The organism is Amycolatopsis sp. cmx-8-4 (assembly GCF_046548675.1).
In the GTDB taxonomy this organism is placed as follows: domain Bacteria; phylum Actinomycetota; class Actinomycetes; order Mycobacteriales; family Pseudonocardiaceae; genus Amycolatopsis.
Genome location: NZ_JAEBDZ010000001.1, coordinates 667,793 through 723,991, shown reverse-complemented (window position 1 = coordinate 723,991; position 56,199 = coordinate 667,793). Strand labels below are relative to the sequence as shown.

Here is a 56,199-nt window from a genome sequence, read left to right as displayed (position 1 = left end):
CCTCGTACGTCGGCGCCCTCGCCCGCCAACGAGCCCGCCGACGTCGCATCGACGCACTGACGGAATCGGTCGCGCAGTACGACGCCACCGTGACCTCGCTGGACGAGGAGCTGGCTGCCTTGCTGAAGCGCCGGGAGGTGGTCGCGCACGAACGTGCGGCACGTCCCGGCCACGCCGCGGTGACCGCCGCCGCCGAGACCGTGGTGCGGCGGGAGTCGGAACGCGCCGCGGCCGAACGGATCGTCCGGGACCGGGTCGACGCCGTCACCTCGCGCGATCGAGAGGTGGCCCGGGCGCTCCACGAACTGACCGGCGTCGCCGCCGAACACGGTTTGCCGACCGACCGCGCGGCCCTCGGCACCCTGGCGACCGCCATTACGTCCTTCCAGGACCAAGCTGAAGGCTGGCTGGAAGCCCACACCAAGCTGACCGGTTTCCGGCAGGTCGCCACCTCCGCGGCCGAACAGGCCCGGCGCTCGGCGGAGGCCTCCTCCGAACGAGCGGAGGAGGCCGCGAATGCCGCCGGCGAACACGAACGGCTCGCCGCCACCCTCGAAGCCGTCGACAGCACGTTCGGGGTCGACTACCGGGAGGTACTGGCCGAAATCGAAAGCTTGCGCACCAAGCTTCGAGAACTGGGTGGAGAGCAACGAAGGACCGCGAGCTCGGTCACCGAGCTCGCCACCAAGCTCGGAGAGGTGAAGGCCCGGCGGGAAGCCGACGACAAAGCCCACCAGCTCGCCGGGACCCACCGGGATCGCGCGGCGGACCGGTTCCGGCAATTGGCGACCGGTGTGTTCCCCGCCGACGGCGGAATCGACGACCTGGCCACCTTCGAAGCAGCTCTCGCCGCGTCGGACGGCGTCCGCGCCGCCTTGGAGGCGGCCCGGCTGGTGGCCGGCGCTTGGCCGACCATTCCCCACTCGCCCGCCAACATCGGCGACGCGCTGCACCGGCTCTCCGAATCCGTGCACTCCTGCCGGGAAACCCTGAAGGCGCGAGCGGACCTCGACCTCGAGACCGACGAGGACGTGCAGGTCTTCACCGCGGTGGTCGACGGCATCCGGGTCGGCGCCGCGGAGCTGTTGCACATCCTCCGGACGGAGGCCGAGCAGAGCCGCGACGAAATCACCGAACGCGAGCGGCGGCTCTTCGACCAGACCTTGACCGGCGACACCCGGCGGCACCTGGCCGCGCGAATCCGGCAGGCGAACGAGCTCGTCGACGGGATGAACGCCCGCCTGGAGCGGGTGCGGACGGCGTCGAAGGTGGCGGTGCACCTGGTCTGGCAGGTGGCACCGGATCTGCCGGCCGGCACCAAAGCCGCCCGTGACCTCCTGCTCAAGGATCCGGCGGGGCTGAACGACGCGGAACGGGAATCACTGCACCGGTTCTTCCGGGACCGGATCGAGCAGGCCAAGGCGGACGACACGGCGACGAGCTGGGAGCAGCAGCTCGCCCAGGTCTTCGACTACACGGCGTGGCACCAGTTCGTGGTCAAGGTCGACCGGGCCAACGGCGAAGGGTGGAAGCTGCTGACCCGCAAGCTGCACGGGGCGCTGTCGGGCGGGGAAAAGGCGATCGCGCTCCACCTGCCGCTGTTCGCCGCCGTCGCGGCGCACTACCAGGCCGCGCCGGAAGCGCCCCGCGTCATCCTGCTCGACGAGGTGTTCGTCGGGGTCGACGCCACGAACCGAGGGCAGGTGTTCGGATTGCTGTCGGCGCTCGACCTCGACCTCATGCTGACGTCGGACCACGAGTGGTGCGTCTACTCGGAGCTGAGCGGCATCGGCATCCACCAGCTGATCACGGGCGCCGACGGCGACGACGCCGTGACCACGGCGAGGTTCACCTGGGATGGCCACGAGCTGCTCACACCTGATCCGTCGGTCATCGGTTGAGCACAGCCAGACCGTCCGCCACCACCCTGCCGTTGTGGAAGACCGTGCGGTCCTTGCCTCGGTCCATCACCGCGCTTGTCGGAGTTTCGCCGTCCACCAGGACCAGGTCTGCTCGGTCGCCCACCGCCAGGCCTGGACGGTCGTCGATGCCCGACAGGCGGGGGACGTCGTGGCTCATGATCGACGCTCCGCCCATTGTCGCGACCGCCAAAGCCAGCTCCACATGTGAGTCGCGGCGGAAGCCTCGGGTGAAGGCCAGTTGCCACGTGCGGTCCAGGAGGTCGCAGTTGCCGTATGGGCTCCAGTAATCCCGTTGGCCGTCCTCGCCCAGGCCGATGCGGACGCCTGACGAGACCAGGTCCAGCAGGGACAGCTGTCCGGCGGTGGAAGGGGCGACTGTCGTCATTGCGATGTCCAGCTCGGCGAAGTCGTCGATCACCCTGCGGCTTACCGACTCCGAGATGGAGCCCAGGTCGTATGCGTGGGACATCGTCACCTTGCCGCGCATGTCCAGCGCCCGGACTCGCTCGATCACCAAGTCCGTCGAGAACAGGCCCAGGTGGCCCGGCTCGTGCAGGTGGATGTCGATCTCGGCCTGGTGCTTCTCGGCCAGGGCGAATACCGCGTCCAGGTGTCCTTTCGGGTCGCGGTCCAAGGTGCACGGGTCGATGCCGCCGATGACCGTTGCGCCGGAGCGCATTGCCGCGTCCAGGAGGTCCAAGGTGCCCGGCTCGCGGAGGATGCCCGCCTGGGCGAACGCCATCACCTGGACCTCGGCCTGATCTGCGTACTTCTCGCGAGCGGCCAGGACCGCGTCCAGCTTCTCCAGGCGGCAGTCGACGTCCACCTGGGCGTAGCTGCGGACTCGCGTCGTGCCGTGGGCGATCATCCGCTCCAGGGTCCCGGTCACTCGCTCCGGGAGCGGGACCTCCGCCGAGCGCCAGTTGTCGCGGTCGTTCGTCATCATCGCGACCACTCCCGGGCCGCCCGTGTGGGGGCGGAACGAGAGGCCGATGCGCGTCGAATCCAGGTGGACGTGGACGTCGCTGAACGACGGGAACAGCAAGCGGCCGCGGCCCTCGACCGAAGGAGACGCGGAAGGAGCGTGCGGGCGGATCGCCGCGATCCGGTCACCACGACGCTCCACGTCGCTGCGCTCGCCGCCCCAGGGGCGGACGTCACTGATCAACATCGGAGACACGTTACTTGCCCAGCGCGTCCACGCCGGCCTGGGCGAACGTCTCGTCCTGGGCGCCCGACGGCGCTCCCGCGACGCCGACCGCGGCGATCGGGGTGGCACCCGCGGTCACCGGGACCGCGCCGGCCAGGAACAGGGTGCCTTCGATGTCCTTCAACGTCGGGGTCTGCTGCAGGCGACCCACCAGCTCGGACGTCTTCGCGTTCCACGAGACCGCCGTGAACGCCTTCTGCTGCGCCGAGCTGTAGGACTGCGGGCCCGCGCCGTCGCCGCGCAGGGTCAGGACCGTGTTGCCGTCGCGGTCCATCACCGCCACCGACACGTGCTGGCCGGCCTTGGTCGCGGCGTTCAGTGCGGCCTGGGCCGCCTTCTGCGCGGAGGCGATCGTCAGGCGTGACGTCTGGACGACGCCGGTAGCCGGAGCCGCGGTGGCCGACACCGCGCCGACCGTGGTGACGGCGAGCGCGGCGACAGCGGCGGCGATGCGGGTGCGGGTCGAGATCATGGTGCGCTCCTCGGGATCGTGGGGTTCGATGACTCCAGCTTCAGCCCGCCACGGGTCGACGCGGTCGGTGCGTCGGCGACGTTTCCCGCGTCGACCGGCCGACATCCGGGTCAGCCGATCGGCTGATGCGCGGGCACCGCGCCCGGTCGACGCTGAGAGCGGAGGGGAGCGAACATGACGACGGCCGACTCCGACGCGCGGTGGCTCGCCGCGGTCATGCACTCGGCGTTCTTGCTGCTGGTGCTCGCCTCCGCGGTCCGGTTCCTGACCCGCCACGACGGCAGCCCGCTGGCTCCCTGGGTGATCGCGCTGACCGCGGCCCTCGTCGTCACGTACGGCGTGGGGCTGGTGAAGCCAGGCCTGGTCTGGCTGGTCGTCGTCCTGGTGTTCTGGGTGGTGCTGGTGGTGCTCGCGCCCAGCTTCGCGTGGTCGGCGATCCCGCTGTTCGTCACGGGCCTGCGCACGCTGCCGACCGGCCCGGCCGTCGCCCTGGTCGCCGTGGTCACCGCGCTCGTGGTCGTCTCGCAGAACCGGCTGGCCGACGGCTTCGACCCGAACCTCACCGTCGTGCCGATCGCCATCGCCCTGGTCACGACCGCGGTGATCACCTTCATGCGGCGGCAAACCGAGCGGCTGCGCGAGTCCGAACGGAACGCCGGGGTGCTGGCCGAGCGGCACCGGGTGTCCCGCGAAATCCACGACGCCCTCGCGCAGGGCCTGTCCAGCCAGGCGATGCTGCTGCAGGCCGCCGACCAGGCATGGGCGCGGCCCGAGCTGGCGCGCGAGCACCTGCGTTCCGCGCTGCGCGTCGGCGCCGGCAACCTGTCGGAAGCGCGCCGGCTCGTGCAGGACCTCGCGCCCGCCGATCTCGCCGACGCCACGCTCGAAGCCGCGCTCCACGCCGTGGCCGACCGGCAGACGCGGGCCGGGCTACCGGCCGAGGTCCGCGTCGACGGCGCCGAGCGGCCGTTGCCCGAGCGCGTTCAGTCCGCTTTGGTCCGCATCGCCCAGGGCGCGCTGGCCAACGCGCTCGAGCACGCGGGAGCCGGCCGTGCCGTGGTCACCCTCACCTACCTCGACGACCAGATCGTGCTCGACGTCGCCGACGACGGACGGGGTTTCCTTGTGATAAAAGCAGAACCCGGCGAACGCGGCCACGGCCTGCCGGCCATGCGGGCCCGCGCGCAGCAGCTCGGTGGCCGCCTGACCGTCGAATCCGCCCCCGGCCAGGGCACCGTGATCTCGGCCGCGATCCCGTTGGAGACTTCCCCATGAGCTGTGACAACCAGGGCTCCGCCCTGGGCCGGGGGCTCCGCCACCCGGAACCCCCGAAAAACCGCATTCGCGTGCTGGTGTGCGACGACCACGCCGTCGTGCGGGCCGGGCTGCGCGCCCTGCTGGCGGGCGCGGACGGCATCGAGGTCGTCGCGGAGACGGCGAGCGGGGAGGAAGCCGTCGCGACCGCGGCCACCGTGCGCCCGGACGTCGTCCTGATGGATCTGCAGCTGGGCGCCGGCATCGACGGGATCGAGGCGACGCGGCGGATCCTCGCCGATCCCGGCGCGCCCCGGATCCTGGTCCTGACGACGTACGACACCGACGCGGACATCACCCGCGCCATCGCCGCGGGCGCCACCGGCTACCTGCTGAAGGCCGGGTCCGCCAACGAGCTGTACGCGGCGATCGAGGCGGCCGCGGCCGGCCGCACCGCGGTGTCCCCGCCGGTCGCCGACCGGATGATGGCGCAGCTGCGCACCCCGCGGCCGTCGCTCACCGATCGCGAGCGGGACATCCTCCGCCAGCTCGCGCAGGGGCTGGGCAACCGCGAGATCGCCCGCGCGCTGTTCATCAGCGAGGCCACGGTCAAGACCCACCTGAGCCGGATCTACGGCAAGCTCGACGTCGACACCCGGGCCGGCGCCGTAGCGGTGGCGAAGGAACAACGACTGCTGGACTGACCACTCACGGCTCGTCGTCCCACCTCGCGCCGTACGCAAGCCCTGGAGTCAGCCCACGGAACCGCAGGTGGACCTCCCCCGCCGAATCGACTGGGTGGCGGCGGCCGCTGTACGCCGGGTCCGAGACGTCTCGCTGGAACGCGCCCTCCAGGGTGCGGACCTCGCGCGGGTGCTCCAGTCCGAAGCGGACGCGCAGGTCGAACGAGTCGCACAGGTGCCGGGGTACGCACACCATGTACGGCCGCAGCGCCGCCGCGGACGGCAGGCGGAACAGGGCCGCGACTTCCCAGGACTCGCCCCGGGCCAGCGGGCGGGGCAGCTCCAGGCCGTAGCCCCAGCGGTCGCTCGCCTCCATCCCGCGGTCCACCAGCGTGCCGCCGTACAACACCGTCACCGACAGGTCCTGACGACCGGCGGGCAACGACACCGCCAGGTCCAGCGAACGCAAGCCGTCCTGGTCGGCGACGATCCGGCGTTGCTCCAGGATCTCCGGCTGCGGCTGGTCGAGGACCATCGCCACCGTCAGCGACGTCGAGTGCCAGCGGTCGGCCGGGGACGCGGCCAGCGCGGCCGAAGCTCCGGTGGCCAGCTCGGCCAGCAGCTCGATGGCCTCGTCCACGCGACGGCGGACCGTCCGCGGGTCGCGGTCGACGCGCATCGCCGCCCACTTCACCCGGTCCTGGTACAGCGGCTGGCGGGCCTCCGCGCAGATCGCGAAGGCCGCCAACGCCGCCAGCCGCAGGTCCTCCGGCAGGTGCTCGGCCAGCTCGGACAGGCGGCCGGCCACCTTCTGGCGGACCGTCGCCAGGCCGTCCTCTTCGGTCACTTCGCAGGCCAACCGCAGCACCGGGCCCACCCGCTCCTCCAGCCTGCCCAGCAAGCCGCGCCCCTTGCGCAGGGTTTTCAGCTCCTGGACCAGTTCTGCGCGCCCTCTCACCGCCGGTCTCCTTCAGTGCGTTTCCATGACGTCTCCTTTCTGGACAGGATGCGATCGGCCGGTGGACGGGAAGTGGACAGAACGTGCATCACCGAGGCGATCAACGCCGTGCCCACGCGGACGCCGTCGCGGCCGAAGTACGTGCGGAACGTGCCGATCCGGCCGAGCGCGTCCTCGTCCGCGTCGCCGACGCCGAACGCCACCACCCGGGGACGGCGCGCCCACGCCGGGTCGGTCAGCGAAGCGAACGCCGCCGGCCAGGTCACCGGGTCCGTCGGCTGGCCGTCGGACAGGAAGAACACCACCGGGCGGTGCACCTGCAGCCGGTGCTTTTCCAGCCCGCCGACGTCCCCGTCGATGACCTCGCGCAGGAACGTGAACGCCGGCCCGAAGTTGGTGCCGGCGCCCGCCCGCGGCGCGGGCAGCTCGGCGAGGTCGTCCATCGGGAGCAGCGGCTGCACCACGTGCGGGGTCTCCCCGAACCCGATCACGCTGCAGAGGATCCGGCCGGTGACCGACGCGTCGGCGTGCACGGCGCCGCGGAACTCCCGCAGCCCGGTGTTCAGCTCGTCGAGGTGATCGGCCATCGAGAGCGACACATCGCAAGCGACGTAGCACGGCAACACGTCGGACCCCATACCGGTTTCTCCCTCACGCCCCTGGTTCACCGGCGCAGCCTGGCAAGGGCGTGTGTATCGAACGTGCAGGAAATGCGGATTTTCGAAACCCTTTCGGCCGATTGCGCGATGTCATTTGCGGACAGCAAGCTGGCGCCGGGGAGGCCGCGTGGAGTTTCGGATGCTCGGCCCGCTCGAGGCGTGGCACGACGGCGCCCCGGTGCAGCTGGGTGACCAGCAGCAACGGTTCGTCCTCGTCGTGCTGCTCTTGAACGCGAACAAGCCGGTGACGCCCGCGCGCCTCGCGGAGATCGTCTGGGCCGGGCGGGAAGCCAAGCCCACCATGGTGCGCGGCTACATCAAGCGGCTGCGTGACGTCGTGCAGGACACCGACGTGACCATCGAGACGACCCCGACCGGCTACCTGCTGCGGATCGGTGACGCGCAGCTCGACACCGTCCGGTTCGACCGGCTGCGGACCGAAGCCGCCGAGGTCCGGACGCGTGATCCGCGCCGGGCCGTCGAGCTGCTGCGCGAGGCCGCCGGCCTCTGGCGCGGGGCGTTCCTCGAGGACATCGACATCGACCGCGTCGGCGGCCCGGAGGTGGTCTTCCCGGAGGAAAGCCTGCCCGACACCGTCGGCGACCTGGCCGAGCTGGAGCTGGAAACCGGGGACCACCGCTCGGCGCGCGACCGGCTGCGGCCGCTCGTCCGCTCCGACCCGGCCGGCCAGATGCACGCCGAGCTCCTCATGCGCGCCTTGATCGCCGGCGGCGACCGGGTGGGCGCGCTGCGCGTCTTCAACGGCACTCGCGACGCCCTCGCCGAGCTGCGCATGGAACCGGGTCCCGTGCTGCGCAACCTCGCCGCGCGGGCGGAGCACGGCGAACCGCCGAGCTCGCTGCCGTCGCGGCCCGGCGGGTTCACCGGCCGCGCCGCGGAACTCGCCACGATCGAGACGGCGGCCACGACCGGGCGGCGCGCGGTCTGGGTGAGCGGCGCGCCCGGCGTCGGCAAGACCGGGCTGGCCGTCGAGGCGGCCCACCGGCTCCGCGACCGGTTCCCCGACGGGCAGCTCCTCGCGCGCCTGAACGGGTTCACCCCCGGCGTCGACCCGGCGAGCGTCGGCGACGCGCTCACCGAACTGCTCGTCGAGCTGGGTGTCCCGCCGGAGCAGATCCCGGCCACCGTCGGCCGGAAGGCCACGCTCTACCAGACGACGCTCTGGGGCACGCGCACGCTGATCGTGCTGGACAACGCCGCGTCACCGGAGCAGATTCGGCCACTGCTGCCCGAGGCGGACGGCTGCCTGGTCGTCGTCACCAGCCGCCGGATGGGCGACGCCGACACCGGCGACTCCGTCCGGCTTTCGCCGTTGGCGCCCGAAGAAGCCGTCGACCTGTTCCACGCGCTGACCGAGCCGCCGCGGGTGCGCGGCCGGGCGGCGGCGGTGGCCGAGGTCGTCAAGCGGTGCGGGTTCCTGCCGATGCCGGTCCGGGTGGCGGCCGCGTTGTTCCGGCGGCACGAGCGGTGGCCCCTGGAGCACCTGCTCCACCTGCTCGAAGAGAGCGGGCCCTGGGGTGAGGAAGACGGCATCGCCGCCGTCCGGGTGTCGTTCCAGCAGCTCGGCGAGCCGCAGCGGGCGATGTTCACGCTGCTGGGCAGCCTGCCCGGGCCGGAGGTCGACGTCACCGGCGGCGCGGCGCTGGCCGGTTGCGACGTCGGCGAAGCGCGGTCACTGCTCGACGACCTGCACGAGGTCAGCCTGCTGGAGGAGGCCGCGCCCGAGCGGTACCTGATGCTCGACCCGCTCAAGGAGTTCGCCGGCGCCGAACCGGCGCCCCGGCAAGCGCTCGTGCGGCTGCTCGACTTCTACCTGGTCACGCTGGCGGCCGCGGTCGGCGCCGCGTACCCGTTCGACAAGGCCCAGCTGCCCGCGACGGACCGGTCTTCCGCGGTGACGCCGGCCTTCGCCGACACCGGCGCGGGGCTGCGGTGGATCGTCGCCGAGCGCGACAACCTCGTGGCCGCGATCCGGTACGCCGCCCAGCACGACCTGCCCGAGCACACCTGGCGGCTGGCCGTGTTGCTGTGGCGCTACTTCAACACGACCAACCAGTTCGAGGACTGGATCGGCACGCTCGAGCTGGCCTGGGAGACCGTCGCCGCCGACCCGGGCAACGACTACGGCCAGGCGCACGTGCTGCTCCGGCTGGCGACCGCGCACGACCGGCGCGGGCAGCTGTCCGAAGCGCTCGAGCTCGCGGCCCGGGCGTTGCCGAAGTGGCGCCGGCTCGGCGACCCGCGCGGCGAAGCGGCGACGTTGTGCGCGCTCGCGATCCCGACGATGGAGCTGGGCCGGCACGGCCAGGCGATCGCCCACCTCGAAGCGGCGCGGGAGAAGTACGAACAGACCGAGGACCGGCGGGGCGAGGCCCACGCGTTGAGCATGCTCGGTTACCTCAACGAGCTGCACGGCAACTTCGCCGTCGCCATGGAGCAGAACGCGGCGGCCGCGCGGATGCTGCGCGAAATCGGCCACATCCAGGGCGTCGCGCACACGCTGAACAACCTCGGGGCCGCGCAGGAGAAGCTCGGCCTGCTCACCGAGGCGCTGGCCAGCTACACCGAGGCGCACGGGCACGCCGCCGAGGTCGGGGACCACGTCGTCGAGGCGTACGCGCTGAACAACATCGGCAACGTGCACCGCCAGCAGGGCCGGTTCCCCCAGGCCGTGCGCTACCACGACAAGGCCCGCGAGGTGGCGGCGAACGCGCCCGACGCCGACCTGCAGACCCAGCTCTACCTCGACCGCGGCGCGACCGCCCTCGCCCAGGGCGCCCACCGCGACGCCCTCACCGCCGGCAAGGCGGCGCTGGATCTAGCCGATGGCCACGGGAACCGTACGTACGAGGCCCGCGCGCACCACGACATCGCGAAGACGCTGCACGCGATGGGCGACCACGAAAACGCCGTCACGCATTGGGCCGCGGCCGAGCACGGGTTCGCCGAGCTCGACCTGCCGGACGTCGAGCGGGTGCGCGAGGAACGCGCGAAACTGGAGTGCGCCTGCCGCCGACCGTGATATCCGCCGGATGACTCACCATTTCGACGGCGCTGTTTCGCCGCCCGTCACCGGACCGGTCACGAACCGATCGTGACCGGCCCGGCGCACCTCAACCGTGCCAGGGGTTGCCGTCGGTGCCCGCGGGCGGCGGGGTGGTGGTGCTGGTGGGCGGCGGGGGCGGGGTCCCGCCGTCGTCGCCGTCCGCGAACGCCGAGGTGGAACCGATCAGCGGGGACGCCGCGATGATGCAGAACGCGAGCACCGGGCCGCCGATTCTGGCCAGCTTCTTGGGCAAAGACATGACGAATCCTCCTTGGGAAAGGTGTTTGATCGGGGCTTTCTGCGGTATTTCCGCGCCCTGCGATCAGGATTCGTCACGCACGAATTCACAACAAGGAGTTGCCTGTTGACTAACGAAGCAGGAAACAGGAAACAGGCGAAGTCATCAGGCGCGACGGCCCGCGACAATCGCCGCGCCGGTAACCAGCAAGACACTCACTGCGACGAGTACGACGGCCGTCGTGGTGACGTTCAGCAGGGAGCCGAGGATCGCCACACCCAAGGCCGCGCCGGTCTGGCGGGCGGCGTTCAACGCTCCGCCCGCGATGCCCGCCAGCTCTCGCGGCGCAGAGCCGACCACGGCGGTCAGCAGTGACGGGATGGCCAGTGAGACCCCGAAACCCAGTAACACCAACGCCACCACCGAAAGAGCGGGGGCCAGCGCCTGGAGCAGCGTGCCGGCCGACATCAGGAGGAAGCCCGACACCGCCGGGATCCGGGGGCCGATCCGGGCCACGAGACGGCCGGTGAAGATCGGGTTGAACGCCGTGGGGATCGTCAGCGGGAGGAACGCCAAGCCCGTCGACGACGGTGAATAGCCTCGCGTTTCCTGAAAATACAGCGACAGTACGAACAGAACACCCGACAATGCGAAGTTCACCATCGCGCCCGCCAGCAGGTTCCGGGAAATGAGGTGGGACGGGAGCATCGCGTCCGGACGGCGTTGGGACATCACGAACACCGCCGCGGCCAATGCGGACGGCAACAGTACCCACCAATTCCGCTCGACCAAGGCGTACGTCAGCGTCGACAACGCGATCACCGCGGACACCTGGCCGGTCAGGTCGGTGCGGCGGGGTTTGGGTGGGGTAACCGGGGCGTGGCGGGACAGGGCCAGGGCGATCAGCGCCACCGGGACGTTCACCACGAAGATCGCCCGCCAGCCGAACGCCTCCGTCAGCAGGCCGCCCAGCAGCGGGCCGGCCACCAGGCCGGTTCCGCTCACCGCCGCCCACACGCCCATGGCCTTCGCGCGGGACGCGGGTTCCGGGTAGGCGACCGCGATCAGGGACAGCGACGACGGCACCAGCAGGGCGCCGGCGATGCCCAGGAGGGCGCGCAAAGCGATCAACATCGGGACGGAAACCGCCAGCGCCGACAGAAGCGAGAGCGCCGCGAACGAGAGCAAGCCCAGGAAGAAGACCCGGCGGGCGCCGTAGCGATCGGACCACGCTCCCGCCGTCAGGAGGAACGCCGCGAACGTCAACGTGTAGCCGTTCGAGATCCACTGCTGCTCGGACAGCGATGGGGCGAGGGCCGGGAGCGCGACCGTGACGATCGTGGTGTCCAGCATGACCAGGAAGTAGCCCAGCGAGAGGCCGGTGAGGAGTCTTGGCACGGCCTCGAGCCTGGACGCTCCGTGACTTCGACGGAAGCAGGGAGTTACGATGGCCGGTATCGGGAACGCCGATGGGGGACACCATGGAACTGCGCCACCTGCGTACTTTTCGCGTCGTCGCGCGGACGCTCAACTTCACCCGGGCCGCCGGTGAGCTGCACTACGCGCAGTCCAGCGTCACCGAACAAGTGCAGGCCCTCGAAGCCGACCTCGGGACGCCGTTGTTCGAGCGCGGACGGCGGTTGGCGCTCACCGCGGCCGGGGAACGGCTGGTGGGGTACGCCGATCGGGTTCTCGCGCTCGTCGAGGAGGCCAAGGCCGCCGTGGACGACGAACGTGGCGAACCCGAGGGCGAGCTGACGATCGGGGCGCTCGAAACCCTCTGCGCGCACCGGGTTCCGGGGATGTTCAAGGAGTACCGGCAGCGGTGGCCGCGGGTGCGGGTCTCGGTTCGGGAAGGCGGCCGCGGCGAGCTGTACGCGGCCGTCCGGGAGTCCGAAATGGACGTTTGCTTCACCTTCGGGGACACGCCCGCCGATCCCGCTTTCGCCAGTGAGGTGCTCGGCACGGAACCGCTCGTCGTGATCGTGCCGCCGGGACACCCCTTGGCGGACAAAGCGGAGATCCGGCCCGGCGATCTCCACGGCGTCGGGTTCCTTGCCACGCAACAAGGCTGCGGCTTCCGGGAGATGCTGGACCGGATCGACGGGCCCGTCGTCGAGGCCGAGGTCGGGAGCCTGGCCGCGTTGTGCCGGTGCGTCGCGCAAGGGCTGGGGTGCGGGATCGTGCCCGGGATCGTCGAGCACGCCGGCGCGACGGCGATTCCGCTGGCCGGCGCGGAAACCAGCGTCACCATGACCTGGCGGCGGCGGGACGAACGCAAGCCGAGCATCGCCGCGCTGCTCGCCGTCGCGCGGAACCCGTGAACGTCGGGTGCCCGCCACTCGCCGACAACGCTGTCAGTGACGATGGCCGGTTACTGCGCGAAGCGGCCGGTTGAGGGCTTCTCAAACGCCCACCGAGGTGGAAAGGTGCTCACCGGACCGAGGACGTCACCGAAGGTCCGCTTCTGACAACGTTGTCATCTCTTGGGAGGTGCGCCCATGTGGTCGCAGAGCAGACGGTTGGCCGCCGCGGTGGCCGCGGGGGTGGTGGTCGTCGGCCTGGCCCCCGCCGTGGCGCAAGCCGCGCCGGCGCCCGCCGATCCGGTGTCGCTGGTGAACCCGTTCGTCGGCACGCAGAACTTCGGCAACACCTTCCCCGGCGCGAGCGCGCCGTTCGGCATGGTGCAGGTCAGCCCCGACACCGGCGGGCAGGGTGGGTACGACTACCTGCAGAACGCGATCTACGGCTTCAGCCAGACGCACCTGTCCGGCGTGGGCTGCGGCGTGATGGGCGAGCTGCCGATCATGCCGACCACCGGCGCCGTCGACAACGTTGACAAAGACGCCTACAAGTCCACCTACAGCCACGACGACGAGCACGCCGAGCCCGGCTACTACCGCGTCGGCCTGCAGAAGTACGGCGTGAACGCGGAGCTGACGGCGACCGCGCGCACCGGCTGGCAGCGCTACACCTTCCCCTCGACCGGCCAGGCGAACGTCCTGTTCAACACCGGCCAGGCCAACCAGTCCGTCAAGGACTCCGAGATCCACGTCGTCGGCGACCGGACCCTCGAAGGCCGCGTGCGCGCCGGCGGGTTCTGCGCCGGGCACGACGAGCACACCGTCTACTTCACCGCCACCTTCGACCGGCCGTTCAGCTCCTACGGCACCTGGCGCGGCTCGACGCGCACGCCCGCGAGCCGCGACGCCGCGGGCACCGGCGGCAACGGCGCCTGGGCGAGCTTCGACGCCACCACCGACCACGACGTCGTCCTCAAGGTCGGGCTGTCCTACACCGGGCTCGACGGCGCGCGGAAGAACCTCACGGCCGAGACGAACGACAGCTACGACTTCGACGCCACCCGCGCCGCGCTGCACCAGCAGTGGGCCGACCGGCTCGGCGCGATCAAGATCGGCGGCGGCACCACCGAGCGGCAAACGGCGTTCTACACCGCGCTCTACCACTCGCAGCTGCACCCGAACCTCGCCGGCGACACCGACGGCACGTACACCGGATTCGACGCCAAGGTGCACACTGCCGCCGGTTACACGCCGTACCAGAACTTCTCCCTCTGGGACACCTATCGGCCCCAGAACCAGCTGCTCGAAATGCTGGAACCACAGGTCGCGCGAGACGTCGCACTGTCGGTCGTCGCCATCGGCCGGGACGGCGGCTGGCTGCCGCGCTGGGCGCTGGCCGAGAGCGAAACCAACATCATGACCGGCGACCCGGTGACGCCGTTCCTCGTCGAGGCGTGGTCGAAGGGCCTGCTCGCCGGGCACGAAGAAGAGGCGTACGCGCTGCTCAAGAAGAACGCGACGAGCACGCCGCCCGCCGATTCGCCGTACAACGGGCGTTCCGGCGTCAACTACTACAACGACCGCGGCTACATCCCGAGCGGGCTGACGCTCGGCACCGACTGCGCGGCCAAGGGCGGCGACAACGACTGCGAGCACCCGGCGTCGGCGACCATGGAGTACTCGGCGGCCGACGCCGCACTGGCGTTGATGGCGAAGGGACTGAACCACCAGGCCGACGCGCGGATGTTCGCCGACCGCGGCCAGTGGTACAAGAACCTCTGGGACTCCTCGACGCAGGCGTTCCGCCCGCGGACCACCGAGGGCACCTTCCTCACGCCGTACAACCCGGTCGACGCCGACCACCAGTTCCACGAGGGCGGCGCCTACCAGTACCAGTGGCTCGTGCCGCAGGACCCGGCCGGGCTCGTCTCGCTGATGGGCGGCAAGCCCGCGACGGAGAAGCGGCTCGACTCGTTCTTCGTCTACGACAAGCTGCTCACGGACCCGGCGGGCACCGCGCGCAACGACTGGATCGCCAGCCCGTACGACTACTACGGCAAGCCGACGTACAACCCGAACAACGAGCCCGATCTGCTCGCGCCGTACATGTACAACTGGGTCGGCGCGCCGGCGAAGACCGCGACGGTCGTCCGCGCGGCGATGACGCTGTTCACCACCGGCCCGGACGGCATGACCGGCAACGACGACCTCGGCACCATGTCCGCGTGGTACGTCTTCTCCTCGCTCGGGCTGTACCCGACGATGAGCGGCGCGAACTTCCTCGCCGTGTCGAGCCCGCAGTTCGATTCGGCGACCGTCCGGATCGGCCAGTACGGCCGGTCGCAGGGCGGCACGCTCACGGTGAACGCGCCGGGCGCGAGCGACACCAACCGGTACGTCCAGAGCGTGTCGCTCAACGGCCGCGACGTCCGGCAGACGTCGCTGGACTGGCCGGCCCTGGCGCACGGCGGCACGCTGAACCACAAGCTCGGGTCGAAGCCGTCTTCGTGGGGGACTTCGGCCGGTGCCCAGCCGCCGTCGGTGAACAACGCCGTCGGTGACCTGCGGCGGCACGTCGACGCGTCGCTGCGGCAGACGTCCGTGGTCATCCCGTCCGGCGCGGCGCAGCAGGTGCACCTCGACCTGGACGTCGTCGCGCAGAACCCGCTGCTGCAGCCGGTGACCGTGACGGCAACCGCGCCGGCCGGGTGGAAGACGAAGGTCCAGCCGATCCAGGTGATCTGGTCCGGGCGGCTCCCGACGTCGAAGACGGTGCCGATCACGGTGACGGTGCCCGCGGGCACCGCCGCCGGGACGTACCCGGTGCAGGTCAAGGCGTCCGGGCTGGGCGCGAACACGGTTTCCCGCTCGGTGTCGATCGAGGTCCGGACGCCGTCGGCGTGCGCCTCCGCCGGGACGCAGTGCGCGGTCGACCTCGGCCGCGACTACAACCACGACGGCACGGCGACGGTCGCCGCGTCGTCCGAGGGCAACTTCGACGGCGGCGGTTGGAGCTACGACGCCGCGCTGCTGCCGGCGGCCGGGCCGGTGACCTGGGACGGCGTCACGTACGCGGCGCCGGACGCGTCGGGAACCGCGTCGAACTTCGTCGAGGCGCGGGGCCAGTCGCTGCTGCTCCCGGCCGGGCCGCACGCGGCGCTGCGGCTGGTCGGGTCGTCGCACAACGGCCCGGTGACGACGACGCTGACCGCGCACTACACGGACGGCACGAGCGCCGCCCTCGCCGCGACGTTCGGCGACTGGGCCGGCGCGGGCAGCCCGGTGGTGCTGGACATGCCGCACCGGATCAAGGCGGGCAGCGGCATCGACGGGCCGGCGGTGCGGCTGTTCGGCATCTCGGCCGCACTGGACGGTGGCAAGACACTGCAGTCGGTGAGCCTGCCGAACGACCCGCGGATCGAGATCTACGCGCTCACCCTGGCGTGACGGTTCGGTTCGCCGGGGCACCGGCGAACCGTTCCGCCACGCCAGGGAAGCGCTCAGTAGTCATCCGCTACCCCGTGCAACATACTAACTAGCATGCGAACTAGCATGTCAATTGATATGTCGCCGGCGTGACGGAGCAGCAGGTGCAGGATCAGGAGCTCACGGAGATCGTCGAAAACCTTCGGGTCCTCGGCAGCGACGTCTCCGATGTCGAGGTCAAGAAAGCGGAAGGCGGTCTGCCCCGCTCGGCACGCGACTCGCTCGTGGCGTTCGCCAACACCCGCGGCGGCACCTTGATACTCGGCTTGGACGAACAGGCCGGCTTCGAACCGACCGGACTGTCCGACCCGGCGAAGATGTCATCGGATCTGGGCGCCATGTGCGCGACCGACATCGAACCACCTCTTCGACCGCACATCGGCATCCACGAGTTCGAAGGCGTTCGTGTCCTTGTCGCCGAGGTTCCTGAACTACCGCCGAATCGGAAGCCTTGCTTCAGCCGAGGCGCCGGAATCAGCCAAGGCAGTTTCGTCCGGGTCGGGGACGGCGATCGGAAGCTCACCAGCTACGAAGTCCAGCTTCTGCTCGCGAACCGGGGCCAACCGCACGAGGACGAGGCTCCTGTTCCCGGCACCGGTCTCGACGATCTGGATCCGACGCTGGTCGAGGCCCTGATGACGCGGCTTCGCACTCGCCGTCCCTATGCGTTCAGCGAACTCGACGACGTCTCCGCGTTGAGACGGGCGAAGGTGCTGGTTCTCGACGAGAACGGCGCTGACGTCGCCAGCGTGGGTGGGCTCCTCGCTCTCGGCCGGTATCCGCAGGAGCGTTTTCCTCAGCTCATGCTGACCTTCGTGCACTACCCGACTCCGGACGGCGCGAACACCGCGACGGGCGAACGCTTCGTCGACAACGTCGTGGCCGAAGGACCGATACCGGTGATCGTCCGAGATGCGCTGCTCGCCGTCCGGAAGAACATGACGAGACGATCAGTCGTGCACGGAGCCGGGCGAGCGGACAGCTGGCAGTACCCCGAGGCGGCGCTCCGCGAGGCCATCGTGAATGCCCTCGTCCACCGCGACCTGTCGCCGGATGCACGAGGTACCCAGGTACAGGTCGAGATGTACCCCGATCGCCTCACGATCCGGAACCCCGGCGGACTGTTCGGTCCGGTGACGGAAGAGCAGCTGGGCGAAGAAGGTATCTCGTCGGCGAGAAACGCCGGCCTGCTGCGCATCCTGGAAGACGTGCCGATGCCGGGCGGCACGCACGCGATCTGCGAGAACCGCGGTTCCGGGATCCGCACCATGATCAACGCTCTTCGGCTCGCACGCATGAGCCTGCCGGAGTTCAAGAGTCGCGTGAGCACCTTCAGCGTCACCTTCCCCAACCACACGCTGCTCGGGGACGAGACGATCGAGTGGATCAACTCGCTGGGCGAACACGGACTGTCCGAGAGCCAATGCGTCGGACTCGCGATTCTTCGGGACGGCGGCTACCTCGACAACCAGAGCTACCGGACGGAAACGCGGGTCGACTCTCGAGTGGCCACCCAAGAACTGGGTGATCTCATCGCTCGCGAGCTCGTGGTGCAGACCGGGAATCGACGCTGGGCGAGGTACCGGCTCGCACCGGCGCTCGTACCCGGTTCGACCACGACCACGGGTTCCGCTCAGCGGCGAGCCGATCGCCGTAGGGAAATCCTGGACGCTCTCACCACCGGCGAACGGTCCCGGTTGGAACTGGCGGCAGCCACCGGTCTCACGGACCAGACCGTGTCCAGATGGCTGCGCATCCTGCGGAGCGAAGGTCTGGTCGAAACTACGGAAATCAACGTCCGGAACCCCGCCACGCGGTATCGGCGGACTGCCAAGATCGCGCTGGACGAATAGCGCGATGCCGGCCTTCGCCGTCGTCATGACGCCCAAGCTGTGCGGCGACCGGCACCTGCTGAACGCTCGGCCTCGGACCTCGCGACCGCACCACAAAGGGTCAGGCGACGATGCGTGGCTCCGACGCCAGCCGTGACAGCACCTGCGTCAGCCGTCTTGCCGCGACGTCCCATTCCTCCAGTGCGCTCCCCCGGCCCAGCGCCGCCGTGCGCAGTGATCGGCGCAGCTCCGGGTCCGCGTACCAGCGGTGCAGTGCGTCCGCCAGGGCGAACGGGTCGTTCGGCGGGACCAGCAGGCCCGGCATCTCGCCGTCCGCGTCGACGCCCAGGGCGTCGTAGACCCCGCCCACCTCTGTCGCCAGCACCGGGATGCCGCGGGCCAGTGCCTGCGCCACGAACATGCCCGACGCGCCTCCGCGCGACGGGATCACCAGCAGGTCCGCCGCGTTGTAGGCCGCGCCCAGGTCCACCGCGTCGCCGGACAGCGTGATCCGGCCGCCGAGGCCGAGGCGCTCGATCGACCAGCCCAGCTCGTCGACGTAACCCCGGGACATCTCGAGCGAGCCGACGCAGACGCACGACAGCGCCAGGTGGTCGACCTCGCCCAGCGCCGCGACCAGCACGTCCTGGCCGTTGCGGCGGGTGACGTCGCCGACGCACAGCAGGCGGGACACGCCGTCCGCGCCCGCGGCCAGCGGGGCCGCGTCCGTGCCCGGCTTCGCCACGTAGACGCGGCTCGGGTCCAGGTCGTGGCGGTCGATCAGCAGCCGGGCCAGCCACGGGCTGGTCGCGACGACCATGCCGGCCATCCGCAGCGTCTCGCGCTCGCACGCGTCCAGCTCCGCGCGGCGCGCCGGGTCGAGGCCGGGCTCGTCGGCGAGGGCCTGGTGGACCAGCACGGCCAGCCGCAGCCGTCTCGCGTGGGGGACGACGATCTCGGGGACGCCGGCCGCGATCATGCCGTCCAGCAGCACCACCGTGCGGTCGGGCAGCGCCATGAGCGACCGCGCGAGCCGTCTGCGAGCCGTCGCGTCGGGCTCCGGCCAGTCGCCGGCGATCGGCAGCTCCAGCACCGGCTGCCCGACGGCGGGCAGGTTCTGGCACATGCGCTTGTCGTAGGTGTCGCTGCCCGGCGGCGCGGCCGGGAGGATGAAGACCATCGGGTCGGCGGGCCTCATCGCGGACGCCGGGGCAGGGCGGTGGAAACGGACACGGCTACCTCCAGGCGCGGTCGACGACGATGACGGCTCATCTGTCACACGTGGCCGGCACCGGGTCGGTTCAGCCCTGTCCGTCGATCATCCAGACGCCGTTCTCCTGGACCATGGTGAAGGTGTCGTTCTCGGCCTGGCCGCCGTCGTAGGCGACGTGCGCGGTGACCTTGTTGAGCCCGACCTCCTTCACGCCGCTGGCGGTCACCGACTTGAACCGGCCCCAGAAGCGCGTGTACGTCTCATACGTCTGGCCGCGCGACGTCTTGAAGTGGGCGGTCAGGAGCTTCCACGCCTCCGCCGGGTTGCCCGGGAGCAACTGGTAGTAGGAGTTGAGCGCGTCGGCGGCGTTCTTCGCGGAAGCCACCGTCGAAATCGTCGGTGACGTCGGCGGCGCCGACGTCGGCGGCGCCGACGTGGGCGCGGGTGTCGGGGACGGCGAGGCCGAGGTGGTGGCCGAAGCCGAGGTGGACGGCGCGAGCGAGGCCGGCGGCGCGGCGTTGTCCTGCGGCGGCTTCTGGCGCACGACCAGCAGGATCGCCACGACGACCGCGACGCACAGCAGCGCCGCGCCCGCGCCGACGGCGATCATGCCCTTGCGCGCGCCGGGCGACACCGCGGCGACCTCGCCCGGCGGGGGCGGGATGACGGCCGAGGCCGGCATGGCGGCCGGCGCCTCCGGGATCGTCGCCGCGAGCACGGCCTCCCCCGGCTCCTCGTCCGTCAGCAGCGCCCGCAGCTCCCGCTCGACCTCGTCCATCGACGGCCGCTCGGCGGGTTCGGGGGCGAGCATCCGCAGCAGCAGCGGGGTCAGCCGCTCGGCCTTGACCGGCGGCTCGATCTCCCCGCTCGACGCCTTGTAGAGCAAGGCGATCGGGTTGTCCGAGGTGCCGTACGGCGTCGAGCCCTCGACGGCGGCGTACAGCGTGGCGCCGAGGGAGAAGACGTCGGCGGCGAAGCTCGCGTCCTCGCCGCGGGCGATCTCGGGCGCGAGGTACGCGGGCGTTCCGGCGATCTCGCCGGTGGCGGTGAGCTTGACGTCACCGATCGCGCGGGAGATGCCGAAGTCGGTGATCTTCGCCGTGCCGTCGTCGGAGACCAGGATGTTGGCCGGCTTGACGTCGCGGTGGACGATCCCGACGCGGTGCGCGCCCGCCAGCGCGGAGCTGATCTGGGCGCCGACGCGGATGGCGTCGTCGACGGAGGTCGGTTCCTCCTGGATCAGGACGGCGAAGCTCTTCGACGGCAGGTACTCCATCACCAGCCACGGCCGGTCCTCTTCCTCGAGGACGGCGAACACCGTGATCGCGTGGGAATGCTGCAACCGGGCCGCGATCCGCGCCTCGCGCATCGCGCGGTTCTTCGCTTCTTCGGTGCGGTCCTCGTCGTGGTCGTGCGGCAGCAGGAGTTCCTTGATCGCCACCGTGCGGTCGAGCCGCTCGTCCTGCGCGCGCCACACCGTGCCCATCGCGCCGCCGCCGATCGGCTCGATCAGCCGGTACCGATCGCGGATCCGGCGACTTTCCACGAGCATCCACCATTCTCCGAAGCGGCCGACGAGATCCGGCCAGCATGCCAGGCTCATCCGCCGACCGGTACCAACGTAACCGAAAACCTTGCGCGGACAGTGCAATCACGCACGTGGCGCTGCCCACCGTGTACCCGGAAATCTTAACGAACAACCCCATGGGCACGATCAAGCGCGTCCACGATCTCCTTGCGCAGCCCGGCACCGACGGCGATCGTGGCCGTGGAATCGACCGAATGCTCGCTGCCGTCGCGGTCGACGACGGCGCCGCCGGCCTCGCGCACCAGCAGCACGCCGGCCATCGTGTCCCACGGCTTGTTGGCCAGAATCAGTGCTGCGTCGAGCTTTCCGTCCGCCACCCACGCCAGGTCGATCGCCGCGCTGCCGTACATCCTGATCTTCTGCACCCGCGCGCCGAGGTCCGAAAGGAGCAACAGCCGGGCGCGGTTCTTCTCGTCCGCGAGTTCCCCGATCGCGAAGTCACCCACGGCGATCATCGCGTCCGACATCTCGGTCGCGGCGGACGCGCGGACGCGCTCCCCGTTCGCGAACGCACCTTCGCCTTCCGCGGCCGTGTAGGTGACGCCCAGATACGGCAGCGTGATCGCCGCGACCGTGCTCTGCGTGCCGTCCACCAGCGCCAGGGAAATCCCGCACAGTGGAATCCCGCGGGCGAAGTTCGCGGTCCCGTCGATCGGGTCGAGCGCCCACCAGCGATCACCGCCGTCACCGCTGCGCCCGCGCTCCTCGCCGAGGACGCCGATCTCCGGCGTCTCGGCGGCGAGGAACTCGCGCAGCGCGTCCTCGACCGCGGTGTCGACGTCGGTCACCAGGTCGCGATCACCTTTCGCGGAAACGGAAAAACTCGGGCGCGACCGGATGATCGCGGTCGCTTTCGCCACGGCTTCGCGCGCGACGTCCAGCAGTGCGGCATGCTCGCTCATGCCACCAACATAGAGAAGGGGTGCGCCATGACCGACCTGTTCCCGCTCGCGACCACGGCCGACGAGCAGCGGCGGCGGGCGGCGGTCGCGGTGCTGCCGATCGGCAGCTTCGAGCAGCACGGCGCGCACTTGCCGCTGGTGACGGACACCGTCATCGCCGCGACGCTGGCCAAGGCCGTCGCCGACGCGTACCCCGTGCTGCACCTGCCGCCGCTCCCGATCTCCTGCTCGCACGAGCACGCCGCGTGGCCCGGCACGGTCAGCGTCTCCGCGCGCACGCTGCACGCCGTCGTCACGGACGTCGCGGACTCGCTCGAAGCGTCCGGCGTGGACCGGCTCGTGCTGGTCAACGGGCACGGCGGCAACTACGTACTGTCCAATGTGGTCCAGGAGTCGAAGGGGTCGATGGCGCTGTTCCCCGGCGTCGCGGACTGGCAGGCCGCGCACACCGCGGCCGGCCTGCGGACGTCGCTGGACGACGACATGCACGCGGGCGAGCTGGAGACGTCGATCCTGCTGCACGCCCACCCGCACCTGGTCCGGACCGGCTACGAGACGGCCGACCACGTCACCGACCGCGAGCACCTGCTGACGCTGGGCCTGCGGGCGTACACGGAGTCGGGCGTCGTCGGCCGGCCGTCGCTGGCGACCGCCGCGAAGGGGCACGTCGTGCTGGACACGCTGGTCCAGCGCTTCGCCGCCGTCCTGGAGCTATTTGGCGGCTGAGAACGCCTGGTCCAGGTGCGGGAGCAGGTGGTCCATGCGTTCGGCTTTGGTCCGGAGGTACCGCAGGCTCTCCGGATTCGGCGGAACCAGCAGCGGAACCTGCTCGCTGATCCGGATTCCGTAGCGGGTGAGCTGTTCGACCTTCGCCGGGTTGTTCGACAGCAGCCGCACCGAGCGAACGCCGAGGTCCTGCAGGATGCCGGCCGCCGCGTGGTAGTCCCGGGCGTCGATCGGGAGGCCGAGCGCCACGTTCGCGTCCACCGTGTCGAGGCCCTCGTCCTGCAGCCGCATCGCCTTGAGCTTCGCCAGCAGGCCGATACCGCGGCCCTCGTGGCCCTGGACGTAGACCAGCACGCCCGAGCCCTCTTCGACGATCCGGTCGAGTGCGGCGGCCAGCTGGTCGCCGCACTCGCAGTGCGTCGAACCGAAGACGTCCCCGGTGAGGCACTCGCTGTGCACGCGGGTGAGCGTCCCCAGCTCGGCGATCTCGCCGTAGACCAGTGCGACCTGCTCGGTGCCGCTGCGGTCCAGGTAGCCGACCGCGCGGAAGAGGCCGTGCCGGGTCGGCAGCCGGGTCTCGACCACCCGCTCGACCACGGCCCGGTGCGGCAGGTTTTCGACGGCTTCGCTTGCGGTCATGACTTGATTCCCATCTCCGATTCGATCCCGGTGTCGGCCGCCTTGCGCGGGGCGGGGACGACGGTTCCGGCGTGCGGAGCGCGAGCCAGGCGGAACCCGGCGACGCTCCGGACGAGCAGGACACCGGCGCCGGGCAGGCTCGCGACCAGCGAGAGCACGCCGTAGACGACGGCGACGGTGACACCTTGGGCGGCGCCGAGGCCGGCCGCGCCGAAGAGCAGGGCGCAGACGCCTTCGCGCGGGCCGAAGCCACCGACGTTGAGCGGGAGACCCATCGCGAGCAGCGCGAGGATCATCAGGGGCAGCAGCTGCCCGACCGGCGCGGCCACCCCGGCGACGCGGGCGGCGACGACGAACAGCGCCAGGTGCCCGGCCAGCGTCGCGACCGACAGGAAGCCGACGGCGGGCCACGTCTCGCGGGTCAGCAGGCCCAGGCGGACGTCGGCGAGCGTGGCGGCGAAACCGCGGCGCACCTTCGACGGGCTGTGGATCCAGCGGCCGCCGACCGTCCGGCCGATCACCGCGGCGGCGACCGCGAGCAGCACCACCACGACCCCGCAGAGCGTCACGACCTCGCGGAACGCGCCCGGCACGACCCCCGGCCAGGCCAGCACGACGGTCACGGCGGAGCCGATCAGGACGACCTGCCCGGCGGTGCGTTCGAGGACGACGGCGCGCACGCCGCGCGGCACGTCGCCGGACTCGCGGCCGTGCTGGACCGCGCGGTGGACGTCGCCGAGGACGCCCGCGGGCAGCACGCCGTTGAGGAACAGCGCGCGGTAGTAGTCGCCGACCGCGGTCCGCAGCGAAAGCCGCAGGCCGAGCCGGGTGGCGACGATCTGCCAGCGGCCCGCGCTGAACAGCGTCGTCGCGAAGCCGATGCCGAGCGCGGCCACCACGCCGACGGTGTCGATCCGGCCGAGGCCGTCGAGGAAGGCGCCGCTGCCGAGCTGCCAGACGAGCACAGCGAGGATGCCGACGGCGGCGAGGATGCGCAGCCAGGCCAGCGCGCGCTTCACGCCGCCACCTCCAGGCTCGGCGGCAGGACCAGCAGGTCGCCGTGGTGGATCACCGCGTGCAGCTCGCCGGCCTGAGCCATTTCCAGCCGGCGCTGCAGGTAGACGTCGGCGGCCGGGAGCAGGTCCGGGACCTGCTCGACAGCGGCGCCGACCCAGCCGCGCAGCCACTGTTGCTGCAGTTCGGCCTGGCCGGGGCCGAGGCGCCAGGCGCTGGCCGCGCGGACCACGGTCGCGCCGAGCCGGCCGAACGCGGTCGCGGCGACGTCCAGCGCGGCCGGGCCGAGCAGGCGGCGGCCACCGGTGATCCGGCGCTGGTGGGCGTTGAAGGCGGCGGCGATCTCGTCGTCGAGCGGGTCGGCGGGCGACAGCTCGACGCGGCCGTCCACCGAGAGCATCAGCAGCGCCGCGCAGCCGGCCCCGACGATCGCGCCGGCCAGCGCCGTGACCTCGTCCTTGGTCAGCAGGTCGAGCAGCGCGGACGCGGTGACCAGCGACGTCCCGTCGAGATCCGGCGCGCGCAACGCCGTGACGTCGCGCTGCTCCGTGACGACGTCGACGGGGCTGCCGTCGAGCGCGGTCCGCGGCAGGCCGGCCTGGGCGTGGGCCAGCAGGGCGGTGTCGTGGTCGTGCAGGATCCAGTGCTGGGTGCCGGGCAGGCGCGCGGCCAGCCAGCGGCCAAGCGAGCCGGTGCCGCAGCCGAGGTCGCGGATGACGACCTCTTCGTCGTCCGGCAGGTAGTCCCGCAGCGGTTCGAGCAGCTGGGGCGCGCGGGCCGCCGCGTCGGCGGGCTCCCGTAGGCTCAGCCACTCCGTCGAATAGGTACTCATGCGGCCGCCTCCTGCCGCTGCAGCACCTCGGCGATCCGGCGCGCGGTGGCGTCCCAGCCGGTCAGCGTCTCGCGGCGCAGCTGCGCCGACGTGCGCAAACGCTTGCGCAGGTCGGCTTCGGTCAGCCAGCGGCGCAGCGCGGCACCGAGCGCTTCGACGTCGTCGCCCGGCACGAGCATCCCGGGCACCGAGCCGTCCGGCGCGACGCCGAGGGTGTCGGGCAGCGCGTCGACCTCGGTGGTCAGCACCGGGACGCCGCGGGAGAGGGCTTCGGTGACGACCATGCCGTACGTCTCGGCGCGCGAAGGCAGCACGAGCAGGTCGGCGGAGTGGTAGGTCGCGGCGAGCGCCGGGCCGGTCCGCGGGCCGGTGAGGGTGAAGCGGGCGCCGAGGCGGTGCTCGCGCAGCCGCTCGACGTACTTCGTCTCCCGGCGGATCCCGCCGACGCATTCGCAGGTCCAGCGCAGGTCGGCGACGGTCTCGAGGGCCTGGGCGAGCACGCCCTGGCCCTTGCGCGGGGTCACGTTGGCCACGCAGACCAGGCGCGACATGCCGTCGGTGCCGATCGACAGCGGCGCCGGGTCGACCCCGGGCGTCACGGCGTGGACGCGGTGCGGAGCCAGGCCGTGGTGGCGGATCAGCCGCCGCGCCGCCCACTCGCTGGTCGCGACGACCGAGCTCGCGGCGTGCAGCGTGTCGCGTTCCAGCGCGTCCAGCTCGGCGGCGAGCGCGGGCGGCAGGCCGGTCTCGTCGGCCAGCGGCAGGTGCACCAGGACCGAGAGCGACAGGCGGCGCGCCTGCGGGACGATCACCTCGGGCACACCGCACGCGACCAGGCCGTCGAGCAGCACGGCGGAGCCGGTGGGCAGCGCCGAAAGCAGGTGGCCGAGGACCGCGCGCGCCTCGGTGTCCGGCCGCGGCCAGCTGCCGCCGACGGCGATCTCGTGGACGTCGAGGCCCGCCGCGGTGAGGCCGTCGCACATCCGGCGGTCGTAGACGTTGCCGCCGCTCGGGACGGCCGGGTCGTCGACGTCACCCGGCAAGATCACGTAGATGGCGTTCACAACGCACGCTCGTAACTCGCCCAGGCGACGTGCGATTCCTTCAGCGAGACGGTGATGCCTTCGAGCCCGCGCGCGCCTTCGCCGAGGCGCCCGGCGTGGATCGCGTCGGCGAGGCGGTCGGCGACGACCTTCGCGAGGAACTCGGTCGAGGTGTTGATGCCCTTGAACACCGGCTCGTCGTCGAGGTTGCGGTAGTTCAGGTCGCTCAGCACCGCCCCGAGCTCTTCCGTGGCCTTGCCGATGTCGACGACGATGTTGTCCTCGTCGAGGTCGGTGCGGCGGAAGGTGGCATCCACCACGAAGGTCGCGCCGTGCAGGCGTTGCGCGGGTCCGAAGACTTCTCCGCGGAAGCTGTGGGCGACCATCACGTGGTCACGGACGGTGATGCTGAACACCAAGACCTCCGATGCGTTCGGGGTGGACGTGGTTACTGCGGCTGATACATGACACGGAGACAGCGGGCGGAAAGTTCATTCGTGGCCAACCGGGGTAACACCGACGGCAGGTCGTCAAACGCGCATTCGCCGTTGACCAGCGCCTCGAACGCCGGATCGGCCAGAAGATCGAGAGCGACGCCGAGCCGCTGCGCGTAGTCGCGGTCCGGGCGCGCGACCGTGCCGACCTGGCTGCTGCGGATCGTCAGCCGTCGCGAGTGGAAGTTCTCGCCGAGCGGCACGCTGACCTTCCGGTCGCCGTACCAGGACAGCTCGACGACCTCGCCGTCGGTCGCGAGCAGCTCCAGCGCCCTCGCGAGGCCGGCTTCGGACGCGCTCGCGTGGACGACGAGGTCGCAGTCGCCCAGCGCCGCTTCCGGCGTCGCGAAGTCGACGCCGAGTGCGTCGGCGATCGCTTTCTGTCGCGGGTCGACGTCGACGAGCTGCACGCGCGTCGCGGGGAAGCCGTTGAGCAGTTTCGCGACGCCGGCGCCGACCATCCCGGCGCCGATCACGGCGATCCGGTCACCGAGCCGCGGCCGCGCGTCCCACACGGCGTTGACCGCGGTCTCGACGGTGCCGGCGAGGATCGCGCGGCCGGGCGGGACGTTGTCGGGCACGAGGGTCACGGCGCTCACCGGGACGACGTACGCGGTCTGGTGCGGGTAGAGGCAGAAGACGGTCTTGCCCCGGAGTTCGCCGGTTTCGACGACGCCGACGTTGAGGTAGCCGTACTTCACCGGGCCGGAGAACTCGCCGTCCTGGAACGGCGCGCGCATGACGTCGTACTGGCTCGCCGGGACGCCGCCGCGGAACACGAGGGTCTCGGTGCCGCGCGAGACGCCCGAATACAGCGTGCGCACAAGGACTTCGTCCGGTCCGGGGTCGCGCAGCGTCACGGGCCGGATCTCGCCTTCGCCCGGCTTTTGAACCCAGAAAGCGCGTTCCACGTGTTTCTCCTAGCAGGCGACCGGAGGCTGGTGTCGCCGCCACCCTATGAGCAATTCGCGGAGCGGACGATGATCAAGCAGGGACTTCTCCTACGCGCGGCGGTGCCGGCGTGGGTGCTCACCGCCGGGGCCGTCGCCGGTGGCCTCGCGCCGATCGCCTGGGCGACCGGGCTCGTGTTCGGCCTCGCGCTGGTGCTGCTGACGGGCTGGGGCCTGCGACGCACCGGCCGCGCGAGTTTCGGCCCGGCGGACTGGATCACCTTCGCCCGGGCGACGCTCGTCGGCTGCGCCGCGGAACTGATCGCGGACGCCCACCAGCCGATCGCGTGGCTGGTCGCGCTGATCGCCGTCGCCCTGGCGCTGGACGGCGTCGACGGCCAGGTCGCCCGCCGCACCGGGACGTCGTCGGAGTTCGGCGCCCGCTTCGACATGGAGATCGACGCGTTCCTGATCCTGCTGCTGTGCGTCCAGGTGTCGGAGAAGCTCGGCCTGTGGGTGCTGGCGATCGGCCTGATGCGCTACGCGTTCGTCGCGGCTTCCTGGGCGATGCCGTGGCTGACGGCGCCGCTGTACCCGAGCATGGCGCGCAAGACGGTGGCCGCGGTCCAGGGCGTGGTGCTGGTGGTCGCGGTGTCGGAGATCCTGCCGGTGGCGTGGACGTTCGCCGCGGTCGTCTTCGCGCTGACGTCGCTGGTCTGGTCGTTCGGCCGCGACATCGTCTGGCTGGCCCGGACGCGCGTCCCGGCGGCCCGCCCGGCCCCGATCGCGGTCCTCACCCGCCGCCTCGGCCACGGCGCAGCCCTTCCTGGCCACAACCAGGCCGCCTAGCGCTGGACGAACCTGGGTCAGCCGGACTCGCGGGCGGCCTTGGCGCGGCGCTTGCCCTCGTGCATCGCGGCCACCCGGGCGACCGGGATCGTGTGGCCCTCCTCCACCAGGTCCGCCGGCAGCACGAACGGCTCCGGCATCTCCGCCGTCCACGGGTCGCCGTCGGCGAGCAGGCCCGGCGCGGTGTGGACCGTGAAGTCCGACGGCTTCACGCCGTCCAGGTCGGCCCAGCGGACCGGGAACGACACCGGCGCGCCCGGGCGGTTGCGGGGGCTGTAGACGCAGACGACCGTGCCGCCGCCGGAGCGGGTCGAGTCCAGGAAGACCTTGCCGTCACGGCGGTCCTTGACGAACTCCGTCGTGCCGCGCGCCGGGTCGATGCGCTCGGCCCGGGCCGCGACGGCCCGGGTGGCCGCCGCGATGTCTTCGGTCGACTGGCCCGGCGCGAGCGGGACGAAGACGTGCAGGCCCTTCGAACCACTGGTCTTGACAGCGCCGTCAAGACCGTCGGCCCGCAGTGCCTCCCGCACCAGCTTCGCGGCGTCGATCGCCAGCGTGAACGGGCCTTCCTCCGGCGGGTCGAGGTCCAGGACGAGGTGCGTCGGCCCGGTCGTGGGATCGCCGCGGAAGAGCGTCACGTGGTACTCGATCGCCCGCTGGTTGCCGAACCAGATCAGCGTGCGCAGGTCGTTGCCCAGCGCGTAGGTGACTTCGCGGCGCGAGCGATCGGCCCACAGCGGCATCCGCTCGACCCAGTCCGGCGTGTACTTCGGCAGGTTCTTCTGCATGAACGGCCCCTGGCCGCGCAGCACCCGCACCACCGACAACGGCCGATCGCGCAGCTCCGGCACCATCCGGTCGGCGACCGCTTCGAGGTAGTCGAGCATCTCGCGCTTGGTGGCCCCCGCGCCGGGGAAGATCTCCTGGTCGAGACTGCTCAACTTGACGCCGTGACGGAGCTCATCGCTGCTCATCGGCCCACCTTCGCCCGCGCGCGCGAAGCGGTCAACTCGTTGCGAGCCTTCCTCAGACCGGCCGACGCCCGGTGCGCAGCCGGCGGCGGAGGTCCAGAGGCAGACGTTGTACGGGAACCGCCGCACCGGACCCGGACTGAGCCGGACCACCGCGCCGACCCCGCGCAGGAGTGCGTCGAACCGGCGTTGGTCGGCCGCGGTCCAGGTCAGGTGCATTTCCGCGCGGAAGTGCGGTGGCAGGAAGCCCGTCGTCACGAACCGGTGGAAGCGCCGGCCGGGTGTGGCCGCGACGGGGTGCACGAACCGCGGGTCGACGATGTCGGTGAGGTAGCGGCGGACGGTGTCGTCGATGGCCACCTCGGCGACCCCCGCGGTCCAGTACTCCTCGAACGCCTCGCGGGTCGCCGGCCACATGTCGGGCCGGACCTGCAACGTCGTGCCGAGCGTCGCGGCTTCGCCGTAGCACCGCTCCAGGTCGCCGCCGAGGAACGCCCGGTAGACGTCCTCGAAGCCCTTGTAGAGGCAGGCGGCGACCCAGAGCTGGAGATCGGCGTCGAACGCGTCGTAGGTCACCGGGCTGTCCGGCGCCGAGTGGACCTGGGCGTGGGCCCGGTTGACGCCGCGGCGGTAGGCGGCGCGCTCGGCGTCGGTGCCCATCGTGGCGACGGCGAGGTAGGTGAGCGTGGTCCGCGTCCGCTTCACCGGGTGCCGGAACAGGTTTCCGCTGTCGACCTTGCTCTCCAGCACGCCGTAACCGACCGGTGCGCGCGAGAGCTGCATGATCACGTTCGCGCTGCCGGCCAGCAGCCCGGCGCCGAGAACGGCGTCGCGGAGCGCGGTCATCGGCACGCCTCCTCGCCCGAGCGGGTTCCGCGTCCCAGGAAACGCCGCTATTGACGCCGTGTCAAGAACCGAACGTGGCCTTCGGGTCGTACTCGCGCTTGAGCTCGCGCAACCGCCGCAGGTCACCCGCCGGGTAGACGCTCTCGGCGACCTCCGCCGGGTCGTGCTCGCCGTACACGAACGGCAGCAGCCGCCCGCTCGACCACGGCGTCAGCGCGTCGAACAGCTTCGCGTGCGCCCGCCGGACCGGCTCGATCCCGGCCTCGACCACGGAAAGCGCCCGGACGACGAACTCCGCCGCGCTGTCCCAGCCGACGCCCGGCACCGCCGGCGGCCGGGTGAGCGCACCGCCCAGCCGGTCGACGATCAGCACCGTGTCGACGTCCGCGCCCGGGCCCGCGTGCTCGACGATCGCGTCGAGCATGGCGTCGTTGAGCTGGGTGACCGTCGCGTTGGTGCCGTGGTAGCCGTGCGGGTGCGGCGGCTCGGCCGCGATCGAGCCGGACTCGCTGAACGGCATCGGCTTCAGCGTGTCCAGCAACGCGGGCGCCACGGCCCGCAGCGGCGCGACGAGGCCGTCACCGCCGTCGCCGAGGTAGGCGATCCGGACGTGCGCGATGTGCTTGCCGCGCAAGGGTTCCGGCACCATCGGCAGGTCGGGGTACGGGATCATCGCGAGTGACGTCGTCAGCGTGTCGGGCGCGCTCGACGCCCACGTGCGCCAGGCCCGCAGCACGGCGGGGATGTCGTCGGTGCCGAAGTAGAGGCCGCCGCCGTACAGCTCGGTGACCGGGACCAGGCCGATCTCCAGCGCGGTCACGATGCCGAAGTCCGCCCGGCCGCCGCGCAGCGCCCAGAACAGGTCCGAGCCCGCCTCGACGTGCTGCAGCGAACCGTCGGCGGTCACGACGTCGATCCCGCGCACGTGGTCGGCGGCGCGGCCGTACTTCCGCGCCATCAGGCCGAAGCCGCCGCTGAGGGTGTAGCCGACGACGCCGACGTCCGGCGACGAGCCGCTGAGCGGGGCGAGCCCGTGCTTCGCGGCGGCTTCGAGCACCGCGCCCCACCGGACCCCGGCCTCGACGCGGGCGGTGCCGGCCTCGGCGTCGACCTCCACGCCGGTCAGCCGGCGGGTGCTGATCAACAGTCCTTCGGTGCCCGCGGTCAGGCCGTGCCCGGTGGCCTGCACGGCAACGCGCAGGCCGCGGGCCGCGGCGAACCGGACGGCGGTGACGACGTCGGCGGCGGTCTCGGCGCCGACGACCACGGCGGGCCGGCTGGCGACGGCGAGCTGGAAGCCGGCGACCTCGTCGGCGTAGCCGTCCTGGCCGGGCTCGAAGACCTGACCGGTGAGCGGGGTGACGTCCATCGTGAGCTCCTCCTTCGGTGCTCCCTCCACCTTCGGCCCGCGACGATCAGAAGTCCAAGATCTGGTTTGTATCCCGGCTAGAATCAGTGCTTATGGAACTGCACCAGCTCGCGTACTTCGTCGCCGTCGCGGAGGAAGGCAACTTCACGCGCGCGGCGGAGCGGATGCACGTCGCCCAACCCGGGGTCAGCGCCCAGATCCGGCGGCTCGAGCGCGAGCTGGGCCAGGAGCTGCTGGACCGCTCCGGCCGCACCGTCCGGCTCACCGACGTCGGCGCGGCCGCGTTGCCGCACGCCCGGGCCGCGCTCGCGGCGGTGCAGGGCGTTCGCGAAGCCGTCGACGAGCTGGCCGGGCTGGTCCGCGGCCAGGTCGCGCTCGGCGCCGTGACGTCGGCGGGCCCGGTCGGGCTGCCGGACCTGCTGGCCGGGTTCCACGAGCGCTACCCGGCGGTGGAGATCACGCTGGCCGAGGCCAACTCCGACACGATGCTGACGGCGTTGCGGGAAGGCCGGCTCGACCTGGCGATCGTCGGTCTCGCGTCCGAGCCGCCGCCGGGCATCACGACGCAGGTGCTGATCGACGAGCCGTTCCTGGCCGTCACGGCGCCGTCGGGTCCGCTGGCCGGCCGCGCGGAGGTCGCGCTGGCCGACCTGGCCGGGCCGCCGCTGATGGCCCTGCCGAAGGGCACCGGCCTGCGCACGGCGCTGGACCGGGCCTTCGCGGCCGAAGGGCTGACGCCGCGGATCGCGTTCGAGGCGGCGGACCCGAACGTGCTGGTGCAGCTGGCGGTGCGCGGCCTCGGCGTGGCGGTGGTGCCGGAGTCCCTGGCCCGCTACCACGAGGGTGACGTGCGGGTGCTCGACATCGTCCGGCCGCGGCTGCGCGGTGTGCTGGCGCTGGCGTGGCGCGCGGAGGGCCCGATCGGCCCGGCGGCCCGCGCCCTGATCGCGTTCGCCCGGACGCGCTTGCCCCGCCCCACACCGCCGGGGCGTCCGTAGCCACGTCCTATACTCGCCCCCGACTGTGACACTGATGGGGGAACGTCTTGCGCACGATGAGCCATGAGGACTACCTCGGCAGCCGGCGCTTCCCCGGGCTCGACGGCCTGCGCGCGCTGGCCGCGACGATGGTCATCTTCTTCCACTTCGGCGGCCCGAAGTGGGGCTGGCTGTCGGGCTGGGTCGGCGTCTACATCTTCTTCGTGCTGTCCGGCTTCCTGATCACGACGCTGCTGCTGCGCGAGCAGGACCGCACCGGCCGGATCTCGCTGTCGAACTTCTACATCCGGCGCGTCTTCCGGATCCTGCCGCCGTACCTGGTGATCCTCGGCGGGATCGTCGCGTTCGTCGTCCTGCGCGGCGAGTTCCACGCCCGCGACTTCCCGAACGCGCTGAAGTTCTACCTGACGTTCCTCAACGAGTTCCTGCCGTCGTTCACCAACGGCACGGACAACTTCTTCAGCGGCTCGTGGACGCTGGGCATCGAGGAGAAGTTCTACCTGGTCTGGCCGTTCCTGCTGGTCGCGATCGGGATCGGCGCGGCCAAGCGCAAGTTCCTGCTGGTCGGCGTGGCGATGGTCACGCTGCTGGCCCTGGTGCCGCTGACCACCGGCGGCTGGATCCTCGGCGACTCGAAGGTCGCGATCTACCGCTCGACCATCCACTACTTCATCCTGGCCAGCGGCTGCCTGCTGGCGATCCTGCTGCACTACCGCCGCGGGTACGCGCTGCTGAAGCCGCTGACGCACCCGCTGGCCGCGATCCCGATCGTCGCCGCGTTCGGCCTGCTGCACACGAACCTCGACACCCTGTGGAACGAGACGCGGCAGAACCTGCTGCTGCTCGTCGGGTACACGGTGCTGACGATGCTGCTGCTGATCGTCCTGGTCAGCCCGGGCCCGCTGGGCCGGCTGCTCGGCACGGCGCCGATGCGCTTCGTCGGCGAGCGGTCGTACTCGCTCTACCTGCTGCAGGGCCCGGTGCACTTCGCCGTCGTCCAGGCGGTGCCGGGGCTCGTGGTGAACCGCACGGTCACGGCGTTGACGGTGTTCCTGGTCGGCCTGGCGATCGCGGACCTGATCCACCGCTGGGTGGAGAAGCCGCTGATCGACGTCGGCAAGCGGCTCATCACGCGCAAGGAAGCCCGGCGCGAGGAGCGGGAGGCCGTCGAGCAGCCTGCCGAGCCTCGCGTCGAGCCGTCCCCGGCGTCGGCGAAGACGTCGGTTTCCTAGCGCTCCAGGACGATGATCGGGATGATCCGGTCGGTCTTCTTCTCGTAGTCGGCGAAGCCCTCGGCGTGGGCGATCATGCCCGCGTACAGCCGGTCGCGCTCGGCGCGGTCGGTGATCACGGTGGCCGTCGCCTCGAACGTCTCGGTGCCGACCTCGAGGGTCACCTTCGGGTTCGCGACCAGGTTGTGGAACCACGCCGGGTTCTTCGGCGCGCCACCCATGGACGCGGCGATCACCAGGCGGTCGCCGTCGCGGGTGTAGACCAGCGGGGACAGGCGCTCTTCGCCGCTCTTCGCCCCGATCGTCGTGAGCAGCAGCACGTTCTTGCCCTCGAACATGCCGCCGACGACACCCTCGTTCGCGCGGAACTCCTCGGCGACCCCCTGGTTCATCGCGCGAACTTCGGTCAAACCCGGAACCTCGGACGTCATCTCAACCCCTGTTTCTAGCCGGTACGCTCGATTGGTACCCCGAGGTAGGCTCGGGAGCGGTCGAAGCGTTTGTTTTGCAAACAAAGCTACCGATGGGAGGAGTGCGATGTCAACGGAAGCTGGGCCGAGTGTCGAAGACGGCGTGCGGCGGCTCCTCTTGCTCATGCCGCGCCTGGTCGGCCGGGCGAAGCGCACTCCGGTCCCCGACGAGCTCAACGGCTGCACGCTGGCGCCGCGGCACCTCTCGCTGCTGTCCTACCTGCTCTTCGACGGCCCGATGACGGTCACCGAGCTGGCCGGCCGCCTGGAGGTCGCTCCGACGACGGCGAGCCTGATGGTCGGCGACCTCAGCCGCCAGGGCGTGCTGAACCGCGACGAAGACCCCGCCGACCGCCGCCGCACGATCGTCAGCATCCAGCCGGACAAGCGCCCGGCCGTCGACGCCTGGCTGGCCCGCGGCGCGCAAGCGTGGAGCAACGCGCTCACGCCGTTGACGCCGGCCGAGCGCAAGCTGGTGATCTCGACGCTGGAGGCCTACGAACGCGGCTCCTGCGAAGGCCCTGCCTGCTAGCGCCCACCTGCTAGCGCCCCAATGTGGCGTTGGGTGCGTCCAACGCACCCAATGTGGCGTTCGGTGCGTCCAACGCACCCAACGCCACATTGGGGCGTTCGGGCTCAGGCGTCGCTGCCCTTCTCGCGCGCCAGCTTCCGCTGCGCCTCCGCGCGCTCGCGGCACTTGCGGAGGAACTCTTCGTCGTCGTCCGCGCTCGTCGCCGCGAACCGGCCGGGCCGGTCGTACTCCGGGAACGCGGGCGCGGTGCGCTCGTAACGGCCGGTAGCGCGCGACACCTGCTGCGGCCGCCCCGCGACCAGCCAGACGATCGACCCGACCAGCGGCACCAGCAGCACGAGCAGCAGCCACAACGTCTTCGGCAGGTTGCGGCACGACGACTCGTCCGTGGTGATCACGTCGACCAGGCAGAAGATCCACAGCCCGAGCGTGACGAAACCGAGCAGCCCGTCCATGTACAGCAATTTCGGCCTTCCCCCAGAGAAATGAACGCGGTAGTTCTAGCAGAGGCCACCGGCGGAACTTCCGCGGGTCACCCGAAGTACTTGGGGCATCCGGAGATTCGGCGACGACACCCACGCCGTTTCCGCTTCTGTCAGGCGGAAACGGCGCAACGCCTGGAGAACCCCGGTCGCGAGGGCGATCGCGTGCGCCGGCCCCGGGCATTCGCGCGGTCCGGCACCGAACGGCGTCCCGGTGAGTTCGACGGCGACGTCCTCGCCGTCGACGCGGCGGCGCGTGCGCAGCACCGGCGGGTCGGCCAGCAGCTCGCCCGGTTTTCCGGCCAGCCGCGCGGAAAGCGCGTTGCCGATCAGGCCGGCGGTGGCGTCGCAGGCCTGGACGAGCAGGCCGATCCGGGCGGCCGTCTCTTCGTCGGCTCCCCCGCACGCCTCGACCAGCCGTCCCATCGCCGCTTCCGCCGCGTCCGAAGGCGTGACGTGCGGGTGGTACGCGGCCGCGACCAGGGCGACGTCCGCCGAGACGTCCGGCAGCCCGAGCGCCTCCGCGAGCACGCCGACCGGCACCGGCCGGGCGATCGCGGCCATCACGTCGACGTCTTCGACCGACTCCATGATCCGCTGGGTCCACGCGAAAGCCTTGTCCCGCAACGCGTTCTCGTCGATCTCGGCGAGCAGCGACACGGCGAGGGCGCGCCGCCGGACGTGGTCGGCGCCGTTGCTGAAGCGGGCGACGGACGCGCGCAGCCAGGCGACGCCGCCGGGCGAGACGTCGGCGGGAACGGGTGGCACCGGGGCGGTCAGCTGGGTCATGCGGTGACCGTAGGCGCGGGAAACGTCGGCGCCCGCCGAAGTTTCAGAGCACCGACGTCGCCGGGAACCACGTCGCCTGCGGGCCCGCGCAGCGCGTCACCCGCGGGACGGCGTGCTCGAACCACCACGCCTCGGTGACGCGGCCGTCGGGCAGCCGGTAGGTCGGCGGGCCGGCGACGCGGGCGAGCCCCGCGGCCTGCAGCGACCGCGCGCTCGCGACGTTGCCGACCTCCGCGCCGGCCCGCACCCGCGGCAGGCCGAGGTGGTCGTGCGCCAGGACGAGCCCGGTGGCGAAGAGCGTCCGGCCGATGCCGCGGCCGCGGTAGTCCGGCGCGAGATAGCCGCCGGTCTCCGGCCCGCCGTCCTCACCGGTGTGCACGCTCACCAGGCCGACGCACCGGCCGGCCTCGAGGTCGATCATCACCAGGTCGATCGACTGCGGATCGGGCGACACCCAGTCCGGCCCGGTGCCGGGCACGACACGCAACGCGTCCGCCCGGGCCCCCCGCGCGACGATGGAGTCGCGCTGCCAGCCGAGCCACCGCTGCGCGGCCGGATCACTGCCACAAGCCACGGCGGCGGCGTACTCCCAGGCGGTGGGCGTGCGGAACAGGAAGCGCCCGGTGCGCACCACATGGCCGGACCGGTCGCAGGCCCGCTTGGACATCAGGCGCCCGCGCCGGCTGAGCCGGTCGAAGATCCCCTTGGTGGCTGGCAGCATCGCGGCGAAATCGTAGCGGAGCGCCCGGTCGCACCCAGTGGAAGCGGCACCTCCAAGCCGACGCCCGGCCCCGGCGGAGGCCAGCTGCCGCCCCTAGGCTGACCTCATGGCTGTCCACCTTCTCGTGACGACGACGACCCCGGACCGCGAGTCCGGCGCGAAGCTCGCCGGGTCGGCGGTGGCCGCGCGCCTGGCGGCCACCGCCCAGGTCACCGGCCCGGTGTCGTCGTTTTTCCGGCACCTCGGCGAGCAAGGCGAGGGCGAAGAGTGGAACGTGACGTTCAAGACCACGGACGCCCGCTACGCCGAGCTGGAAGCGCACATCATCGAGCAGCACCCGTGGTCCAAGCCGGAGGTGACCGCGATCGAACTCGCCCGCGGGTCCGCGGACTACCTGCGCTGGGTCGAGACGGCGACCAGTCCGGAGGCTTAGGCGTCCAACCGGGCCAGCAGGTCGGCGACGACCGGGGTCGACCGGTAGCGAGCCATCCGCCGGGCCACCGCCGTGATCCGGGTCGCAGGCCGCACCGAACCGACGCCCGCGGCCAGGTCGACGGCTCGCGTGAGGGTCGCGGCGGCTTGCTCGACCTCGCCGGCCTGCAGGTACGACGTGGCGAGCCACGTCAGGTACAGCGCCTTGTCACGTGCGTGCGTGTCGTCGAACCCGGCCAGGACCCGCTCCAGCACCGGGACGGCCCGCAGCGGCCGGCGGAGCTCGGTCCAGCACCGCCCGGCCATGATGTCGATCTCGGTCTCGTCGACCCAGAACACCCAGTCGGGTTCTGGCCGGCTGTCCCGGACCCACAGGGCTTCACGCGCCAGGTTCAGCGCCCGGTCGGCCTCATGTGGCTCTCCGGCAGCGGCGTGCGCCCACGCTTTCCGCTCAAGCAACAGGGCGTTCACGTTCGGCGTGGCCATCGGTCGCGCGACCTCGTATGAGTCGGCGGCCAGCGCGGTCCCACTCTGCGATGTCGTCGTGGTCCGCTGGTAGGCGGCGTACGCCAGAGCATTCCCCGCCAGATCGAGCGCGCCGGCTTCTTCGGCTGTCTTCCCGCTCTCGCCGTACAGCCGCTGAGCGAGGGTGTGCCTGCCGTTGTCGAAGGCGGCCCAACCCGCTTGTTGCTGCTGCTCGGCCAGCAACGCCCGCAACTGCCGGCCGATTTCGGCTGCATGGCTGGAGTCGCGGAGCAGCCGCTGCGTGAAATCGACCTCTGCGGCGTACACGGGAAAGGTCTCGGCGCCGCCCATGATGTTGTCGAGACGCCGGAGGCGAGCTGTCCGGCGGCGCAGTTCGTCGATGTCGGACTGCCCGATCCGGCGTGTGGTCGGCTCTTCGGTACGGGCGAGCGGGATGGCCAGAGCGGCTACTGCTCCGATGAACTCACGTCGTTGCACTACTTCTCCCGCCTTCGCCTTCCGCCGTTCCACGCGCGTCGACCTGACAGCGCGCCGAACTTCCTGCTCGCTGATCTCGAAGCTCGCGGCGATGTGCTTCTGCCAGAACGGCGTCACCAGCCGTCGCTCGGACTCCCACCGCGAGATCTCGTTCCGGGTCACGGCTCGCCCCGCAAGCTCGGAGAGCACCTCAGCCTGGTCGGTTTGGGATCGACCGGCCTGTTTTCGCAGGAACCGGAGCAGAACACCTATCCCGTGCTGCTCCACTCGCACTCCTCGCGGTCCGGCGCCACTGGGTGGCCATCATCGCCCTGGCCCCCGAATCCGGCCACTCCGTGCGAATGGCCACCCGCACTGGGCACTCCTACCAGCCATTATCACTCCTAGCGTCAACGGCGTGACGACGCGCGATGATCACCAGGCCCCAGCCGCGGCAGTGATCTACATCGAACCGGCGGCGATCCACCCCGTCATCGACGGCGAGTGGCACCGGACCCGGTTGACCGGCATCCCCCACCCCGGCCAAAGCGTCACGATGCTGTGCGGCGTGATCGCGGCCGCTGCGTTCGAGCCGTGGGAGCAGCGCCGCGCGCACGGCGCGCTGACCATGTGCCACGGCTGCGACCTGATCCACCGGCGCCACCACGGCATCCCGCAGGCGCACGACCGGCTCCGCCGATGACGCCGGATCGGCCGCAAACGGATATCCCCAGGTCGCGACCCGCACGATATTGTGACCCGATGACGGCCGTACCCGAGGCGACCGAACTGGACGGCTCCGGCCGTGCGGCCCAGCCTCGTCAGCTCATCGTGACGGTGTACGGCCTCTATTCGCGCACCGAAGGCGGCTGGCTTTCCGTCGCGTCGCTGATCGATCTGCTGGCCGCCGTCGGGGTCGACGAGCCCGCTGTGCGCTCGTCGATCTCCCGGCTGAAGCGGCGCGGGATCCTCGAGGCCGTGCGGCGCAACGCCACCGCGGGCTACGAGCTGTCCGACGACGCCCGCGGGATCCTGCGCGAAGGCGACGAGCGGATCTTCCGCCGGGAGCGCGCGACTCCGGCCGACGGCTGGCTCCTCGCGGTGTTCTCGGTGCCCGAAACCGAGCGGCACAAGCGCCACCTGCTGCGCACCCAGCTCGCCCGGATGGGCTTCGGCACCGCCGCCTCGGGCGTCTGGATCGCGCCCGCGCACCTGCACGACGTCACGGCCGAGGCGCTGACCCGCCTCGGCCTCGCCGGGTACGCCGACCTCTTCCGGGCCGACCACCTGGCCTTCGGCGACGTCGCGGCGAAGGTCCGCGACTGGTGGGACCTCGACCGGCTCGACGAGCTGTACACGACGTTCCTCGACGAGCACGGCCCGGCGCTGCGGCGCTGGCAGCGGCGCAAGTCCGTCGCCGACGAAGAGGCCTTCGGCGACTACGTCCGGGTGCTCACCGGCTGGCGGCGGATGCCCTACCTCGACCCCGGCCTGCCCGCGGAGTTCCTGCCGCGCGACTGGTCGGGCATCCGCGCGGCCGAGCTGTTCTTCGAGCTGCACGCCCGGCTGGAGGACCCGGCCCGCGCGTACGTCTCGAAGGCGATCAGCCTCGGCTGAGTCCTCTGCCGCGGCTGGTCGTGAGTGTTTAGGGCGGTTCTAACCGCCCTAAACACTCACGACCGCGAAGCCTTGGACCTCGACCAGCGCTTCCTCATCCCAGAGCCGGTCGACGCCGATGCCGGCCATCGCCGGGTACTCGGTGCCCGCCAGGCGCCGCCAGACCGCGCCGATCTCGCGCGCGTGGGCCCGGTAGTCGGCCATGTCGACGATGTAGATCGTCACGCTGCAGAGATCCGCGGGTGCGCCGCCGGCCGCGCGCAGCGACGTCAGCAGGTTGCCCAGCGCGCGCTCGAACTGCTCGACGACGCCGTCGCCGACGATCCGGTTCGACGCGTCCAGCGCGGTCTGCCCGGCGAGGAAGACGACGCGCCCCTCGGCGACCACCGCGTGCGAGAACCCGGACGGCTTGCCCAGCTCCGGCGGGTTGATGCGTTCCATGCGGACACGGTAGCCCATCTATCGCCTTATTGACGGTCGTACGCGTGACGACATACCCTGGACGGCGTGCGTATCGCGGTGATCGGCGGCGGCCCGGCGGGCCTGTACTTCGCCGCGCTGACCAAACAGCTCGGCCCGGGTCACGACATCACCGTCTGGGAGCGCAACGCGCCCGACGACACCTTCGGCTTCGGCGTGGTGTTCTCGGACGAGACGCTCGGCGGGATCGAGCACGCCGACGCGGCCGTGCACGAGGCCATGCGCGCCGAGTTCGCCCGCTGGGACGACATCGACGTCCACTACCGCGGCACCGTCACGACCTCGGGCGGCCACGGTTTCGCCGCGATGAGCCGCAAGCGCCTGCTCGGCATCCTGCAGAACCGCTGCGCGGAGCTCGGCGTCGAGCTGCGTTTCCGCGACGAGGCGCCGGTCGACTTGTCGGCCTACGACCTGGTCATCGCCGCCGACGGCGTCAACTCCGCGGTCCGCGCGAAGCACGCCGAGCACTTCCGGCCGAGCGTCGAGACGCGCCGGTGCCGCTACATCTGGCTCGGCACGGACCTGGTGTTCGACGCCTTCAAGTTCTACGTCCTCGAGACGCCGGCCGGGATCATGCAGATCCACGGCTACCCGTACGGCCGCGAGGGCAGCACGTTCATCCTCGAGGTGCAGGAGGACGTCTGGCAACGGACGTTCGCCCCCGTCGCCGCGACCGCGCTCAAGCCCGGCGAGAGCGACGAGAACTCGATTTCGCTGATCCGCGAACTCTGCGCCGACGTCCTGCAGGGCCACGGCGTCCTGGCGAACAACTCGAAGTGGGTCACGTTCGGCACCGTGCGCTGCGAGACCTGGGTGCACGGCAACGTCGTCCTCCTCGGCGACGCCGCGCACACCGCGCACTTCTCGATCGGCTCCGGCACGAAGCTGGCGATGGAGGACGCGCTCGCGCTGGCCGCGTGTCTGCACGAAAACGACGGTGTCGAGGAGGCGCTCAAGGCGTACGAGCTGGAACGGCGTCCGGTCGTGACGTCGACCCAGCGCGCCGCGCAGGCCAGCCTGGAGTGGTTCGAGAACATCGCGCAGTACGCCCACCAGGACCCGCCGCAGTTCGCGTTCAACATCCTGACGCGCAGCCGCCGCGTCACCTACGACAACCTCCGCCTGCGCGACCCGGAGTTCGCCGCCGAGCTGGACCACTGGTTCGCGCGCTCGCTCGGAACGACGTCGCGGCCGCCGATGTTCCAGCCGTTCAAGCTCGGCGAGCTGGAGCTGCCCAACCGGATCATCGTGTCGCCGATGGACATGTACTCCGCTGTGGACGGTGTCCCGGGCGACTTCCACCTGGTGCACCTGGGCAGCAAGGCCCTCGGCGGTGCCGGGCTGGTGATGACGGAGATGGTCTGCGTCTCGCCGGAAGGCCGGATCACGCCCGGCTGCGGCGGCCTCTACACCGCCGAGCAGGAAGCCGGGTGGAAACGGGTCGTCGACTTCGTGCACGCCCAGTCGTCCGCTCGCATCGGCGTCCAGTTAGGACACTCCGGCCGCAAAGGTTCGACAAAGCTCATGTGGGACGGCATCGACGAGCCGCTGCCTTCCGGCAACTGGGAAGTCTGCGGGCCCTCGGCGCTGCCGTACTCCGAGCGGAACCAAGTCCCTCGTGAACTGTCCACATCGGACATGATGGCGATCCGGGACGAGTTCGTCGCGTGCGCCGAAGCCGCCGCGCGCGCCGGGTTCGACGTCCTCGAACAGCACTGCGCGCACGGCTATCTGCTGTCCTCGTTCCTTTCGCCGCTGACGAACCAGCGGAGTGACGGCTACGGCGGCTCGCTGGAGAACCGGCTGCGCTTCCCGCTCGAAGTCTTCGACGCGGTCCGCGCCGCGTGGCCCGCCGAGCGGCCGATGACCGTCCGGATCTCGGCGACCGACTGGGCGGACGGCGGGATCGACGCCGACGACGCCGTCGAGATCGCGCGCGCCTTCGCTTCCCACGGGGCCAACGGCATCGACGTCTCGACCGGCCAGGTGGTGTGCGACGAGAGGCCGCAGTACGGCCGTAGTTACCAGACGCCGTACGCCGACCGGATCCGCAACGAGATCGGGCAGGAGTACGGCATCGCGGTGATCGCCGTCGGCGCGATCTCGTCGTACGACGACGTGAACTCGCTGATCCTGGCCGGCCGCGCGGACCTGTGCGCGCTGGGCCGCACGCACCTCTACGATCCACAGTGGACGTTGCACGCGGCGGCCGAGCAGGGCTATCCGATCGCCTGGCCGAAGCAGTTCGCCGCGGGCAACCGCAAGCCGCAGACCGGCCGTTCGGATGGCCCGGAACCGCGGCTCGACCTCGTCCGGTCGGGCCCGGCCGGCACCGCCCACGCCCGCTGGCGACCGGAAGGCGACCGATGACCTTCACCCTGGACGCGGACCAGCTCGCCTTCGCGGCGGACGTCCGGAAGCTGGCCGAGGAGCAGCTGCGCCCGCTCGCCGAGTCCGGTGTGGAGGGTGCGGTCAACCGCCCGCTGCTCAAGGCGATGGGCGCGCTCGGCCTGCTCTCGCGGCTCTTCCCGGGCGTCGCCGACGGAAAGCCGTCACGCCAGGCCGCCGCGACGGACTTGTGCATCCTGCGCGAGAACCTCGCGACGGTCAGCACCGAGGCCGAGACGGCGTTGGCGTTGCAGGGCCTGGGAAGTTACCCGATCCTGCAGTCCGGACAGGACGATCAGGTCGCGAAGTGGCTGCCCGCGGTGGCGGCCGGCGACGCGGTGGCGGCGTTCGCGCTGACCGAGCCGGACGCCGGTTCGGACGCGGCCGCGCTCTCACTGAAAGCCGAGCCCGACGGCGACGGCTGGCGCCTCACCGGCGAGAAGATGTGGATCTCCAACGCGCCCGAGGCCGACTTCTACACGGTGTTCGCGCGCACCACCGAAGGCGCGGGCTCCCGCGGCGTCAGCGCGTTCGTCGTGCCCGGTGACCGCCCGGGTCTCGGCGGCGAGCACCTCGACCTGGTCAGCCCGCACCCGATCGGCACCGTCACGTTCGACGGCGTAGAAGTCCGGCGCGAAGAGCTGCTCGGCGAGGAGAACCGCGGGTTCGCCGTCGCGATGCGGACCCTGGACCTGTTCCGCCCCAGCGTCGGCGCGTTCGCCGTCGGGATGGCGCAGGCCGCGCTCGACGCCACCGTGGACTACACCGGGCAGCGCGAAGCCTTTGGCGGCCCGCTGATCAAGCAGCAGGCGGTGGCGCACGCGCTGGCGGAGATGGCGACGCGCACGGAAGCCGCCCGGCTGCTGGTCTACGCGGCGGCGGGCGCGTACGACGCGGGTGAGCAGAACCTCGGCGGCCGCGCGGCAATGGCGAAGCTGTTCGCCACCGAGGCCGCCCAGTTCGTCGTCGACTCGGCGGTGCAGCTGCACGGCGCCCGGGCCTTGCGGCGGGGGCACCTGCTGGAACACCTCTACCGCGAGGTCCGCGCGCCGCGCATCTACGAAGGAGCGTCGGAGATCCAGCGGACGATCATCGCGCGCTGGCTGGCTTCCGCTCGAGCCACCACTGGCTGAAGACGAGCGCGATCGCCACACCGCCCCAGGACGAGATCGCCGCGACGCTCTGCGAGTAGGCCAGCTCGCTGCCGCCGAACGTGGTCGGGATCTGCGGCTCCAGCACGACCATCGCGATCGGCGTGATCAGCCGGTTGACGATGATCGAGAACGTCATGGCCGCACTGCGGATCATCCACTTGCGGTGGTCGCCGAAGCGCCGCTCGCGCACCGCGCGCCAGCCGGCGAAGCCCGGACGGCAGCACGCCGGCGAAGACGTACGCGCGGCCGGCGTAGCGGTGGAAAACGGGGTACGTCCGGCGCAGCCACGGCCAGATCTGCAGCACGGCGCCCACCATGGCGACGGATCCGAAGATCACGTGGGCGACGAGGAACCAGTAGTGCGCGGGAAAGCCGGCCGGCTGCGGCACCCGCGACCGCGCCGGATCGAAGGCGAGGTACGGCGGCAGCGAGAAGGCCAGGAACGCGAGCACGAGCAACGCGAGCGGCCCGATCCACGGCCGTCGCCACCACGGCCGCCGCTGCGGTGGCGCGGGTCTGATTTCCGTCCGGACGCTCATGGTTCCCCCAAGGGTCGGCTACCCGTACGAAGCTAGGGAAACCCCCGGGGCCGGACCATGGGGCCCACCACCTGCACCCTGGTGGGGCCCGCCTTACCGCCGAATCTCACAGGACCGCGAAAACCACACTCAGACCCGGCCGGGTGATCCAGCCGACCGGCCCCGCTGATCTCGGATGATCTTTCAGCTCATTGTTCACCGCACCCGTCACGACGGCCACAGCATCGACGCGAGGAGCACCGCACACGTGAATCGTGAATCCCGCGCCGGCGATATCGGCGAGCCCCCGCGCCAGCGTCCGTGCTGCCTGAGACAACCCGACCAGGTCGACGGGAAAGCGATCCAGCACGAGACACCCGTGCGGACAACCACCGCCCAAGACGAGCGGTCGGGGAAAAACGATCCGGCCCGCGTCGATTTCGCGGCCGAGCCGCTGCCCGAACGCGCTCGCGCCGCAGGGATCGAATCGAGCATCAGCTGCCGTGAAGATGGCCATGACCAGCAAGCGATCCATTCGCCTCCCCTTTCCCGCGACTGACTTCCACCAAACCGCAGCGCAGGCACTGGGCCTATCGGCCGTACCGATCACGCACACCATGTGCGGATTCTGCAAATTCGCTTCTCAAGCGCTGAGCCGAGCTATCGTGAAAGTGCCAGGACCCCGTCCGGGGAGGCCCGATGAGTCACGACGACGTGCTCAGCCAGTTGCTCCGGCACCCTCGCCCGCCTCGCGAGGTCGTCCGGATTGCCCGTTGTGCCGCCGGTTGGACGCAAGGCGCGCTCGGTCATCGGTGCGGGTGCTCGGCCAGCCAGATCTCACGGTGGGAAACGGGCAGGTCACCGCTTCGGGACGTCGGTGTCCTGCAGCTCCTGGCGGTCGCGCTCGGCTTGCCGATTCAAGTATTCGGCCTTCTCCCCGATAACCCACACGGAGTGTCCGACAGGACGTCGCCTGGTCGTGGGCCTACTGTTGGCCCGGTTCCGGTGCCGATGCTCGAGGAGGACGACCCGATGCGGCGTCGCACTTTGCTGGCCGGAGTGGGCGGCCTGGCCGGGAGTGCCCTGTTCGGGGCGCAGCCCGCGTTCGGCTCCGCCGATCCGATCCGCTCGCTCGAAAGCGCGTTGCTCAACCCGCCGATCGCGAATGCGGGAGCCGCGTCGTTGCCGGAACTCGCTCAAGCGGTGGCGCGGACCCGGTCGGTCTTCCAGCAGGCGAAATACGCCGATCTCGCTGCTCTGATCCCCCAGGTACTCGCCCGTGCGATGGCCACCCGAGCGCAATCACGTTCAGCCGAAGACGTCGCGGTCGTCAACCGGCACCTCGCCGAACTGTACACGCTGACGACCGAATTGATGATCAAAGTCGGAAACGACCGGCTGGCCTGGACCAGCGCGGACCGCGCGCTGCAAGCCGCGGACGCTGGCGGCGACGTACTCACTCAAGCCACCACTCGCCGGACTTGGGGAATCGTGCTTCGCCGGTCGGGCCGAGCCGAAACCGCGCGTCAGCTGGTCGTCGATGCAGCGGCCGCCTTGCAACCCGAATTGCATCGCGGAGCGGATCATCTATCCGTGTACGGCTCACTGCTGGAGACCGGCGCTTACACGGCGGCCGTCGACGGAGATCGTGACACCGCGAAGACACTGATCCTCGAAGCCGCCGACGCGGCACGACACGTTTCCGCCGGTCCACATGCGACGGCGTTCAACCCCACCGCCGTCGGCCTATACCAGATCAGTATCGCCCGTGTTCTCGGCGATTCGGGTGCCGCCATCGAGCACGCCCGGCGCATCGACCCCGCCGCCATCCCGGTCGTCGAACGGCGGGCCCGGTACTACTCGGACGTCGCTCGGGCATTCCACCAATGGGGCAAACCGGAGCAGTGTTATCGGGCCTTGCTCGCGGCCGAGCACGCGTCACCGGACGAAGTGCGCTACCGCAAGACGATCCACCGGATCACCGAGAGCCTGATCCGGCACCCGAACGCGAGAAACCTCCCAGGGCTCCCCGCGTTCGCGCGCCGGACCGGCGTCCCGATCTAACTCAGCTGCCGCGGACCCGGCGGACCATGTCGCGGTAGAAGAGGCCGCTCTGCTTGACCGTGCGCTCCTGCGTCTCGTAGTCCACCCGGATCAGGCCGAACCGCTTCGCGTAGCCGTAAGCCCACTCGAAGTTGTCCAAAAGGGACCACGCGAAGTAGCCCCGGACGTCCGCGCCCGCGTTGCGCGCCGCCGCCACCGCGGCGATGTGCGAGGCCAGGTACGCCGTGCGCTGCTCGTCGCGGACGAAGCCGCTCGAGTCCGGGTCGTCGTCGAACGCCGAGCCGTTCTCCGTGATGTACATCGGGACGCCCGGGTAGTCGCGGCCCAGGCGGGTCAGCAGTTCGGTGAACTTGTCCGGCAGGATCTCCCAGCCCATCGCCGTCGTCGGCTCGCCGAACGGCACCGCGCGGGACGTCGGGACGCCGTCCGAGTCGACCGCGCTGCCTTGCTCGTCGACGCCGGAGAACTGCTGGCCGAAGTAGTAGTTGACGCCGAGGAAGTCCAACGGTGTCGAAATCACCGAAAGGTCGCCGTCCTGCACCGGCAGCTTGACGCCGCGCGCGGCCAGGTCCTCGACCACGTCTTCCGGGTACTCCCCGCGCACCAGCGGGTCCAGGTAGATCCGGACGCCAAGGCCGTCCGCTTGCCGCGCCGCGCGGACGTCTTCCGGCGCGTCGGTCGCCGGGTCGGCGGTGCACATGTTGAGCGTGATGCCGAACTCCGTGTCCGCCGGTGCGGCCTCACGCATCCGCTGCGTCGCGAGGCCGTGGCCCAGCAGCAGGTGGTGCACCGCGTGCAGCCCGGCCGCGTAGTCCCGGCGGCCCGGCGCCATCACACCGTGCACGTACCCGTGCATCGCCGAGCACCACGGCTCGTTCAACGTCGTCCAGTGCCGCACGCGGTCCTTGAGGCGGTCGAACACCAGCATCGCGTAGTCCGCGAAGCGGTACGCCGTGTCGCGCGCCGGCCAGCCGCCCGCGTCTTCGAGCTCCTGCGGCAGGTCCCAGTGGTAGAGCGTCAGCCACGGCGTGATGCCCTTGCCGAGCGTCTCGTCGACCAGCCGGTCGTAGAACCCGATGCCCGCCTCGTTGACCGGGCCGCGGCCGCGCGGCTGGATCCGGGGCCACGCCACGGAGAACCGGTAGGTGTCCGCGCCCAGCTCACTGACCAGCCCGATGTCTTCCGGCATCCGGTGGTAGTGGTCGCAGGCGATGTCACCGTTGTCATTGTTGTCGATCGCCCACGGGACCTGGCAGAAAGTGTCCCAAATGGACGGTGTGCGCCCGTCTTCGGAGACCGCTCCTTCGATCTGGTACGCGGCGGTGGCCACGCCCCAGCGGAAGTCCGGCGGCAGGCTGTCGATCAACGCCTGCTGCTGCGCGGTCGCGGCTGTGGTCTCGGTCAAGGCGGCTCTCCTCCAGTGGTACCAGACAGGACGGGCGACGTTCAGGGGGTAGCGACGGGGTGCAGGAAACACGCCACTTCGCGCGACGCGTCGCCGCCGGGCAGGCCCAGCACGGGCACCTTCGAGTCGCACGGCTCGAAGGCCTTGGGACACCGCGGGTGGAACGCGCAGCCGGCCGGCATGCCCCGCGTGTCCGGCGGTGAACCCGGGATCCCGCTGAGCTCGCGTCGCGGACCCCGCAGCGCGGGGAACGAGTTCAGCAGGCCGTAGCTGTACGGGTGCAGCGCGTCCCGGTAGAGCGCCGACGCCGGGGCCTGTTCGACGATCCGGCCGCCGTACATGATCGCGATCCGGTCCGAGAACTCGACCAGCAGCGAAAGGTCGTGCGTGATGAACAGGACCGAGAAGCCCAGCCGTTCGCGCAGTTCCACGAGCTGGCCGAGGATCTGGCGCTGCATCACGACGTCGAGCGCGGTGGTCGGCTCGTCCATGATGACCACGCGCGGTTCGAGCGCCAGCGCCATCGCGATCATCACGCGCTGGCGCATGCCGCCCGAGAGCTGGTGCGGGTAGGCCTCCAGCCGGTCGGCCGAGATGCCGACCAGCTTCAGCAGCTCCTTCGCCCGGGCCACCCGCCCGGCGCGGGTCGTGTCCGGCTCGTGCGCCTTGATGACGTCGACGAGCTGGGTGACGACCTTGTGCACCGGGTTCAGCGAGTTCATCGCGCCCTGGAACACGATCGACGTCTCGGCCCAGCGGAAGTCGCGCAGCTGCTTGTGGTTCAGCTTCAGGACGTCGTACGGCCCGGCGTTCTCGGGGTGGTAGATCACCTCGCCGCCGCGGATCACGCCCGGCGGCGCGAGCAGCCGCGTCAGCCCGTAGGCCAAAGTGGACTTCCCGCTGCCGCTTTCCCCGGCCAGGCCGAGGACTTCGCCGCGGTTGAGCGTCAGGTGCACGTCGCGCACCGCGCGCACGGCCTCGTCGCCGACGCCGTAGTCGACGTCGAGGCCCTTGATCTCCAGGACCGGTGTCATGATGCCTGTTCCTCCCGCCCGAGCACGGGCGTGAAGCCCACTCGCATGTGCTGCGTGCGTCCGTGGATGTCCCGCACCTTCGCCTTGCCGCTGCCACGCAGCCGCGGGCTGACGAACTCGTCGATGCCGAAGTTCAGCAGGGACAGCGCGGTGCCGAGGACGGCGATCGCCAGCCCGGCCGGCACGAACCACCACCAGGCGCCCTGCGCCAGCGCTTGCTGGCTCTGCGCCCAGAACAGGATCGTGCCCCAGTTCCAGTTCGAAAAGCTCGAGACGCCGACGAACGCCAGCGTGATCTCCGACATCACGCCGAAGATCACCGTGCCGACGAAGCTGGACGCGATCACCGCCGTCAGGTTCGGCAGGATCTCGAAGAAGATGATCCGCCACGTCGACTCGCCGGTGGCGCGCGCCGCTTCGACGTATTCCCGGCCTCTCAACGAAAGGGTCTGCGCGCGCAGGACCCGCGCGCCCCACGCCCACGACGTGAACCCGATGACCACCGCCACCAGGTAGTCACCACCGCTCGGCAGCGCGCTGCCGATGATGATGATCAGCGGCAGCGCCGGGATCACCAGGAACACATTGGACAGTGCGGAGAGTCCTTCGCCCGGCGTCCCGCCGAGGTAACCGGACGTGACGCCGACGATGACCGCGAGGATCGTCGCCACGACGCCGGCGGTCAGGCCGACGAGCATGACGCTGCGGGTACCGACCAGGACCTGGCTGAAGATGTCCTGGCCGAGGTGCGTGGTGCCGAACCAGTGCCGCCCCGACGGCCCTTCGAGCAGGTCGTTGCTGCGGGCCGACGGGTCGAACGGCGCGATCCACTCACCGATCACCGCGATGATCAGGAAGAACACGATGACGCCGAGCCCGGTGATCGTCTTGCCGCCGCTGAGGAACCGGAACTTGCGCCGCTTGGCGCGCCCGGCGATGGCGTCGATCGGGAGGGCCTGGGCGGCCTTGACGTCCGCTGCTGGTACCGCCATGTCAGCCCGCCTTCCGGGTCCGCGGGTCGAGCGCGAGGTAGGCGACGTCCGCGAGGAGGTTCGCCACCAGCACCGACAGCGTGATGATCAGGAAGATGCCCTGCATCAGCGGGTAGTCCTGCGAACCGACCGCCTGGAACAGCTCGAAGCCGACCCCGGGGTAGGAGAAGACGATCTCCACGAGCAGCGTGCCGCCGACGATGAACCCGAGCGCCAGCGCGAACCCGGAGACGCTCGGCAGCAGCGCGTTGCGCGCCGCGTAACCGACCGCGACCCGGCGTTCGGACAGGCCCTTGGCGTGCGCGACGGTGACGTAGTCCTCCGACGCGACCGTCACCATCATGTTGCGCATGCCCAGGATCCAGCTGCCCATCGAGCTGATCAGGATGGTGATCGCGGGCAGCAGGCTGTGCTGGATCGCGCTGCCGATGAAGTCGGGGTCCCAGCCGGGGATCAGGCCCGGGTCGTAGCCGCCGGACGACGGGAAGAAGCTCCCCGGCCCGGCCAGCAGCGTCAGGGCGATCAGGCCGAGCCAGAAGTACGGCACCGACGAGAGGAACGTCGTCACCGGGAGCAGGCCGTCGACCCACGAACCGCGCTTCCAGCCGGCGACCACGCCGAGACCGGTGCCGATCAGGAAGCCGATGATCGTGGTGATGCCGACGAGGATGATCGTCCACGGCAGACTGTCGCCGAGCACCTCGGTGACCGGCGTCGGGAAGAACGTGAACGACAGCCCGAGGTCGCCGCGGAAGAGCTGGGCCCAGTAGTGGAAGTACTGGGTCACCATGCTCTCGTTCTTGTCCAGTCCGAAGAGGACATACAGGGACTGGATCGCGTCGGCGCTGAGCGTGCCCTGGTTCTTCGTGATCAGCGACTGCACCGGGTCACCCGGGATCAGCCGCGGGATGAAGAAGTTGATGGTGACGGCGGCCCATGCCGTGAAGAGGTAGAAGGCCAGCCGTTGCAGCAGGTACCTCATCGGGCGGCCCCGTCGTACAGCCAGCACGCGGCCCAGTGGCCGGGCGCGTCGTCGACCTCGAACCGCGGCGGCAGGTCGGTCTTGCAGCGTTCCATCGCGACCGGGCAGCGCGGGTGGAACCGGCAGCCGGACGGCGGGTCGATCAGGCTCGGCGGCTCGCCGGCCCCGCGCTCGACGGGCACCTCACCGGGCGCGAGGTCACTGTCGCCGGCCCGGGCCTGGAGCCGGTCGGGGTCGGGAGCGGAGTCGATCAGCAGCCGGGTGTACGGGTGCGCCGGGCGCTGTGTGATCGTCTCGCTGTCGCCGCCTTCGACCATCCGGCCGGCGTACATCACCATCGTCTCGTCGGCGAAGTAGCGCGCCGACGCGATGTCGTGGGTGATGTAGAGGATCGCGAGGTGCAGGCGTTCCTTGAGGTCCCGCAACAGGTTCAGCACGCCGAGCCGGATGGAGACGTCCAGCATGGACACCGGCTCGTCGGCCAGCAGGGCCTCCGGGTCGGCGCCCAGAGCCCGGGCGATCGCGACGCGCTGGCGCTGCCCGCCGGACAGCTCGTGCGGGAACTTGTCGATGTAGCGCTCGGGCGGCGTCATCTGGACGCGCAGGAGCAGGTCGTGCAGCGCCTGCTCCAGGTCGTCGCCGGCCCGGCCGTGGATCTTCAGCGCTCGCGTCAGGTGGTACCGGACGGTGTGCACCGGGTTCAGCGACGCGAACGGGTCCTGGAAGATCATCTGCACCCGGCGGCAGTAGGCGCGGAAGGCCTTGCCGTGCCGCACGTTCACGGTCTCGCCGTGCAGCCGGATGTCGCCGCCGGTGCGCGGGTAGAGCCCCGCGAGCAGCCGCGCGACGGTCGACTTGCCCGAGCCGGACTCGCCGACCAGAGCGGTGACCCGCCCCCGCCGCAACGTCAGGGAGACGTCGTCGACGGCCTGGACGGCGCGGCGCGGGCCGGTGAGCCCGGCGCGTCCCTTGCGCCGCACCGGGAAGTGCTTGGTCAGGCCCTCCGCCTCGAGGACCACCGCACCGGGGGTTTCCCCCTCCGATCCGGCCGCGGCCGGATCGGAGGGGGCCGGGGCGGCCGCGGCGTCGCCGTGGCCGTCCCCGTGTTCGGTCTTCACACCTGAGTCCGCCATCGATCAGGCCGCGGGCTTCAGGTGCAGGATGATGTCCAGCGCGTTGCGCAGGGTGGGCTGCGCGGGGGCGTACGGGTTCGCCTCCTCGGGCCAGCCCGTCCAGTTCTTCGTGCTGTACTCGCCACCGGAGTTCGCGGCCGACGTCGGGATCATCGGCTGCTGGTCGATCATGATCTTCTGCAGCGTCGCCATGGCGGCGGTGCGGGAGGCGTCGTCCTCGGCGTTGGCGTAGGTCTCGAGTGCCCTGGTCGCCTCGTCGTTCTTGAAGCGGCCGTAGTTGCCGTTGATGTTGCCCTGGCCGGTCGGCTTGTAGCGGTTGCCGTCCATGACGTCGCGGTACAGGTCGTACGGCGTCGCACCGTCGTTGGTCCAGTGCATCAGGCCCTCGAAGTCACCGGTGTCGACCGACTTCGTCCACGCGTCCTGGTTCATCTTGTCGACCGTCGCGGTGATGCCGATCTGCGACAGGTTGTCCTTGATGATCTCCAGGTCGGTGATGTAGTCCGACCAGCCGGACGGGACCGTGAGCTTGAGGGTGACCGGCTTGCCGGACGGGTCCTGCAGCTTGTCGCCGTTGAACGTGAAGCCGGCGCCGGTGAGCTGCGCCTTGGCCGCCGCGACGTCGACCTTGACGGTCTGGCCCTGGTACTGCGGCGCGATGAACGGGTCGCCCGCCGGCGTCGGGATGCCGGTGACCTGGTCGTTCTTCGGGTAGAAGTAGCCGGCCTCACCCTGGTTGAAGATGTCGTCGCGGTTGATCACCTTGCTGATCGCCTGGCGCAGCGGCGCGCTGTTCCAGGGGGCCTTCTCGGTGTTGAACCACAGGCCGTGGACGGCCAGCTGCGCGGGGAACCAGAGCTTGTAGTGCTCGGGGTCCTTGTTCGTGTAGACGGCCTTGTAGTTCGGGATGAAGACGAAGCTCCACTCGGCCGCACCGCTGGCCAGCGCCGAGACCTGCGCGTTGTTGTCGGTGTAGGAGGTGTAGCGGATCTCCTTGACCTTCGGCGCTTCCTGCCAGTAGCCGTCACGCTGGCTGACGATCACCGTCTGCGGGGTGAACGACTTGAGCGTGTACGGGCCGGTGCCGATCGGGTTCTTGATCGTGTCGAGCGCCGGGTCCTTGATGCCCTGCCAGATGTGCTTCGGCACCACGATCGTCTGCAGGATCTTGACCTGGTTGACGAACTGGGAGCTGTCGAAGTTCAGCGTGACCTGGTTGCCGGCCGCGGTGATGTCCTTGTACGGGACGGCGTCGATGTTCAGCGCCTTGTTGTCCCGCAGCAGGCCGAACGTGTAGGCCACGTCGTCACCGGTCATCGGCTGGCCGTCGGAGAACTTGACGTTGTCCCGGACGGTCAGGACCAGCTTCTTGTAGTTGTCCGACCAATCCCACTTCGTCGCCAGCCACGGCTTGCCGGGCTCCTGCGGCTTGACACGGTTGAGCATCACGAGGGGTTCGAAGATCGTCCACCGGTAACCGAGGTTGGCCGCGGCCGACGTCTCGAGGAACGGGTTGTTGTTCTCCGACTGCGGGCCGTTCGGCATCCCCACGTTGAGCACGGCGTTGGGGTTGCCCTGACCTGCGCTCGAGCTACCTCCCCCGCACGCGGTCAAGCCCCCCAGGGCCATTAGTGCCACTAGCGCTGCGACGATGGAGCGCTTGACTCGCATCGGTTCCTCCTGGTCATCGACGACTACTCCGTGTCGACTGGTAGCGAGCCCCGACCGCCGGCGACCGAACGACGCCACGAGTCAACCCGGGTGACTCGGGTCACGTCAATAACACGGCGGTAACGTTTTGTACCTAAGTTTAAGTACTGAAAGAACTCGCAGGCTTGGGCCGACCGGCGGTTTCCCCCTTGCGACACAAGGGGTTTCAGCCGGTCCGGCCGCCCGCGGCGAGCAGCTGCGCAACCGGCAGGGTGGCCGCGCCGAGCGCGACGGCCTCCGGCCCGAGCCGGCCGAGGACGACTTCGGTGTGCCCGGCGAGGTAGTCGAGCGCGTGCCGGCCGACCGCGTCACGCACGGCGGGCAGGATCGCCGGACCCATGATCGCCCCTGCGGAGCCGGAAAGCACCACCCGGTCGGGGCTGAGCAGGTTGATGAGGTTCGCGATGCCGATCCCGAGGTACTCGCCGGTCTCGGCCAGCACCTCCGCGGCCGGGCCGTCGACCTGCGCTTCGGCCACGATGTGGGCCAGTTCGGCGTCGCTTTCGTCCCCGATGACGGGATCTTTCCCCACCCGATCGGCGTAGTGCCGGACGACCGCCTCGGTGCCGACGTAGGCCTCCAGGCAGCCGTGCGACCCGCACCGGCAGGCCGCGCCGCCCGCCTTGACGACCGTGTGCCCCCACTCGCTGGTCGTGATGCCCGGGTGCGACGGCCCGGCCGTGGCGACCGCGGCCCCGACCCCCACACCGAGCAGGGCAACGATGGCGCGGCCGGCGCCCCGGCCGGCCCCCAGCCAGCTCTCGGCCTGACCCAGCGTGCGGGCGCGGTTGTCGAGGTGCACCGGCATCTTTCGGGGGGTCCAGGGGGGCTCGCCCCCCGGCTGGGGCCCGGGGTTCGACCCCGGAGGGAACAGCGCGACGACGTGTGGGCGGATGAGATCGGCGAAGGCCACGCCGCGCCAGCCGAGGGTGGGCGCGTGGACGATCCCGCCGTCGCGGACCGCGCCGGGCACGCCGATGCCGACGCCGAACACCGCGGCGGCGTTCCCGCCCTCGAGCACCTCGGCGATGCCGGTGCGCACCAGCGCGGCGACCTCACCGGGGTCGAGCCGCGTGCCGACGAGGGGGTGGCGCACGGTGCCCAGCGTCCCGAGCGCGCAGTCGAACAGGCCGACCTCGACGTGCGTCTCGCCGACGTCGACGCCGACGACGTGGCCGAAATCCGGGCGCACGGCCAGCAGCGTCCGCGGGCGTCCGCCGTCCGATTCGACCGATCCGGCTTCGGCGACGACGCCGTCCGCGATCAGCTCGGCAACGACGTTCGTAACGGTGGCGGCCGAAAGTCCCGATTCAGCTACCAGTTCCAGTCGGCTGACGGGGCCGTGGAGGTAGAGGGTGGAGAGGAGCGCCGCACGGTTGTGCCGCCGGAGGTCTCTGGTCGTCTGCCGCACCACCTGGGTCACGGTGGGGATTGTGCCAGACACATGCGGTACGACCATCAGTTCGGGACTTAGTTCACCAGTTAATACATGGCCACAACTTAGGGTGATCAGGCATCCTGTCAGTAGCCGGTAAGAGTTCAGATGGGTTGCCCATGGCGAGCAAGCGCACCACCGTCCGCGATCTGCGGCGACACAACCGTTCCCTGCTGCTGTCGAAACTCTACTTCGACGGCCCGCTGTCGCGGCACGAGCTCAGCCAGCTGACCGGACTGAGTGCCGCCACGGTCAGCAACGTCACCGCCGAACTGGGCGAGGAACGGCTCATCACCGAAGCGGGCCAGGTGGAATCGGACGGCGGCCGGCCGCGCGTGCTGCTGCGCGTCGACCCGGCGTACGGCCACGTCGTCGGCGTCGACATCGGCGAGACCGGCGTCAAGATCGAACTGTTCGACCTGGCGATGAACCGCCTCGCGACGGTCGACCACCCGCTCCCGGCGGCGCCGGACCCGGCGACCGCGGTCGAGCAGGTGACGTCCGGGCTGCGCGAGGTGTTCGCCAGCGCGGGCATCGAGGACTCCGCCGTGCTCGGCGTCGGCATCGGCGTCCCCGGCACGGTCGAGCAGGGCGAGCGGGTGCTGGTGCACGCGCCGACGGTCGGCTGGGACGCCGTCCCGCTCACGGACCTGCTGCGCGACGCCGGGGTGACGCTGCCGCTGTTCGTCGACAACGGCGCGAAGACCCAGGGCCAGGCGGAGATGTGGTTCGGCGCGGGCCGCGGCGCGAAGCACGCGGTGATAGCGCTGATCGGCTCGGGCGTCGGCGCGGCGGTGGTCGCGGACGGCTCGACGTACCGCGGCTCGACGAGCAGCGCGGGCGAGTGGGGCCACACGACGATCGCCTACGGCGGCGCACAGTGCCGCTGCGGCGCGCACGGCTGCCTGGAGGCGTACATCGGCGCGGAGGGCGTGCTGACGCGGTACCGAAGGGCGCGCGGCAAGGACATCCCGGGAGCGGACGAGCAGGCCCAGTTCTCGGCGCTGCTGGAGGCGGCCCCCAAGTCCAAGACGGCGGCGCGGGTCCTGGACGACACGGCGGGCTACCTGGGCGCGGGCATCGCGAACTTGATCAACTTGTTCAACCCGGAGCGCATCGTGATCGGCGGCTGGGCGGGCCTGGCACTGGGCGAGCAGCTCCTGCCCAGGATCCGCGAGGCCGCGGGCGAGCACGCGCTACGGCACCCGTTCAGCCAGACGTCGATCCAG

General features: G+C 70.9%; 51 protein-coding genes and 2 pseudogenes (2 of these 53 only partly in view). 20 read left to right on the top strand and 33 right to left on the bottom strand.

The annotated features are described in order from the left end of the window. Window positions 1-1,901: the 3' portion of a TIGR02680 family protein gene (locus ACLJQZ_RS03555; RefSeq protein ID WP_410618519.1), read on the top strand. 2,155 nt of this gene lie to the left of the window's left edge; 1,901 of the gene's 4,056 nt are visible here — the last part of the coding sequence; its start codon lies beyond the left edge, outside the window; it ends in the stop codon at window positions 1,899-1,901. Here ACLJQZ_RS03555 and ACLJQZ_RS03550 read toward each other — a convergent pair. Both ACLJQZ_RS03550 and ACLJQZ_RS03545 read right to left on the bottom strand, forming a co-directional pair. Continuing rightward, window positions 1,891-3,093, bottom strand: a complete 1,203-nt coding sequence (locus ACLJQZ_RS03550) for an amidohydrolase family protein (RefSeq protein WP_410618517.1) — start codon at window positions 3,091-3,093, stop codon at window positions 1,891-1,893. The genes ACLJQZ_RS03555 and ACLJQZ_RS03550 overlap by 11 nt on opposite strands. 10 nt (window positions 3,094-3,103) lie before the next feature. Then, window positions 3,104-3,604: a GlcG/HbpS family heme-binding protein gene (locus ACLJQZ_RS03545; RefSeq protein ID WP_410618516.1), complete on the bottom strand. Its 501-nt coding sequence runs from the start codon at window positions 3,602-3,604 to the stop codon at window positions 3,104-3,106. 174 nt (window positions 3,605-3,778) lie between these two features. Between ACLJQZ_RS03545 and ACLJQZ_RS03540 the strand changes: the two genes are divergently transcribed. After that, window positions 3,779-4,879 (top strand): sensor histidine kinase, encoded by a 1,101-nt coding sequence (locus ACLJQZ_RS03540; protein WP_410618515.1) that lies wholly within the window; start codon window positions 3,779-3,781, stop codon window positions 4,877-4,879. Further along, complete coding sequence (locus ACLJQZ_RS03535) at window positions 4,876-5,562, top strand: response regulator (protein ID WP_410618514.1); 687 nt, start codon at window positions 4,876-4,878, stop codon at window positions 5,560-5,562. The genes ACLJQZ_RS03540 and ACLJQZ_RS03535 overlap by 4 nt, the downstream gene beginning before the upstream one ends. Window positions 5,563-5,566: 4 nt before the next feature. On the opposite strand, the gene ACLJQZ_RS03530 is transcribed toward ACLJQZ_RS03535, so the two are convergent. After that, window positions 5,567-6,499 carry a hypothetical protein gene (locus ACLJQZ_RS03530; RefSeq protein ID WP_410618513.1) on the bottom strand — a complete coding sequence of 311 codons (933 nt, stop codon included), beginning with the start codon at window positions 6,497-6,499 and terminating at the stop codon, window positions 5,567-5,569. Continuing rightward, complete coding sequence (locus tag ACLJQZ_RS03525) at window positions 6,496-7,137, bottom strand: vWA domain-containing protein (RefSeq protein WP_410618512.1); 642 nt, start codon at window positions 7,135-7,137, stop codon at window positions 6,496-6,498. Before ACLJQZ_RS03525 ends, ACLJQZ_RS03530 begins: the two co-directional genes overlap by 4 nt. Window positions 7,138-7,285: 148 nt before the next feature. Between ACLJQZ_RS03525 and ACLJQZ_RS03520 the strand changes: the two genes are divergently transcribed. Further along, entirely contained in the window at window positions 7,286-10,201 is a 2,916-nt protein-coding gene (locus ACLJQZ_RS03520; RefSeq protein WP_410618511.1) for a tetratricopeptide repeat protein, read from the top strand. Between the two features lie 91 nt (window positions 10,202-10,292). Here ACLJQZ_RS03520 and ACLJQZ_RS03515 read toward each other — a convergent pair whose 3' ends face one another. Continuing rightward, window positions 10,293-10,484 (bottom strand): hypothetical protein, encoded by a 192-nt coding sequence (locus tag ACLJQZ_RS03515; RefSeq protein ID WP_328644927.1) that lies wholly within the window; start codon window positions 10,482-10,484, stop codon window positions 10,293-10,295. A 144-nt stretch (window positions 10,485-10,628) separates the two neighbouring features. After that, a complete protein-coding gene (locus tag ACLJQZ_RS03510; RefSeq protein WP_410618510.1) occupies window positions 10,629-11,861 on the bottom strand; it encodes an MFS transporter in 1,233 nt (410 codons plus the stop codon). A 71-nt stretch (window positions 11,862-11,932) separates the two neighbouring features. Here ACLJQZ_RS03510 and ACLJQZ_RS03505 point away from each other — a divergent pair, with 71 nt between their 5' ends. From ACLJQZ_RS03505 to ACLJQZ_RS03495, 3 genes are all read left to right on the top strand, one after another. Continuing rightward, window positions 11,933-12,787, top strand: a complete 855-nt coding sequence (locus ACLJQZ_RS03505; RefSeq protein WP_410618509.1) for a LysR family transcriptional regulator — start codon at window positions 11,933-11,935, stop codon at window positions 12,785-12,787. A gap of 177 nt (window positions 12,788-12,964) precedes the next feature. Next, complete coding sequence (locus tag ACLJQZ_RS03500) at window positions 12,965-16,213, top strand: GH92 family glycosyl hydrolase (RefSeq protein WP_410618508.1); 3,249 nt, start codon at window positions 12,965-12,967, stop codon at window positions 16,211-16,213. A gap of 128 nt (window positions 16,214-16,341) precedes the next feature. Beyond that, window positions 16,342-18,105, top strand: coding sequence for an ATP-binding protein (locus ACLJQZ_RS03495; RefSeq protein WP_410618507.1), 1,764 nt, complete (start codon window positions 16,342-16,344; stop codon window positions 18,103-18,105). Window positions 18,106-18,205: 100 nt separating this feature from the next. Here the strand turns inward: ACLJQZ_RS03495 and ACLJQZ_RS03490 are convergent, their stop codons facing one another. The 3 genes from ACLJQZ_RS03490 to ACLJQZ_RS03480 all read right to left on the bottom strand — a co-directional run bounded on the left by ACLJQZ_RS03490 (window position 18,206) and on the right by ACLJQZ_RS03480 (window position 21,787). Continuing rightward, a complete protein-coding gene (locus ACLJQZ_RS03490) occupies window positions 18,206-19,264 on the bottom strand; it encodes a glycosyltransferase (RefSeq protein ID WP_410618595.1) in 1,059 nt (352 codons plus the stop codon). Between the two features lie 121 nt (window positions 19,265-19,385). Further along, window positions 19,386-20,849, bottom strand: a complete 1,464-nt coding sequence (locus ACLJQZ_RS03485) for a serine/threonine-protein kinase (RefSeq protein ID WP_410618506.1) — start codon at window positions 20,847-20,849, stop codon at window positions 19,386-19,388. Window positions 20,850-20,986: 137 nt separating this feature from the next. After that, window positions 20,987-21,787: an inositol monophosphatase family protein gene (locus ACLJQZ_RS03480; RefSeq protein ID WP_410618504.1), complete on the bottom strand. Its 801-nt coding sequence runs from the start codon at window positions 21,785-21,787 to the stop codon at window positions 20,987-20,989. Between the two features lie 27 nt (window positions 21,788-21,814). On the opposite strand from ACLJQZ_RS03480, the gene ACLJQZ_RS03475 reads away from it, so the two are divergent. Further along, window positions 21,815-22,513 carry a creatininase family protein gene (locus tag ACLJQZ_RS03475; RefSeq protein WP_410618503.1) on the top strand — a complete coding sequence of 233 codons (699 nt, stop codon included), beginning with the start codon at window positions 21,815-21,817 and terminating at the stop codon, window positions 22,511-22,513. Here the strand turns inward: ACLJQZ_RS03475 and ribA are convergent. From ribA to ACLJQZ_RS03445, 6 genes are read right to left on the bottom strand one after another with little or no spacing between them, the layout of a single operon-like run. Then, window positions 22,499-23,152 carry a GTP cyclohydrolase II gene (gene ribA, locus ACLJQZ_RS03470; RefSeq protein ID WP_410618502.1) on the bottom strand — a complete coding sequence of 218 codons (654 nt, stop codon included), beginning with the start codon at window positions 23,150-23,152 and terminating at the stop codon, window positions 22,499-22,501. The genes ACLJQZ_RS03475 and ribA overlap by 15 nt on opposite strands. Continuing rightward, complete coding sequence (locus tag ACLJQZ_RS03465; protein WP_410618501.1) at window positions 23,149-24,171, bottom strand: lysylphosphatidylglycerol synthase transmembrane domain-containing protein; 1,023 nt, start codon at window positions 24,169-24,171, stop codon at window positions 23,149-23,151. Before ACLJQZ_RS03465 ends, ribA begins: the two co-directional genes overlap by 4 nt. Then, entirely contained in the window at window positions 24,168-24,998 is an 831-nt protein-coding gene (locus ACLJQZ_RS03460; RefSeq protein ID WP_410618500.1) for a methyltransferase domain-containing protein, read from the bottom strand. Before ACLJQZ_RS03460 ends, ACLJQZ_RS03465 begins: the two co-directional genes overlap by 4 nt. Further along, on the bottom strand, window positions 24,995-26,062 hold the full coding sequence (locus tag ACLJQZ_RS03455; protein ID WP_410618499.1) for a glycosyltransferase family 4 protein: 1,068 nt from the start codon (window positions 26,060-26,062) through the stop codon (window positions 24,995-24,997). Before ACLJQZ_RS03455 ends, ACLJQZ_RS03460 begins: the two co-directional genes overlap by 4 nt. Beyond that, window positions 26,059-26,457, bottom strand: coding sequence for a 6-pyruvoyl trahydropterin synthase family protein (locus ACLJQZ_RS03450; protein WP_247058211.1), 399 nt, complete (start codon window positions 26,455-26,457; stop codon window positions 26,059-26,061). Before ACLJQZ_RS03450 ends, ACLJQZ_RS03455 begins: the two co-directional genes overlap by 4 nt. Window positions 26,458-26,489: 32 nt before the next feature. Continuing rightward, window positions 26,490-27,446, bottom strand: coding sequence for a zinc-dependent alcohol dehydrogenase (locus ACLJQZ_RS03445; RefSeq protein WP_410618498.1), 957 nt, complete (start codon window positions 27,444-27,446; stop codon window positions 26,490-26,492). A 69-nt stretch (window positions 27,447-27,515) separates the two neighbouring features. Here ACLJQZ_RS03445 and ACLJQZ_RS03440 point away from each other — a divergent pair, with 69 nt between their 5' ends. After that, on the top strand, window positions 27,516-28,274 hold the full coding sequence (locus tag ACLJQZ_RS03440; RefSeq protein WP_410618497.1) for a CDP-alcohol phosphatidyltransferase family protein: 759 nt from the start codon (window positions 27,516-27,518) through the stop codon (window positions 28,272-28,274). Window positions 28,275-28,291: 17 nt separating this feature from the next. On the opposite strand, the gene ligD is transcribed toward ACLJQZ_RS03440, so the two are convergent. From ligD to ACLJQZ_RS03425, 3 genes and pseudogenes are all read right to left on the bottom strand, one after another. Further along, complete coding sequence (gene ligD / locus ACLJQZ_RS03435; RefSeq protein ID WP_410618496.1) at window positions 28,292-29,248, bottom strand: non-homologous end-joining DNA ligase; 957 nt, start codon at window positions 29,246-29,248, stop codon at window positions 28,292-28,294. A gap of 52 nt (window positions 29,249-29,300) precedes the next feature. Continuing rightward, window positions 29,301-30,097 (bottom strand): annotated as a pseudogene (locus ACLJQZ_RS03430) (oxygenase MpaB family protein). A gap of 55 nt (window positions 30,098-30,152) precedes the next feature. Continuing rightward, complete coding sequence (locus tag ACLJQZ_RS03425) at window positions 30,153-31,460, bottom strand: FAD-binding oxidoreductase (protein ID WP_410618495.1); 1,308 nt, start codon at window positions 31,458-31,460, stop codon at window positions 30,153-30,155. A gap of 92 nt (window positions 31,461-31,552) precedes the next feature. On the opposite strand from ACLJQZ_RS03425, the gene ACLJQZ_RS03420 reads away from it, so the two are divergent. Together ACLJQZ_RS03420 and ACLJQZ_RS03415 are read left to right on the top strand one after the other, a co-directional pair. Beyond that, window positions 31,553-32,458, top strand: a complete 906-nt coding sequence (locus ACLJQZ_RS03420) for a LysR family transcriptional regulator (RefSeq protein ID WP_410618494.1) — start codon at window positions 31,553-31,555, stop codon at window positions 32,456-32,458. Window positions 32,459-32,514: 56 nt separating this feature from the next. Next, window positions 32,515-33,690: an acyltransferase family protein gene (locus tag ACLJQZ_RS03415; protein WP_410618492.1), complete on the top strand. Its 1,176-nt coding sequence runs from the start codon at window positions 32,515-32,517 to the stop codon at window positions 33,688-33,690. Here the strand turns inward: ACLJQZ_RS03415 and ACLJQZ_RS03410 are convergent. Next, a complete protein-coding gene (locus tag ACLJQZ_RS03410; RefSeq protein WP_410618594.1) occupies window positions 33,687-34,082 on the bottom strand; it encodes a nitroreductase family deazaflavin-dependent oxidoreductase in 396 nt (131 codons plus the stop codon). The genes ACLJQZ_RS03415 and ACLJQZ_RS03410 overlap by 4 nt on opposite strands. A gap of 145 nt (window positions 34,083-34,227) precedes the next feature. Here ACLJQZ_RS03410 and ACLJQZ_RS03405 point away from each other — a divergent pair, with 145 nt between their 5' ends. Then, window positions 34,228-34,692 (top strand): MarR family winged helix-turn-helix transcriptional regulator, encoded by a 465-nt coding sequence (locus tag ACLJQZ_RS03405; RefSeq protein ID WP_410618491.1) that lies wholly within the window; start codon window positions 34,228-34,230, stop codon window positions 34,690-34,692. 104 nt (window positions 34,693-34,796) lie between these two features. Here the strand turns inward: ACLJQZ_RS03405 and ACLJQZ_RS03400 are convergent, their stop codons facing one another. The 3 genes from ACLJQZ_RS03400 to ACLJQZ_RS03390 are packed head-to-tail and all read right to left on the bottom strand — an operon-like array spanning window position 34,797 to window position 36,684. Then, window positions 34,797-35,156, bottom strand: coding sequence for a PLDc N-terminal domain-containing protein (locus ACLJQZ_RS03400; protein WP_247058222.1), 360 nt, complete (start codon window positions 35,154-35,156; stop codon window positions 34,797-34,799). A gap of 36 nt (window positions 35,157-35,192) precedes the next feature. Beyond that, a complete protein-coding gene (locus ACLJQZ_RS03395) occupies window positions 35,193-35,963 on the bottom strand; it encodes a hypothetical protein (RefSeq protein WP_410618490.1) in 771 nt (256 codons plus the stop codon). A gap of 43 nt (window positions 35,964-36,006) precedes the next feature. Next, a complete protein-coding gene (locus ACLJQZ_RS03390; protein ID WP_410618489.1) occupies window positions 36,007-36,684 on the bottom strand; it encodes a GNAT family N-acetyltransferase in 678 nt (225 codons plus the stop codon). 106 nt (window positions 36,685-36,790) lie between these two features. Between ACLJQZ_RS03390 and cutA the strand changes: the two genes are divergently transcribed. After that, window positions 36,791-37,117 (top strand): divalent-cation tolerance protein CutA, encoded by a 327-nt coding sequence (cutA, locus tag ACLJQZ_RS03385; protein ID WP_410618488.1) that lies wholly within the window; start codon window positions 36,791-36,793, stop codon window positions 37,115-37,117. Here the strand turns inward: cutA and ACLJQZ_RS03380 are convergent. Then, window positions 37,114-38,346: a hypothetical protein gene (locus tag ACLJQZ_RS03380; protein ID WP_410618486.1), complete on the bottom strand. Its 1,233-nt coding sequence runs from the start codon at window positions 38,344-38,346 to the stop codon at window positions 37,114-37,116. The genes cutA and ACLJQZ_RS03380 overlap by 4 nt on opposite strands. A gap of 130 nt (window positions 38,347-38,476) precedes the next feature. On the opposite strand from ACLJQZ_RS03380, the gene ACLJQZ_RS03375 reads away from it, so the two are divergent. Beyond that, entirely contained in the window at window positions 38,477-38,761 is a 285-nt protein-coding gene (locus tag ACLJQZ_RS03375) for a hypothetical protein (protein WP_410618485.1), read from the top strand. Between the two features lie 59 nt (window positions 38,762-38,820). After that, window positions 38,821-39,675, top strand: a complete 855-nt coding sequence (locus tag ACLJQZ_RS03370) for a PaaX family transcriptional regulator C-terminal domain-containing protein (protein WP_410618484.1) — start codon at window positions 38,821-38,823, stop codon at window positions 39,673-39,675. 48 nt (window positions 39,676-39,723) lie between these two features. Here ACLJQZ_RS03370 and ACLJQZ_RS03365 read toward each other — a convergent pair whose 3' ends face one another. Continuing rightward, window positions 39,724-40,116, bottom strand: a complete 393-nt coding sequence (locus ACLJQZ_RS03365; RefSeq protein ID WP_410618483.1) for a RidA family protein — start codon at window positions 40,114-40,116, stop codon at window positions 39,724-39,726. Window positions 40,117-40,182: 66 nt separating this feature from the next. Here ACLJQZ_RS03365 and ACLJQZ_RS03360 point away from each other — a divergent pair, with 66 nt between their 5' ends. Further along, a complete protein-coding gene (locus ACLJQZ_RS03360) occupies window positions 40,183-42,525 on the top strand; it encodes a bifunctional salicylyl-CoA 5-hydroxylase/oxidoreductase (RefSeq protein ID WP_410618482.1) in 2,343 nt (780 codons plus the stop codon). Next, window positions 42,522-43,676, top strand: coding sequence for an acyl-CoA dehydrogenase family protein (locus tag ACLJQZ_RS03355; protein WP_410618481.1), 1,155 nt, complete (start codon window positions 42,522-42,524; stop codon window positions 43,674-43,676). Before ACLJQZ_RS03360 ends, ACLJQZ_RS03355 begins: the two co-directional genes overlap by 4 nt. Here ACLJQZ_RS03355 and ACLJQZ_RS03350 read toward each other — a convergent pair. Beyond that, window positions 43,633-43,887: a hypothetical protein gene (locus tag ACLJQZ_RS03350; protein WP_410618480.1), complete on the bottom strand. Its 255-nt coding sequence runs from the start codon at window positions 43,885-43,887 to the stop codon at window positions 43,633-43,635. The genes ACLJQZ_RS03355 and ACLJQZ_RS03350 overlap by 44 nt on opposite strands. Before the next feature lie 455 nt (window positions 43,888-44,342). Further along, window positions 44,343-44,750, bottom strand: coding sequence for a hypothetical protein (locus ACLJQZ_RS03345; RefSeq protein ID WP_410618479.1), 408 nt, complete (start codon window positions 44,748-44,750; stop codon window positions 44,343-44,345). Between the two features lie 164 nt (window positions 44,751-44,914). On the opposite strand from ACLJQZ_RS03345, the pseudogene ACLJQZ_RS03340 reads away from it, so the two are divergent. Together ACLJQZ_RS03340 and ACLJQZ_RS03335 are read left to right on the top strand one after the other, a co-directional pair. Continuing rightward, window positions 44,915-45,127: pseudogene (locus ACLJQZ_RS03340) on the top strand (helix-turn-helix domain-containing protein); the annotation flags it as partial. 93 nt (window positions 45,128-45,220) lie between these two features. Then, the gene (locus ACLJQZ_RS03335; protein WP_410618598.1) at window positions 45,221-46,279 is read left to right on the top strand and encodes a hypothetical protein; all 1,059 of its coding nucleotides are present in this window, start codon (window positions 45,221-45,223) and stop codon (window positions 46,277-46,279) included. A gap of 1 nt (window position 46,280) precedes the next feature. Here ACLJQZ_RS03335 and ACLJQZ_RS03330 read toward each other — a convergent pair whose 3' ends face one another. From ACLJQZ_RS03330 to ACLJQZ_RS03300, 7 genes are all read right to left on the bottom strand, one after another. Continuing rightward, complete coding sequence (locus ACLJQZ_RS03330) at window positions 46,281-47,684, bottom strand: GH1 family beta-glucosidase (protein ID WP_410618478.1); 1,404 nt, start codon at window positions 47,682-47,684, stop codon at window positions 46,281-46,283. A 41-nt stretch (window positions 47,685-47,725) separates the two neighbouring features. Beyond that, entirely contained in the window at window positions 47,726-48,718 is a 993-nt protein-coding gene (locus tag ACLJQZ_RS03325) for an ABC transporter ATP-binding protein (protein WP_410618477.1), read from the bottom strand. Beyond that, entirely contained in the window at window positions 48,715-49,710 is a 996-nt protein-coding gene (locus tag ACLJQZ_RS03320) for an ABC transporter permease (RefSeq protein WP_410618476.1), read from the bottom strand. The genes ACLJQZ_RS03325 and ACLJQZ_RS03320 overlap by 4 nt, the downstream gene beginning before the upstream one ends. A 1-nt stretch (window position 49,711) precedes the next feature. Further along, entirely contained in the window at window positions 49,712-50,692 is a 981-nt protein-coding gene (locus ACLJQZ_RS03315; RefSeq protein WP_247058240.1) for an ABC transporter permease, read from the bottom strand. Beyond that, window positions 50,689-51,711, bottom strand: a complete 1,023-nt coding sequence (locus ACLJQZ_RS03310; protein ID WP_410618593.1) for an ABC transporter ATP-binding protein — start codon at window positions 51,709-51,711, stop codon at window positions 50,689-50,691. The genes ACLJQZ_RS03315 and ACLJQZ_RS03310 overlap by 4 nt, the downstream gene beginning before the upstream one ends. A 117-nt stretch (window positions 51,712-51,828) precedes the next feature. Further along, complete coding sequence (locus ACLJQZ_RS03305; protein WP_410618475.1) at window positions 51,829-53,385, bottom strand: ABC transporter substrate-binding protein; 1,557 nt, start codon at window positions 53,383-53,385, stop codon at window positions 51,829-51,831. Window positions 53,386-53,701: 316 nt separating this feature from the next. Next, the gene (locus tag ACLJQZ_RS03300) at window positions 53,702-54,958 is read right to left on the bottom strand and encodes an ROK family protein (RefSeq protein ID WP_410618474.1); all 1,257 of its coding nucleotides are present in this window, start codon (window positions 54,956-54,958) and stop codon (window positions 53,702-53,704) included. Between the two features lie 131 nt (window positions 54,959-55,089). Here ACLJQZ_RS03300 and ACLJQZ_RS03295 point away from each other — a divergent pair, with 131 nt between their 5' ends. Continuing rightward, window positions 55,090-56,199: the 5' portion of an ROK family protein gene (locus tag ACLJQZ_RS03295; protein WP_410618472.1), read on the top strand. The gene runs 126 nt beyond the window's last position; 1,110 of the gene's 1,236 nt are visible here — the first part of the coding sequence; it begins with the start codon at window positions 55,090-55,092; the stop codon falls past the right edge of the window.

Bases quoted from the DNA above. Each gene is read 5' to 3' on its own strand.
- ACLJQZ_RS03325 (WP_410618477.1), bottom strand. From the start codon at position 48,718: ATGACACCGGTCCTGGAGATCAAGGGCCTCGACGTCGACTACGGCGTC.
- ACLJQZ_RS03550 (WP_410618517.1), bottom strand. From the start codon at position 3,093: ATGTTGATCAGTGACGTCCGCCCCTGGGGCGGCGAGCGCAGCGACGTG.
- ACLJQZ_RS03395 (WP_410618490.1), bottom strand. From the start codon at position 35,963: ATGACCCAGCTGACCGCCCCGGTGCCACCCGTTCCCGCCGACGTCTCG.
- ACLJQZ_RS03545 (WP_410618516.1), bottom strand. From the start codon at position 3,604: ATGATCTCGACCCGCACCCGCATCGCCGCCGCTGTCGCCGCGCTCGCC.
- ligD (WP_410618496.1), bottom strand. From the start codon at position 29,248: ATGAGCAGCGATGAGCTCCGTCACGGCGTCAAGTTGAGCAGTCTCGAC.
- ACLJQZ_RS03485 (WP_410618506.1), bottom strand. From the start codon at position 20,849: ATGCTCGTGGAAAGTCGCCGGATCCGCGATCGGTACCGGCTGATCGAG.
- ACLJQZ_RS03345 (WP_410618479.1), bottom strand. From the start codon at position 44,750: ATGGATCGCTTGCTGGTCATGGCCATCTTCACGGCAGCTGATGCTCGA.
- ACLJQZ_RS03515 (WP_328644927.1), bottom strand. From the start codon at position 10,484: ATGTCTTTGCCCAAGAAGCTGGCCAGAATCGGCGGCCCGGTGCTCGCG.
- ACLJQZ_RS03440 (WP_410618497.1), top strand. From the start codon at position 27,516: ATGATCAAGCAGGGACTTCTCCTACGCGCGGCGGTGCCGGCGTGGGTG.
- ACLJQZ_RS03410 (WP_410618594.1), bottom strand. From the start codon at position 34,082: ATGAACCAGGGGGTCGCCGAGGAGTTCCGCGCGAACGAGGGTGTCGTC.
- ACLJQZ_RS03505 (WP_410618509.1), top strand. From the start codon at position 11,933: ATGGGGGACACCATGGAACTGCGCCACCTGCGTACTTTTCGCGTCGTC.
- ACLJQZ_RS03355 (WP_410618481.1), top strand. From the start codon at position 42,522: ATGACCTTCACCCTGGACGCGGACCAGCTCGCCTTCGCGGCGGACGTC.
- ACLJQZ_RS03390 (WP_410618489.1), bottom strand. From the start codon at position 36,684: ATGCTGCCAGCCACCAAGGGGATCTTCGACCGGCTCAGCCGGCGCGGG.
- ACLJQZ_RS03500 (WP_410618508.1), top strand. From the start codon at position 12,965: ATGTGGTCGCAGAGCAGACGGTTGGCCGCCGCGGTGGCCGCGGGGGTG.
- ACLJQZ_RS03490 (WP_410618595.1), bottom strand. From the start codon at position 19,264: ATGGTCTTCATCCTCCCGGCCGCGCCGCCGGGCAGCGACACCTACGAC.
- ACLJQZ_RS03475 (WP_410618503.1), top strand. From the start codon at position 21,815: ATGACCGACCTGTTCCCGCTCGCGACCACGGCCGACGAGCAGCGGCGG.
- ACLJQZ_RS03420 (WP_410618494.1), top strand. From the start codon at position 31,553: ATGGAACTGCACCAGCTCGCGTACTTCGTCGCCGTCGCGGAGGAAGGC.
- ACLJQZ_RS03540 (WP_410618515.1), top strand. From the start codon at position 3,779: ATGACGACGGCCGACTCCGACGCGCGGTGGCTCGCCGCGGTCATGCAC.
- ACLJQZ_RS03415 (WP_410618492.1), top strand. From the start codon at position 32,515: ATGAGCCATGAGGACTACCTCGGCAGCCGGCGCTTCCCCGGGCTCGAC.
- ACLJQZ_RS03315 (WP_247058240.1), bottom strand. From the start codon at position 50,692: ATGAGGTACCTGCTGCAACGGCTGGCCTTCTACCTCTTCACGGCATGG.
- ACLJQZ_RS03320 (WP_410618476.1), bottom strand. From the start codon at position 49,710: ATGGCGGTACCAGCAGCGGACGTCAAGGCCGCCCAGGCCCTCCCGATC.
- ACLJQZ_RS03370 (WP_410618484.1), top strand. From the start codon at position 38,821: ATGACGGCCGTACCCGAGGCGACCGAACTGGACGGCTCCGGCCGTGCG.
- cutA (WP_410618488.1), top strand. From the start codon at position 36,791: ATGGCTGTCCACCTTCTCGTGACGACGACGACCCCGGACCGCGAGTCC.
- ACLJQZ_RS03425 (WP_410618495.1), bottom strand. From the start codon at position 31,460: ATGGACGTCACCCCGCTCACCGGTCAGGTCTTCGAGCCCGGCCAGGAC.
- ACLJQZ_RS03405 (WP_410618491.1), top strand. From the start codon at position 34,228: ATGTCAACGGAAGCTGGGCCGAGTGTCGAAGACGGCGTGCGGCGGCTC.
- ACLJQZ_RS03460 (WP_410618500.1), bottom strand. From the start codon at position 24,998: ATGAGTACCTATTCGACGGAGTGGCTGAGCCTACGGGAGCCCGCCGAC.
- ACLJQZ_RS03525 (WP_410618512.1), bottom strand. From the start codon at position 7,137: ATGGGGTCCGACGTGTTGCCGTGCTACGTCGCTTGCGATGTGTCGCTC.
- ribA (WP_410618502.1), bottom strand. From the start codon at position 23,152: ATGACCGCAAGCGAAGCCGTCGAAAACCTGCCGCACCGGGCCGTGGTC.
- ACLJQZ_RS03480 (WP_410618504.1), bottom strand. From the start codon at position 21,787: ATGAGCGAGCATGCCGCACTGCTGGACGTCGCGCGCGAAGCCGTGGCG.
- ACLJQZ_RS03365 (WP_410618483.1), bottom strand. From the start codon at position 40,116: ATGGAACGCATCAACCCGCCGGAGCTGGGCAAGCCGTCCGGGTTCTCG.
- ACLJQZ_RS03535 (WP_410618514.1), top strand. From the start codon at position 4,876: ATGAGCTGTGACAACCAGGGCTCCGCCCTGGGCCGGGGGCTCCGCCAC.